Genomic DNA, 57,671 nt, shown 5'->3' with positions numbered 1-57,671 from the left:
CAACCACTTCCAGCATCAGGCCACGCGCTGGGCCGGCCGCATCCGGGCACAGGCGGCGCCCACGTCGCCGGGCTGCGCCAGGCGGGTCGGCGGCACGGCCTACGAGACCGGCGCCGACATCATCGGCACGATCCGGGCGGCCCGAGCCTGCCAGCGCAAGCGCGTCACGGCGATCCACATCTTCAGCCATAGCGGATCGAACGGCGTGTTCGGCTCCCGCTCGGGCGGGGCGGTGGGCCTCTACCGCGACGGTGTCGATGCGGCGGACCGGGCGCAGGGCGCCCGGCTCGTGACCGACATCCCGACGGACGCGCTCGCCGAGAACGTCGTGGTGGTCCTGCACGGCTGCAACACCGCTTCGGGCACGGACAACGTCGCGGGGGCGCTGTTCCGGCATCTCGCAGGCCATCTGCGCAATCCCCGGGTGTTCGGCCATCCCAACAGCGGCTGCGCCGGGCGGGACGACAGCTGGCGCGAGTTCTCGCGCGCCGCTCCCGGCGGGCGGGCCGTCCGCTCCATCGCGCCCGTCTACGAGGGCAAGGGCGGCTGCAGCTGAAGGAATGTCCATGGGGAGCGCTTGCGCCGCCCATGGACATTCCCAGGGAGTGGACCATGATCATCGACTGCCATTGCCACGCGGGCACGGGCGACGGCCTGACCGGACCCTGGGACACCGCCGCCCCGATCACCCGCCACCTGCAGCGCGCGGCGGAGGCCGGCATCGACCGCACCGTCGTCTTCGCCGCCTTCCATTCCGATTACGCGAAGGCCAACGCCGAGGTCGCGCGCATCGTCGCGAGCCGGCCCGACCGGCTCCTCGGCTTCGCCTTCGTGCATGCGGCGCGCGACAGCGGCCGCATCCTCGACCTCGTGCGCGTCGCCGTGGAGCGCTACGGCTTCGTGGGCATCAAGGCCCACCGCTACGACGCGCGCCTGTCGCGCGAGATCTGCGAGGCGGCCCGCCGCTTCCGCATCCCGGTCCTGTACGATCCGGTCGGCGAGATCGCCGTGGCCGAGCTGGTGGCGGGTGCCTATCCGGACGTCGATTTCATCCTGCCCCATCTCGGCAGCTTCTCGGACGATTGGCGCGCCCAATCCGGGCTCATCGATCACCTGGTGCGCCACCCCAATATCCATGCCGACACCTCGGGCGTGCGCCGCTTCGACATCCTGGAGGAGGCGGTGAGGCGCGCCGGCGCACGGAAAATCCTGTTCGGGTCGGACGGGCCCTGGCTGCATCCGGGCCTGGAGCTCGCCAAGGTGCGGGCGCTCAAGCTCACGCCCGCAGACGAGGCCGCCGTCCTCGGCGGCAACCTGATACGGCTTCTCGCCAAGCGGACGCAGCGCCGCACCGCGCCGCCGGTGCGCCACGTCTCACCCCCGCCCGCCGTCCGGCGCGATCCCTGGCTCCTCGCGGGTGCCGAGGGCTGAGCCGCGCCCCGGTGCCCCGGCACGCCAGGCCGCCCGACGGAGCTGCAGGGCGCGGTCGGTGACGCGCAAGCTGCGCGCCGCCGCCTGCAGGTTCCCGTTCTCCCGCTGCATGGCGATGCGCATGGCGGTGTCGGCGGCGACCCGGCTGATCGCCTTGAGGCCGATCCCGAGCGCCACGGCCTGCCCGATCGCGCCCTCGAACCCCGCCTCGCGCAAGGCGGCGGCGAATCCCGCCTCGCTCGCGCGCTCGTCCGGCGGCAGCGACCCCACGGTGATCGGTCCCGGGCCGACATGGCGGCTGCTGATCCGCGCCATGAGCTGGCGCAGGTCGCGCACGTTGCCCGGATAGGCGCGGGTCAGGAGGTGCTCGGTGACCGCGGGGTCGAAGCCGGTTCCGGCGAGCGCGGGCTGGAACTGGGCCAGGAAATGCCGGGCGAGCGGCAGGATGTCGTCCCGGCGCTCGCGCAAGGGGGGCACCCGGAACACCCAGCCGGCGATGCGGAAGTAGAGATCCTGGCGGAACTGGCCCGCCTCGATCCGCGCCGGCAGGTCGCGATGCGTCGCCGAGACCAGGCGGAAGCGGCTGTGGCGCCAGGTGTCGCTGCCGACGCGCTTGTAGGTGCCCTCCTGCGCGACGCGCAGGAGCTGGGCCTGGAGGGAGAGCGGCAGGTCTCCCACCTCGTCGAGGAACAGCGTTCCGCCTTGCGCCGTCGCGAAGGCGCCGTCCCGGCCGGCATGCGCGCCCGTGAAGGCGCCGCGCTCGTGGCCGAACAGCTCGCTGCCGGCGAGTTCCGGCACGATGGTGGTGCAGTCGACGACCGCGAGGGCGCCGCGCTCGGCGCTCTCGTTGAGGTCGTGGACGAGGCGGCCCACCAGCTCCTTGCCGGTTCCGCTCTCGCCGACGAGCAGCACCGGCGCCTGGGTGAAATGCGCCACCTCGACCACGCCGCGCAGCAGCCTGCGCCAGGCGGGGCTCGCGCCGATCGCGGCCCGGCGCACGGCGGGGGAGACCATCAGGGCGTCGACGCAGGCCCAGCGCTCCAGCCGCGCCCGGACGCGGATCGCGACCTCCGCCGCAGGCCCGGCGAGCACGTCCGCCGCGCCGGCCGCCAGGAGGCGCCACTGGGCCTCGCTGTCGAGCTTTCCGCAGCGGCAGGACAGGGCGATGACCCGCCGCTCCCCGGCCTCGGCCATCCGCCGCACGGCGTCGAGGACGGCCTCGTCGATCGCCGTGAAGCCCACGAGGGCGTCCGCATCGCGCGCGCCGGACCCGATCGCGGGCCTCACGCCCTGCGCCGCGAGCGCATCGAGCAACGCACGCTGCTCCGCCCCCCGGACGGAACCGACGAATGCGATCGACGGACAACATTCCATGATGGGCCCCCATGGGTAGGGTGCGACGTGATCGATGCCCTGCCGAACTCCACCGAGATCCCGCTTGATGTGCACGACGGTCTCGACGCCGTCGTCGTCAACCCGGGGCTTGACCGAGCCGAGAACCCGGGATCCATCACCGCCGCCCCGGGACGGCGCGAACGGCGTGCCGCGTCATCCGGCACCGTCGGCAGCGATGGTCCCGGGTTCCGCTTTCGCGGCCCCGCGACGACGAGAGCGGATATCGATTCGGCCGGATCCCGCGAACGGACGCTCACCCTCGATCGGGTCGCCCGCCGGGACATTGAGATAAATCAAGATGAGCACGATCGATCGGCGCCCGGTCGCGAGCTGGACGACCGCACGCGGCGGCACCGGGGCGGACTGAGAGCACGATCGCGCCCCGCAGCGTCGCCATTTTCCATCTTCTAGCGGTCTGTTAAGTCAGACTGGACAGGTATATTTTAATATCGACCATGAAATCAGAAAAAATATTTCTTTAAGAACCGTTCGTTCGACATCTCACACGGAGTCATACAATGCGCGCCGATGCCCGGGAACCGCGACGTCTGCATCTTTCTCAGCCCGTATTGTCGATACCGGATAGCGAGACGCAACCGGAAGCCGTGAATTCATCGTTGACTTGCCGCAATGCGCAATGCTATTGAGAATGCGCGAGGACGCGCGCAAACATTTTGTATTTTCATAAATCCATTCCAATTGCCTGGATGACATCGATCCAAATCAAATAATCTATGAATAAATGATAGCCAATAATTAAGTCAAATATCAAAAAATTTCGCCGCGAGTCCAAGAATAATACGGGAGGAAAGATCATGGCTAAATCCTCGAGACGCTTCGTCGGATTTCAGCGCACGCGCTTCCGTCGGGCACCGACGCCCGCCCTCGCGGGTCCCGCCGCCTCGATCGGAGTGCGCGGGATCGAAATCTCGCAATGTATTCAGGATCTCGCCAACAGCGTCACGCTCGTTGCCGACAAGGCGACGATCGCCCGGCTCTATCTCGATGCCGCGACGGTCGCCAAGGCGGGCAACGTGACGGCCGAGCTCGCCTGGAGCCACGAGGGCGGCGCCGAGGCGTATCTGCCGGCCATGAATACGGTCCGGCTCGACCCGGCCAAGGATGGCGGCGTCCAGAACCAGCGTACGGACCTGAGCCAGAGCCTGAACTTCCGATTGCCGCCTCAGGCGATCGGTGCCGGACAATTGCAGCTGCGCCTGTCGCGGGTCTATACGCCGGCGGGCTCCGATCTCCCGGTCGGCGCGCCCGATACCTGCACCGTCAGCTTCACCGCGGCGCCGCCGCTGCGGATCCGGGTGATCGGCCTGCGCTACAAGATCGGCACGAAGACCGTGGCGCCCGATGCCGTGCACTTCAACTATCTTCGGTCCTATCTCGGCCGGGCCTATCCGGTCGCCGCGCTCGAATGGTCGCAGGTCGTGGTCGATGCGGACTTCGCCTCGCCCTTCGACGACAGCACGGTCGACCTCGCCAACGCGCAGATCGCGGCCCTGCGCAGCCGCGAGGTCAGCAACGGCGTCGACCCACGCACGCATTATTTCGGTCTCGTCTCCGACAACGGAGGGGATCACTTCATGCGCGGCAAGGCCTTCGCCATCCCGTCCTCGGCCCAGCCCGACACGGTCGCGAGCGGTCCTTGCGGCACGCCCGGCCCGGGGGGCTTTGCCGGAGATCATGATCTGTCCTACGCGGATTGGTACGGCGCGCATGAACTCGGCCACACCTTCGGCCGTTACCATCCGGGCTTCCCGAAGGACGCTCAGGACGCCAGCGACACCAGCTTTCCCTATGCCGATGGGTTCATCAGCACGCCGGACGGCCGGTTCGTCGGCCTCGATACGGGAGACCAGGCCCTGCCGGCACCGATGCAGGCGCTGCCGGGCAACGTGTACCACGACGTCATGACCTACGCCGACAACCAGTGGCTGTCAGCCTATACGTACCAGGCGATCCTGACCCGCCTGATCGCCGAGGACGCGCTCGTCCCGGCCGTCGCCTGAATGGGAGAGTGGTTCCATGAAACCCGAACTCAAGACCGGCGACTACGTCCACGTCGTCGCGACCGTCGACACCAAGGCGGCACAGGGCAAGATCCTCTACGTCAACCCGGCGACCTCGACCCTCTTCTCCGACGCCGAGCCCGATCCCGGCGTCGTGCTCGTCGTCCGCGACAGCACGGGCAAGACGCTCCACGAGCAGGCGGCCGTGGTACGGCGCTCCTCGTGCGAGCATGGGCAGCCGAGCGACACGGGCCTGATCCAGGCCGATGTGCCCAAGATCAAGGACATGAGTTCGGTCGCGCTCCTCGTCGGGGACAAGGAAGTCAGCCGCTACGATGCCGGTGCCGCGCCGGCAGCGCCGCGGACGGCGACCCTCGGCCTGGGCCCGCCCGGGAGCCCCGACTCGACACGGCGGCCGCTCTCGGTCAAGGAACTCGACGGCATCGCGGCGACGCCCGGCGTGACCTATTCCGTCGACGTGAAGCCGGATACCGGCGCGCCCTGGACCACCATCGCCATCGGCCGCCCGACGCCGAAGGTGGAGTTCGACCGCAACCAGTTTCCCGGTGCCAGGTCGGCGACGGTGCGGGTCACGCGCACGACCGGCTTCGACGAATCCGTCATCGCGGAGGACAAGCTCGACTTGTAGACATCCGCTCGGAGACCTCCGCGCATGCCGCCTCAGGCGGCACGCTCCTCGCGGCCGGTCCGGCGGGCCCAGTAGGGCGCGTCGGGCCAGCGCCGCTCCGCGTCATGGGCGAGGCCGAGCCGCTGGCGGTAGGCGGCGCGGATCGTCGCGTGGCGGTCGACATAGGCCCGCAGCGTCGCCGCGTCTCCCGCCCCGGGGGCGAGCAAGGCCCGCGCCGCGAGCATCCCCCCGTGCAGGGCCGAGAACAGGCCCTGGCCCGAGATCGGATCGAAGGCGAGGGCGGCGTCGCCGCAGGCGATCCAGCGCTCGCCGCAGAGGCGGCTCGACCAGGCCGATCCGGCTTCGACGGCGCGAAGCCGGTCGGGAAAGGCGACCTCCGCCAGGGCCGGGCCGAGATGGCGCGTCGCCGCGAGGGCCTCGCGCCAGAGACGGGGTGATCGCAGCATCCGCCTCGCATCGGCGGCCTCGACCTGGCACGAGGCGAGCAGGCCGCCCGCGGGCAGGCGCGCCGCGTACCACCAGCCCTCCGGCCGTGCCTCCACCAGCGTCCGCGCGAGGTGGGTCGCGCCCTCGCCCGCTCCGATGCCGAACACCGCGATCTGCGCGTCGTCGCGCCGCCGCCGGGCGCCGAGGCGGCGGGCCAAGGCGGCCGACCGTCCGGTCGCATCGACGAGCCACGCCGCGCCGAGGACCGCGCCGTCATCGGTGCTCACGCGCCAGACCCCGTCCCGGCGCTCGACGGCGCGCAGGCGCGCGGGGTGCAGGACGGCGCCGGCCTCCCGCGCGGCGGCGCGGAGGTCGGCATCGAAGCGGGCGCGATCGAGCAGCCAGCCCGGCCCGTCGGGATCGCGCAGGAAGTCCGTCGCCTCGAGCGCGTCGGAGCCCCAGGCCGAGAGCGTCCCGGCCAGCGGCCGGTGGCCGCCGGCGGGATTCGGAAGCGGCAGGCCGCAGGCGGCGAGCAGGCGGCCCGCCGCCGCCGGCAAAGCCTCGCCGATCGTCGGGCCGGATGCGGGACGGTCGAGCAGGAGCACCCGCCAGCCGCCCCGCGCGAGACCGTGCGCCGCGGTCGAGCCGGCCGGCCCCGCCCCGACGACGATCGCGTCCCATTCGCCCTCGTCCAAGGCGCCCTCGTCCAAGGCGACCCCGCCCCCGGTCACGAGCGCGGCCATATCGCCCCGCGGAATGCCTCCCGCTCCTCGGGCTCCCAATCGGCGATCTGGCCGCGGCCGGGCGAGGGCGGCGCGGCCCCGGCCGGCGCGAGCCCGGCCGCCCGGGGAGCGTCGAGGGGCGGATGCCGCTTCGACTCGACCAGCATGGTGGCGGGGAAATCGGGGTCGTTCGCGATGCCGTTCCGCGTCTCGACGATGCCGAGCTTGGCGAAGACCTCGACCATCTCGGTCATGCGCGGGACGGCCTGCCGCGGGAAGCCGCGGAACCAGTCCTGGCGGTTCCGATAGGCGGCGATCCGCTCCTCCCGCGGCCGGGACGCATCCATGACGATGTCGTAATCGGCTTGGGCGAGCACGTGGTTCGGCACGCGCGCGGGCCAGAAGGTCGGCAGGAAGGGGTCGTACTCATCCTCGTAGCCGGACAGGCAGGACACCGTGTCGGCCTGCCAGGGAACCGCCATCCAGCGGGTCAGGCCGCCGGGGCCCTGGGCCTGCAGGGGCCCGTCCGGACCGAGCGCGATCTCGGGCGTCAGCACGTCCCCGTAATCGGGCTCCGGAGCGGAGGCCGGCCGGTGGCGGATGCGGAACGGGGCCTCGTACAGGCTGGCATGGCGCATCGGCCAGGTCAGCTCGCAGCCGGGATGGAAGGCGTCGGCGAGGCAGAAATGCAGGGCGGCCCGATCGAGCATGGCGGGCTGGGCGGCCAGCGGCACCTGCGCGAGGGTGCGGGGCGGCGCGACGGGCGCGACGTCGCTTTCGAAGTCGCCCGCGACCCAGCGTGTCAGGATCGTGGTCTGGAGCGGGCTGAGGGCGACGTCGTTGCGCGGGGTCTGCCGGCGCGGGAAATCGATCGCGTCGCCGTAGATCCAGGGCCAGAGCCGCGGCTCGTCGGCCTGCGTGTCGCTCGGCCGGAAGGCATTGAGGACCAGCCGGCGCAACTCGCCGTAGACGTCCTGCCCGCCCGGCCGGAGCGGCTTGGCGGCGAGCTTGGCGATGAGGGCGTCGTCGGAGAAGTCCCAAGGGGCGCCCTTGCCGAACATCTCGGCGAAGCCCTTGTTGACCCATTGCAGCCCGGTGAGGCGCCGCAGCAGCGGCAGCACGTCGTCGCGGAAGGACACGGTCGCGGGCTGCGGCAGCAGGCCGGCCTCGATGTAGGTTTCCACCAGCAGGTCGTAGAGGGTCCGCCAGCCGATCACGTCGGGCGCGTAGTTCGGCGGCGCGACCGCGACCCAGGCGCCGGTCGTCGGGACGGCGCGGCCGTCGACATGCACCTCGGCGGTGACCGGACCGTCGGCGATGTCGTCGAACCAGCCGTCGGCATTCGCGAAGCTGCCGCCGTCGCCGGGCGTGAAGATCGGCGCGCCGGAGGGCGAGGCCGAGCGCCCGCGGCCCCCGAGCACGAGCAGGCGGCCGGCCTCGTCGGTGCGCAGCTCGCCGAGGTCGACGGAGGTCGTCCCGAAGGTGCCGGTGTCGAAGGCGTGATCCGCACCGCCCGTCACGTCGATACCGGCGATCGAGCGCGGGCCGGGATCGATCACCAGGGCGCCGCGCTCCGGCACCGGCACCCCGGCATTGCGCCGCGGCGGCCTCAGGCCCGCGGCCTCCGGGATGTCGAGGGCCATGAGGAAGCGGTACCAGGCCGCCTTCGCGTTCGCGAGATGGACCGTCCAGCGGATCTCCGCGTCCTCCGCCGTCAGCTCGCGGACGACCTCGCCGGCCGCGTTGTAGCCGTAGACGCGGAACCGCGCCGCCTGGCGCTTCAGGTCGCCGGCCCCGTCGCGGGAGAAGCACGGCGGCTGCGGCTCCGGCTCGACCACCTCGGGCCCGACGAACCAGCCGTCGCGGCTGTCGCCGATCCGGGCAATGCCGATCCCGGGATGGATCGCCGCGCGCACGATCGTCGTGTCTCGGGTCGTCGCATCTTGCTCTCGCGGCGAACCGGCCGCCGCATCGGGCCGGCCAGCCCCGCCCGCGCCGCCGACGGTGCCGCCGTCCATTCCCGTCTCCGCGCTCGGTTCCATCATCGGACCTCCCGTCCCAAGAGAGCATTGTCGTCGAGCATTGTCGTGGAGCGTTGTCGTTCAGGGTGGCGCATCCTGCATGGAGCCGGGACGGACCTCCCGCCCATGGACGATGGCGAGGACGAGGAGATCGGCGCCGTGCCCGATCAGGAAAGCTTTGGAACCCCTTGTGCCGAGCCATGGCGACGAACGGACGACGCGATGTTTGCTTGGCATCGATCACTTCACATCGATCGCGAAAATTCTGCCAGGACCACTCAAGATCTACTATTGCTCAGTAGTGCGCAACTTCCTGTGAAGATGAACACAATTTCTCATGGTACGCAACAGGGAATGAGCTATCGCCCCGAATCGACTTCGATCGTCGGGCCTTTCGTAGACGATCCGAGCTTGGACGGGACCGGCGAATCGCCGTGTCTCGGAAGCAGGCGCTCGCGACGCGTCCACGTCGCTCTCATCGGCAATGGTTGTCCGCCCCATATGAATTTCGATATTCAGGAGACGATCAGACAATACGGGCGCATCGATGCCGCGGCGATACTCCCGCATCAGGTCACGACCCCGCGGTGGTCCGAAATCATGAAGGCGGCGCTGCGGTAATCGCACAGGTTGGCGAAGGTTTGCGCCAGGGCGAAAAGCGCGCCGGCAGCCACGGCATGCCCCCGCTTCTCGTAGATGCGGGCGAGGAGCGCCAGGCCGGACACCTGCCTCAGCTTCAGGTCGCACATCGTGGCGACCTGAAGGCAGCGGCTCGCCAGCGTCGTGGCGTGACGGGTCTCGCCGATGGCCAGCAGGAAGGTGGCGCGCGCGAAGGCGACCTCGCAGACCAGTCGGGGCATGCCCATCACCTCGGCGTAGTGCTCGATGTCGTCGAGATCCCGCTGGATGCCGTCGGCGCGCAGGGTCGTGGGCAACTGGCTGATGTCGATGCGGGCACGGGCGAGCCGGGCGAGCTGCCGGACATCCTCGTGGCCGCTGCGCTGGGCATGGGCGATGGACTGGTCGACCGCCGCGTAGGCCTCCGCGGCGCCGGCGGCGCCGGAGGCCCGGTGGAGATCGGCGAGGTGGCGCGAGAAGATCGCCACGCCGCGGGCGTCGCCCCTGTCGCGCAGCGCATCGATCACGGCGCCGTACCGGGCCTTCGCGGTCGAGAAGTCTCCGTTGACGTGCGCGCAGACCCCTTTGTAGCCCTCCGCGATCAGCCGGATCGCCGGGTGCTCGTCGGTGCGCTGGACGATGAGGCCGAGCTGGTGCCGCGCGACCGCGATCCGCCCGCGTTCCAGGTCCACCACCGCCTTGTTGAGCCGCACGCGCGTGCGCAGCGGGCTGCGCTCGGCCTCCGGCTCGATCCGCGCCGCCGCCGCCAGGGCGCGGTCGCACAGCGCATTCGCGTCGTTGAGGCGGCCCTCGATCAGGCTCAGCAGGCCGCACTCGTTGTAGAGCCAGACGATCTCCTCGGCGTAGAACGGCATGGGGTCGGAGCGTCGGGTCTCCTCGCGGTGGTTCTCGCCCGAGTGGACCGGGGGGATGGGGTCGGGCGCAGCGCCGTCGCCCGCCCGGACGGAGGCGGGTTCGCCCGCGCCGATTGCGCTGCGGGCCGGCGCGTAGCCCGACAGGTCGACCGCTTCCTTGATCAGCCAGCGGATCTGTAGGCGATGCTGTTCCATGTATCCCGATGTCGGGACCGGCGGGCCGGTCCGGTCGGTGAAGTCGTTGAACCGCGACACGACGCCGACGGAGTAGACCGAGCGGATCACCCCGTAGGCAGCCCGGAGCATGCGGGCCGGGAGCGTCCGGGCTGCGCGCGCGGCTCGGTCGCAGCCGCCCGGGGGCAGGCTCGCGGGATCCGGGTCCCGGGCCTCCTCGCGGGCCTTGCGGATCTCGTCTTGGGCCCTGCGGGCCTCCTCCCGGGCGTCGCGGGCCTTCCCTTGCGCGGCGTGGTAGGCGTTGGGCTGGTTGATGGTTGCGACGGCGTTCGGGAAGCCCGTCCAGGTCGAGACGAGCGTCTCGAGATCCGCCACCGCCTCGGCGCGTGGCCGGGGCAGGTCGTTCGGCAGGGTGCCGTAGACCGACAGCGAGTAGGGGTCGACATCCGGGAACTCGACCGAGGGTGCGTGGAGCTGGAGGTAGATCGACCGCTGCACCAGGCGGTGCAGCGCGTAGCGCCAGTCCCCCTCGGTCCCCGCCGGCCCGACCGTCGTCGTCGCCGGATCGGTCCCTGCGATCTCCTCCTGCCCGTCGACGATCACGAACGCGTCCGCGGAATCGACGACGGCCGGTCGCAGCCGGAAGACCAGGCATCGATGCACCAGGAGATCGAGGGCGGCCTTGACCAGGGCGATCTTGTGCCGCGACCATGCATCCGGGCTTGGATCCTTCGGGCTTGAATCCTTCGATCCATCCGGTTTGAAGCGCGCGAGCGCCTCCTCGATCTTCGGGGCCGCAGCCAGCACGTCGGCTTCGACCGGGTGATTGCAGACGCCGAGATGCCACAGCAGCAATTGCTGCAGCTCCCAGCCGCCGGGGCCGCGCAGCCGCGCCTCCAGGCGCGCGGCGTAGCCCTCGCTCGGTTCCTTGGCGCCGATGCAGGCCCTCAGGGCCGCCGCGATCCCGCAATGCGCGGGCAGCGGCATCGCCGCATCGTGCCGGCTGCGATAGAATCGCAGCACGTAGCCGATCGTCTGCTCGACACGCGGCTGCGGCGGCGTCCCGAGAAGCTGGCGCGCGGCATCCTGGAACCAGCCGACGATCCGGGCCGGCCGGAACCGGCCGCCGTCGCCATCCTGATCCCAGGCCGCCTCCGTGGCCGCGCAGCAGGCCAGGGACAATGCGAGGCGACTGTGACTGAACAGGTCGAACAGATGCTTGAAATCGCTATCGAGATCGTCCTCTAATTTTTTGGCCCCCCTTTTGTTTTCGGCGTAAATTTCTTCTTCTTTGAATTTTGATATCACGTAATCAGACACATTTGCAGGAGACCAATCATCTCCGGCAACGGCGTACTGCGCCAGGTAAATCATGAGCCGCGGAATGGTGCGCCTCATCTTTTGCGCGTTTTGCGCGGAGGTCGGATCTCCGTTTCTCTGTTCCGCCGTCCAGCTCTCGACACTCTCCATCATGGCCTGATGAACCCGTCGGCGGTCCCTGAAGCCAGGAACCATGATGGGGTTCGAGCGCGGCGGCGCCCGTCCCTCCGCCAGGCATCCGGGGTTCATGGCCAATGCCAGGGCCGTCAGGGGAAAGTAGGCGGCGATGATCAGCGATGCCCGCGCCCGGTGCAGGACGTGGAAGAACGCGGCGGGCCTCTCCGCGAACGCGTCGAACCGGGACGCGACCTTCCGGCGTGCCCGCCCCGACACCGTCGGGCCGCTGTCGATCAGCACCCTGTGCTCCACCACCGTCGCGTCCAGGGTGCGGCGGCCCCGCTCGCTGATCCCGGGGCGGACGAGGTGCTCCAGCGCGATCGGCTCGACGGCGCAGAACGGCCGCGGGTCGTCGTCGTTCTTCTGCCGAAACATCTTCGGGAACCCGCGCCCGCTGCAGACCAGCAGGAGGTCGATCGGCGCGCGGGCGGACCGGCGCGACAGGAGAGCCTCCAGCAGGCGGGCGGCCTGGCCGTTCTTCGGCAGGCCGCCCTGGTTGAACAGGACGTGGAAGGCGTTGATGGCCACGAGCACGCGGCCCGAGGCATCGCGGTGGAACTCGTCGTACAGTTCCAGCACCCGGGTCAGGCGGCCGATGCGGTCGCGCGACAGGGAGCAACCCGCCTCGTGGATGCGCGCCGCCACCTCCGGCTTCTCCTCGAAGACGCGCTTGGCGCAGAAGTCGAGCACGTTGCAGAGCCGGTCGAAGGCCGACATGACCTCGGTCGAGAAGCTCAGGTTGATCATCAGCACGGCGTCGTATCGCGGCGCCTCTCCCCGGGGCCAGGATGCCCTCTGGAATTCCGCGAGCCGCCCGGGCGCCCGGAGTGCCTCGAAGAAGTGGCCCTTGCCGACCCCGCGCGTGCCGAGGAAGAGGAAGAGGCGGCGTCCCGCGGCGCGACGGTTCCGGCTCAGGGCCGAAGCCTCGTCGTCCCGGGCCGCCCGCAAGGCGCCGAACAGGGTTTCGAACATCTGCGAGGGACCGCCGGCGAAGAAGCGGTCGCTCTCCGGTGCGGGCTCGCGCCGATAGTCCGGCCGGGAGGCTGGGTGCTGCCGCAGGGCGACCGGGTGCCACTCGTAGAGCGACCACGCATGGCTCGTGCCCGCCGCGGACGGCGTGTAGGGGCCTCCCAGCAGACGCGGCGTCGGCAAGGCGTGCCACGCCTCCTTCCAATCCATCCAGCCGCGATGGAGCGCGTTGAGCTTGGCGCAGAGGCTGAGACTCACCAGCGCATCGGGAATCCCGTCGAGCGCCGCCGCGTAGGCGAGCGCGACGCGATGCAGCGCGTCGCGTGTCCGCGCGTCGTTGGTGGCCGCGTCGATACACCTCGCGGTTTCGCCGGGCGGCGCAGGTGCCAACGACGCGATGCCGTCACCCGTCACACGCTTCAGGATCTCGCGCAGCGTCGTCCAGGCGGCGATCAGCACGTCCTGCTCGACGCGGGACGAGAGAGCGTCGTCCGCTGCGTGGCCGCAATCCGGGGCGGGCTGGGCGACGCCGTCGATCGCGATCACCCGATGGAACGACACGCCCTCTCCGAACGGGTCGACGAGAAGATCGAACCAGTGATACGCTTTCCGGTTGATTAGGCCAGCTTGGGCTTTGGCTTTGCGGTTTTGGGCAGCCAGTGGAAGCTTGTGCGTGAGCTGATGAGGCCGGGCTGTTCGCTTAAGGTCGCGCACCGCTGCTCGACCACGCGTTCCAACTCATCCAGGTTGGCGATGTACCGGTTGACCACCGGCTCATCGACCAGCGGCCACAACGTCTCGGCCGGCTGCAGTTCGGGCGTATAGGGCGGCAGGTAGACGAGCCGCACACCCTCGGGCACGCTTAGATTGGGCTGCGTGTGCCAGCCGGCATTGTCGAGCATCACCACCGCCCGGCAGCGCGTGCCGGCTCCGACCTCGCGCGCGAAGTCGGCCAAGAGTCGCTCGAAGAACGGCTTGGACAGGCCGTTGGAGAGGTACCACACCGTCTCGCCCATGGCCGGCGCCACGAAGGCGGTGACGTGCAGCCACTTGAAGCGATGCTGGCCCAGCGCCACCGGCCGCTCTCCCGCCGGCGCCCAGACCCGTCGCGTGACCGGCTTCAGGCCGAGGCGGTGCTCGTCCATCGCGTAGACGACGACCGGCAGGCGCGGCTCACGGGCCTCCTCCTCGTCGACGGCCTGCGCCAACTTTTTTTAAAAGCCTGCGCAGCCTCGGGCGTGGCCGCGCGCGGGTTGCGCGGGCGCGGCCGTTGCAGCGACCAGCCCAGCGCCTTGAGCGCCTCCCAGCCGCGCTGCACCGCCACCTGCTCGCGCCCCAGGTCCTGGGCCAGGACGTCCGCCACCGTGCGGCTCGTCCACACGCCCCCGTCCGGCGGCGGCTCGGCCAGGCGCTGACGCAATCGCTCGAGGACATCTGGCGTCAGGAGGCTGGCCGCGGCCCCGTTGTGGCGGCGCCGATCACCCAGCGCCTCGACCCCCTCAGCGTTGTAGCGCTCGCACAAACGGCGCACCCAGCGTTCGCTGAAGGCGGTCGCCGCGGCGGCTTCTGCGAAACTGTGGCCCTTGGCCAGAAGCCAGATCGCCTGGGTCTGGCGGGCGGTGCGCGCGTCACGGCAGGCCGTGAAGCGCTCCGCCAACTCCGACACGCTCAGGTGGGCCACCGGGCCAGCCATCGCCGCCTCCTTCGACAAACAGCATGACCGACCAATGCGCCAGCACACCCGTCAGTTCACAGCTAAGCTGATCGAATCATACGGAAATCGTATGATTTGTTTCGTCCTTGTTTTTTCCAGCCGCTGCCGATTGCAGGCTCGCGATGAAATTACGATATTGGTCGTCAAAATTTGAGCTCTTATTTATTTCGTCTTTCTTTTTATGTTTGATTTTTAATTTGATATTGATCGATTCATGGTCGATTTTTTCGTGATTTTCCACCTTCTTTCGGAGGCTTTCTTGCAGTTTTTTCTCTCGCAACCTCCGTTTGCGGCGTTCTCTTTTCACCTCCAGCCATGCCGCCAAGGTGGTGAAGAACGGCTTGAGGCCGTGCGCCATGGAGATGGTCAGCTGGAGCCAGCGGACCGTGACCGGCTGCTTGCTGGGTGGCCGCTCGATCTCGGCGAAGCCGAAATGCACCGTGTGGGCGCCGTAGCGGCTGTAGATCGCGATGACCTCCTCGATCTGCCGGGCCTTGCTGTTCATCGCCGGCAACAGCGCGACCACCTGGCGATCGGTGCTGCTCGACCGCTCGGAGACGAACTGGCGCAGGGGACGCAGGATGTCGTCCTCGCCCATGCCGTTGCCGACGAACAACAGCGGGTTGGACCCGAAGCCGATGTCGAGGGCGTCCGCCACCACCTCGCCCTCCTTCCCGCGCCGGAGGTAGAGGTCGAGGTAGTCGCGCTCCGTGACGACCAGTTCGTCGCCCTCGGCGGCCCGTCCGTGGAGATGGATCAGGCTGAACGCGTTGGTCGCGTCGTCGACCGTGAAGTTGATCAGGTCGGCGGCCCGTTCCGTCCGGAACACCGTGTCGGCCGCGGTCGCGCCGAACGGATTGGTCGTCTCGTAGAGCGCCGGTTCCTGGCCCGGCGCAGCGGCGCCCTGGTCGCGTTCCCGCGTGAAGCCGCGATGGGCGATCAGCTGCTCGATGTCGAGGTCGAAGTTGGTGGTGATGAACCGGCGGATCCGGAGCTTGTCGGCGATGATCGCCAGCGGATCCCGCTCGGGCGGCACGGATTGCGTCCGCAACTCCGGTTCGCCTTTCTCGGACGCTTCTGCCCTCAGGCCGTCGATCACGGCCCGGGGCTTCGAATCGAAATCGGACTTCAGGCGTGCCAGCGCCGTGACCAGGAAGCGGTAGGTCGGCAGCCTCCCGGTCGCGGGCCGGCCGGCTGCCAACGTCCCGTAGAGACGCGCCGCCGCTTCGGGGAGCCTCAGATCGAACCGATCGTCCCCGCGCCGCAGGCTTTCCGCCCGCCCCTCGTCGCCGTCCCGGCTCACCTGCTCGATCGCGAGGTCGCGGTGCCAGTCCCGGTACGACGATCGCGGCCGCGCGGAGAGGCGGTCGCGCGTCGGCAGCCCGCGATCCGGCTAATCGTCATTCCAGAAGAAGCTCTCGATCGCGGCCTCCCGCGACTCGGCGGTGTCCCGCGACCGGGCCTTTGCGCCCAGGTCGTCCATCAGCTTCTCGATGAGGAGCGTCGCATGCCCGGTATCGTCGAAGAGCAGCTGCTTGACCTTCCGGCGGAACTTCTCGCGGCCCGCCGCCCCATCCTTGGCGATCTCGAGCTGCTCGCAGAACTGGAACGCGGCCGGATAGCGCCCGCTCTGCAGGTCGCTGCTGGCCGAGCGCTGCAGGATGTCGAGTTCCCGCAGGATCGTGCGCAGGCGCCCGGCCGCCTCCGTCTCGCCTGCCGTCCCGTTCGTGTCCCGTTCGGCCAGGCCGTGCTCGACCAGCGACCGGACCAGACCGCTCCAGCTCAGCCGACCGTAGCTCATCGAGACGCCCGAGCCGACGAAGGCCACCACCCTGCCGATGTTCAAGGCCCGGAACAGGATCATCTCGCCGTGCCGCGCGATCAGCTCGTGGTCCAGCGTCGATTGCAGGTAGTGGGGAACGTAAGGCCAGCGATCCAGCGCGTGCCAGGCGGAATCGTTCCTCGTCTTGCCCACCATCATGGCGCTCCATCGGCGACGACCGGCCGGACGAGATGCCGGGTCTACGTTGCCTCCCGCGCCTCGACCACCACCTTTTCGCATGGCAATCGGACGCTGCTCTTGGTCTTTGTTTTTGTTGTATTGTCTGAGACGACCCGATCTCAAGGTCGTCGCAGACAATGCTCCGGGCCGGCTCCTGCCGGGCAACCTCCACCCGGCCGGGGATTCAGAGCCACACGACGTGGAAGCCGGCCCGCACGATCCGGTCGCGGAAGCCGAGCACCATCATCCTGTCCCGTGCCTTGTAGTGCTCGGACAATTCCTGGTAGGGCTTGAGGCAGTCATGCGTCTTCAGGGTGTAGTCGCGCGTCGGCCCCCGGACCCAGCCATGGGCGCGGCGGTGGGCCATCCACCCGTCGTGCTCGGCCTCCGCCAGCCGCTCCATGTGATGCTCGACCTGGGCCTTGAACTCCTCGGCGCCCACGACGCGCTCGAGCCGTTCGCGCCCCCGCTTGGTCACGCCCATGCCGATCAGCGCCAGCACGTCGATGGTGCGCCGCGCTGCCGCGGCGTTGTCCTCCTGCACGGAGGCGGGCAGGTCGTCGAACGCGCATTGGATCTCGGGCGAGACCGCCCAGTTCCGCTCCGCGTCCCGTCGCTCCCCCTCGCCGGCCTTCGCGATCTCGCTCGCCGCGCGGGCCAGATAGGCCTCGTGGATGTGGCGGGCCTGGCGGGTGACCGCGTCGGCGGCACGGAAGGCCGCGTTCCGCCCCAGGATCGCCTCGAACGCCGCGCGGTCGACCGACAGATCCAGGATCTCGGGCGGGGGCAGGGCGGAGCACCGGATCGGCTCCCCGGGTCGGCCCCTCAGCGCCTTGGCGAGCTTCTCCAGCGACCGGGAGCCGTGCCGGTAGCGGGGAGCCAGCAGCAGGGCCGTCAGCAGGTCCGCGTCGATGTCGAGGGTTGCGGTCGATGACGGGGCCAGGAAGTGGCGCAGGAGCTGGGCGCGCCGGAGGGGGAAGGTCCGGTCGTCCTCGTTATCCTCGCGCGGGTTCGGGCCCATCACGTCGAGAGTGGCATCGAGCCGGCTCACGAAGTCGGGGCCCTTGCGTGCCTTGAACGTCTTGTCCGTGTCGACGCTGCGGCCCTCGCTGAACAGCCGGAAGGACGGGCTCGTGCCGCCGGCGAAGACGAGCACGACCTTGCCGACCGCGTGGCTGCGATGCCCGTCCTGGAAGACGCCGTCCTGCATCGGGGCGATGAGGTGCTGCAGCCAGCGCAGCTCGTTGGCGTCGAACTCGTCCAGGAAGACCACCGGCGTGATCCCGCTCAGCACGAGGTCGCGGGCCTGGTGGAAGGGGCCGGCGAGGTCGGCGGCGTCCTCGATCTGGGACAGGTTGCAGGTGATCCACCCCCGCTCGCCGAGGATCTTCTTCGCGATCTCCTTCACGCCGAAGGATTTGCCGGCCCCCGGGGGACCGAAGATGCCGATGCAGAGCGGCCGGTCAGGCTTCGGATCGGCCTCGAACCGCGACATCAGCCGGCGGATGCCGCGCAAGGATTCGATCTCGCGCCAGTCCAACGCCGTCAGGTTGCCGAAGACCGCCCGGGGCTGCCCGGCGAGCGCCAGATCCGGGCCGTGCGTCACGAGGAGCCGCGCGAGGCCGAGCACGGAGGGCGGCTCTTCCTGCTCCGGCGGAGTCTGCGACGAGAGCAGGAGGCTCCAGCCCGGTGCGAAGCGCCCCGTGTCCGGCCAGGGCAGCACGACGTGGGCGAGCGTCGCGGCGGGCGCCCCCTGGCTCCCGTGCTTCGTCGTCTCCGTCGTCGTCAGCAGCTCCGCGAGGCGCTCGAAGGGAAAGCCGTCCGGCGTCAGGCCCGGCGTCACGGCCCCGTGCCCGGCGTGGACGAGGTCGCGCACCGCGTGCAATCCCGCCTCGACGTACCGGGCGAGCGGGTCGGACGCGGCCCCCTCGGCGGCCGCGTCGGCCGCGGCCCACAGGGTCACCGCGGCCGCCATGCAGGTGAGCTGACCCGGCACCTCGCCCTCGCGCTCCGACGACCAGTCCCCTTCGATGCCGACCGGGTCGAACACGAGCGTCGCCGTCCTCCGCCCGTCGGGCGACCGCGCGATCACGAGGGCCGCGTCGGCGGAGAAGCATACGACCAGGTAGCGGCAGCGGGCCAGGGACACCAGGATCGGGTCCTGCGACAGCACGGCGTGCAGGTCGGAGAGCGTGCGCTCCCACGACAGCCCGCGACTGATGGAGCTCTGCTGCTCCTGCCGCAGGTCGTCGGCCGACACGACGCAGATCAGGTCCTCGCGCAGCTGGCCGTCCGCGCTGCGGCCCGCCCGGTCGCCCCAGATCAGGTCCTGCCAGAGATCGTTGCGGGCAAGGGGCGCCACGGTCCTGAGCACGATCCAGCGGGGAGCCCCCTCGGAAAACCAGGAGCGCGGCTTCGCGTGGTTGCGAAACCCGAGATTCGCATCGTCGATCGCGACGACGGCGGGAGCCCGGGTCTTGACCGCCTCGGCATCGGGCGGCCGGTCGTGGCCGCGATCGTCGCCGATGCCGGGTTCGTCGCCTCCCTTGAGGACGGCCTCGTGGCGCAGCCTGGCGCGCCAGACCCGCTCCTTGCTCCCGGTCGCGGTGGGTGTCGGCGCCCAGGCGCCGACGAGGCGCCGGGTCCTGCGCACCGACCCCGTCGGGCGCGGGGTCTCCGCGGCGTCCACCTCGTAACCGAGGCTTCGATCGGGCTGCCGAACGGCAGCCAGCAGAAGCTTTCGGAGCCCTTCGGCGCCGCCCGGTTCCTCGACGCACTCGGCGGCGCGCGCCCCGACGAGCCCCTGGCCCGACCACGCCGTCTCGTAGAGATGCTGCGTGTCGACGATGTCCCCCGCGACGAGAATCCTCGTCGCCTCGCCAGATCCGGCCATGTGGCATCCTGGAGATCAATGCTGCGCAGACGTGCTCGCACGGCACATCAGTCCACTAATAAATATCATCAAATTTGCCGGCGCAAGATAATTTTTTGAACGTCTAATATAATCTTCTTTTAATATAACAAAATATTCATCCGTTATTTTTTACATTACGATGACTTGGAAATGACAAAACAAACATCTCTTTGTTATATTTCAAAAAAAGACAAGTAATTCAATCATGCATGGACCGAATTGAAAATATGATTGGTCCACGAATATTGGCGAGGCGGCGCTGCCGCGGCGGTTGAGCGCGCCTCCGGCGCCCGGACGAGCCAGGGTCGCGCCCTTCAGGCCCGGATGCGACCCGGCCGGCGGCACGGCTGGCATTGCCGCCCGGCTCTCGGCCGTTGCGCAAATCGTCGGCGCCATAGATGGGTGCCATTGCCGCTTGCCGGACACTAGAACGCCGCGTAACATGCATCTAGAAATTGATTCTATTTTTTCACTGGTGAAAATTCGAGTTTTTATTCATAAAATATCACACATAAAAACATGCTTACGCCATGCGGGAGGACGAAACATGATATCGTTCGATAATATAAAATCTAGAAATTCTCGGATTCGACGGTATTTGCGTAATATATTACGCATTCATACGATCATATCGGCTGTAGCGCTGGCCTCGACCTCGTTGCCGTCGCACGCATCCGAGGCGGAGGATGCCGCCAGCCGGCACGTCTATGCCACCGGGGGCGTCCACAACGACAAGGATTGCGACCCGCCGGAAAGCTGCGTGTACCGACGCGGTGCGGGGGAGCCCACCGATCCCGCCTATCCGGCCTGGTGGACGAGCGGCTGGACCATGTACCGCGTGTTCAACAATTTCGACGCCTTCCCGCCGCCCTACGCCAACCCGCCGGCCGGCCTGACGCCCGGCGATTACGAAGTCTCCTACGGCACCAGCTACTACGACTCGACCTACGTCCCGGCCGACAAGGACGGGACCGGCGCGATGATGGAATATTACGACAAGCGCTGCCTGCCCATCTTCCCGTTCGACAACAAGTTTTCCTGCGCGTTCGTCTCGCTCGGCAACAAGGCGTACTTCCTGCGCTACGCCGACCGGCCGCCGGAAACGCCGCAATGCTGCCAGTTCTCGCTCAAGAACCACCCGCCGCGGGTCGATTTCATCAAGCACCTGCCCTACAACGCCGCCGAGAGCCGGCATGTCGGCGATTCGCTGCAGGCTTATTCGTACCGGGTCGGGGGTAAGCTCAACATCCTGTTCGGCTACGCCTTCGACAAGGCGGCGACGCCGGACGCGGTCGACACCGCGGCAGCGCCGTATCGCCACCCGCAATCCTTCTACTTCTCGGGCGTGCCGACCGATCCGCCGAACGCGCCGATCGTGAGCCAGAACTACACGAACTTCCGCATGCAGCGTCCCGACCCCGAAGCCACCTGGGCCCAGGTCGCGCGGATGTGCCCGGCGCAGCCCGAATGGTGCTGCCTGTTCTCGACCGATTGCCCCGGCCGCAAGCTGACGCAATCGACCCGGCCGCCCCAATGGACCGATTTCACCACGCCGCCGCGGATGCCGGCCTCGCCGGAGGAGAAGAAGCCGTGAGCTACCTCGATCTCCCACGCTTGAGCTTCTACGGACGCATCCAGATCGACGTATCGACGATCAACAACGTCGTCCAAAACTACGACATCGCGTCCTTTACCGAACAGGACCAGACGATGGCGGGGGGCGGCGGCTGGAATCCGGAAGGGACCGGCGTCTTCCGGCTCGTCGGGTGCCGGATCACCGGGGCGGTGCTGCCGGGGGGCCGGGCCGTCGGCCCGGGCGGGGATCCGGTGATCGGCATGGCGCTCGGCAACGCGAACGACCGGGTGCCGGGCAAGCTCGTCGATCTCGATCCCCAGCAGCAGATGTGCTCCGAGATCTGGGGCCTGCAGCTGCGCCTCGCCGATGCGGCTGACGGCGACGTCTTCGTCGGCGACTACGCCCCGGCGTCCTTCTTCGATCTCTGGCCCCGGCAGCTGCACAAGGACCTGCCGAGCGACCAGGTGCTCGCCGCCGCCTACCGGTCGGTCCTGACCGGCCTGCGCTGGGGCGATACGCACGGCTCGCCCGTGCTCACGGCACTCCGCGCACGCTCCGAGGCGGACCGGCTCGCCGTCACCATGAACCTGTTCGGCTACGGCCGCGACCCCGCCAGCCCGCGCTACACCTACGCGACGGTGGCGGGCGCCATCGGCCCCGCCCTCGCGGGCGAACCCCGGCACTTCGTCATGGGGCGCCATCTCGTCCCACCGCCATCGGGCGGAAAAGTCGGCCAGTTCGCCGCCACGGTCGACGAGGGCCGCAAGGAGGTGACGGCGGATTTCGGCAATTGCCTGCCGATCACCGATGCGGAGGGCGAACCGGCCGATCTCGGCCCGCTCTACCTGGCGGTTCCGCAGGCGCAGACCGACACGGTCGTGCAGGAGATCGACGCGGCCGGGATCACCCTCCTCGGCGAGGTCGGGTACCGGACGCCCGGCTGGTACCGGGACGGGGCCGGCATCCAGGCCTTCGCGCCGGAGCCCTGGCCCGCCGCGATCGGCGAGCGGCCCCTGCTGCTCGTGAGGCCGAAGGCCGGCGGCGGCTTCGCCGTGCTGGCGCAGGAGACCCAGGGCGGCCTCTACGTCCAGGCCGACGTCCCGGTGGTGCGGCTCGAGCCCGGGGCGACGCGGGAGGTCGCGCTCTACGCCAGCCGCTACGGGCGCCCGCTCGCCACGACGATCACGCTCGCCGACACGATCGGGACCCTCGGCATGACGGGAGACGGAACGGGCCAGGCTCCGACGGTCGCGAACCCGCCGAACCAGGTCACGTTCCGCGAGCCGGTCGAGTCCGGTGCGGACGGGCGGGCGGTGCTGCACCTGACGGGCGGACACCTCACACCCGCCTCCCCGCGCGGCTACATCGACGGCCAGCTCTACGGGATCGGCTACGCCCTGCCCGGCACGCCCGCCGCCAATGCCGCCGACCCGTTCAACTTCATCAGCGTGCTGCTCTTCAGCCCGGTCGCGATGCCGGCCGCACCGACCTGGTTCCGCGACGTCCAGCCGATCATGCAGCAATACGCCAACCTCTACCCGATCATGAGCAAGCGGCTGTTCCGGATCGACGATTACGACACGGTGGTGGACAACCTGCGCCTGCTCGAATTCGCCTTCTCCCTGCCGACCCCCGACCCGAACCACATGCCGGTGACCCGCGACCTGTCGGACGGCGCGCGGGCGCTGATCCTCGCCTGGATGCGCCGGCCCGGCCCGGACGGGAAGCCGCTCAAGGGCAGCCCGGGCACGGCACCGTCCCGGTCCGAACCCCTGGCGGTCCTGCCGCCGGTCGCCCTCGACCTGCATCCGACCCAGGCCCGGGGCAAGACCGCGGTGCTCCTGGAAATGGCGGCGCGGAAGCGTGCGGAGATGATGTCATGATCCGGATCGAGCGTCATTTCATCGAGCGGGTCCGGGCGGCGGCGGCGCCGACGGATCTCCACGACCTCCTGCAGCGGGCGATCCAGCTCGAGCACAGCACGATCCCGCCCTACCTCACCGCGATGTTCTCCCTGGCGGAGGGGAAGAACCGGCGCATCGCCGAGCTCATCCGCTCGATCGTGGTCGAGGAGATGCTGCACATGTGCATCGCCTCGAACATCCTGATCGCGATCGGGGGCCGTCCGGCGATCAACCGGCCGGACTTCATCCCGGTCTATCCAGGCCCGCTGCCGATGTCGATCGGCGGCAAGGACTTCACCGTCGGCATCCGCGCCTTCTCGAAGGACCTGGTGGCGCGAGTCTTCATGAAGATCGAGGAACCGGAGCATCCGATCCCGGTCCAGGAGGCGGGGCTCGCCGCCGTCCCGACCTATGGGACGATCGGCGAGTTCTACGCCGCATTGAAGGAAAAGCTGAAAGAACTGGTCGCGACGTCCGGCAAGACCATCTTCGTCGTCGGTCCGGACCAGCAGGTCCTGTCGTGGTTCCCCGGCGCGGAGCTGTTCCCGATCGTCGACCTCACCTCGGCCGATGCGGGAATCGACCTGATCGTCGAGCAGGGCGAGGGCACGGCCACCAATCCGTTCGACGCACCGGGCGAGCCGGCCCATTACTACCGCTTCGGCGAGATCGTGCATGGGCGCGAGATCGTCGCGACCGACACCGGCTATGCCTGGGCGGGCGCACCGGTGCCCTTCGACGAGACCGGAGTCTTTCCGCTCAAACCGGACTGCAAGATCGCCGATTTCGCCCCGGGCACCCAGGCGCACGAGCGGATCCTGGCCTTCGCCACCGGCTACAGCAGCCTGCTGAACGTCCTGCACACGGCCTTCAACGGCCGGCCCGACGCGATCAACGACGCGATGGGGGTGATGTACAACCTCAAGGTCACCGCCACCCGGCTGATGACGACCCCGGTCGGCGACGGGAGAGGACTGACCGTGGGGCCGAGCTTCGAGTACGTCCGGGCCTCCTGACCGGGTGCCCTGGTCACATAGGATACGACATGGCAGGCTGCGCCCGGGCGTCGCTCTCGCACCCTGGCAAATTGCTGTGTCGTGGGCCGTGCTCGTCTCGGTCACGGCGCGCGAAAGCCGTCGCAGGCGAGCCTACGGGCCCGGAAGTCGGATGACGGCCATGAGCGATACGGAAACCCAGCGCATGATCCTGCAGCGCGTGGATCCGGGGGCGGCCCCGTCGGAGACCGCCGCGGGCAAGGTCGAGGCCGATCCCCAGGTCGCCCTGATCGAGCGGGCCTCGCCCTCGTCGATGCTCGTCGAGGGGGCGCCGGCGGCGATCGACCATCTGGTCGGTACGCTCGACGGGTGGAGCGCCTTCCCGATGACCACCTACGATCGGCCGACGACGCGCCCCCGGATCCTGCGCCGTCCCGACGAAGCCTGAGGGCGGCGGATCAAGACCCTTCCGGGAACACCTCGTCCCGGAAGGGCCCGAGGCAGCGCGCGAGGTCGGGCGGGACGGGCCGCCCGGCCGCGACGCGCTCGCTCGCGAAATCCCGCAGCATCGAGGCGAGGTGCGGGTTGGCGCGCGCGTCGAGGCCGACGATCGGGCCGAGGGGCAGACCGACGAACACCGCCTTGAGGACCATCTGGCTCCAGCGCGGCTCGGCGAAGACCTCCGCCGGGTACGGGTTGCGATGGGCCAGGGCCGCGAAGACCGGCGTGACGGCGCTGCGCAGGGCCTCCGCGGCGACATCCTCGAGCAAAGCTGCGCCGGGATAGAGGGGGAGCCCGCGCAGGTAGGTCACGTGCTCGCGCAGGTCGGCCCGCCGGCAGAGTTCGGCCAGGGTCGCGGCGAAATGGGCATCGTCGCGGTGGCTCGCGAGGAGGAGGCCGATCCGGCCGGCCTGGTCGATGCCGAGGCCGTCGGGAAAGAAGCCGGGGCGCAAGGCCTGCGCGGCCGCGACGTCCTCCGGCCCGAGCGGCAGCTCCGAGCGGCCGAGCCGCCGCGGCACCCAGGCCAGGCCTTGACGCAGGGCGTCGTCGCACGGGCGATCGGGCGTTCCGATCCGCGCCACGGTCTCGCGGTACCAGGCGAGCCCCGGCGGCGCCACGGCCCGGGCGAGCCAACCCTCGATCAGGGCGAGGAGCCCCCGGATCCGGTCTGCCGGCGCGTCGGCACACGAGGGGGCGGGCGAGATTCCGGACATGGGCCCTCAGGTCCCCGGGACGACGCGTTGCAGCACGAGGGTCAGCCCGAACCCCGCCACGCAGACCAGGGCGAGCCCCGGCGAGACCGGCGCCACCAGGGCGGCATCGACCAGGGAGATCGCGGCGATCAGGCGGGTCACGGCGGCGGGCACCCGGCCCGGCCGCGCCCGGTCGCGCAGGAGCCGGAGCGCCGAGAGGTCGATGCCGGCGAGGAGGAGGCAGGCGAGCAGAGCCGCCGGCATCGCGGAGGATCCGGCCGTCACCGCGAGGGCGAGGGCGGTGACCGGCGCCAGGGCCAGGACCGCGAGCGGCCAGAGCGCGCCGATCCGGTCGAGGCTCTCCTGCCGGGCCGCGTAGGTCAGGCCGACGACATGCGCGAAGACCGCGAGCGCGCCGGCGAGGACCGGGGCCGCAAGGCCGGTCCCGGCTGCCGCCGCCGTCGCCACGTAGAGGGCGGCCCGGCACCCGCCCATCACGAGCGGGCTCAAGGCGAAGCCCTTGTGATGGACGTCGTAGGCGACGATCAGCGCGGCGAGACTGGCCGCCGCCGCAAGCGCGCCGGGCCCCTGCCGGGCCATCAGCGCGAGGCCGACGCCCAGGAGCGCGAAGCCGGCGACGAAGACCGTGCGCGCCGCGACCCGCCCGGACGGGATCGGCCGCGAGGGCCGCTCCCGGGCGTCGATGGCGCGGTCGCAGGCATCGTTGAGGAACATGCCGCCGACGTAGAACAGCGACATCGCAGCAAGGACCTCCGCCGCGGCGCCGGCCGGCAGCCCGCCGGCCAGGGACGCGGCAGCGAGCACGTTGGTCCAGACCGTCGGCAGGTTCGAGACCCGCCCGAGCCGCAGCCAGGCCCCGGCGAGGGAGGGTGACGCGGCGGGGGCGGTCAGGTGCATGGACGGATCTCCCGCAGCACGAAGTCGAGTTCCCGGGCGATGCTCTCGGCCTTGCCGTCGAGCCGGAGCGCCTCGGGCAGGATGTCCCAGGTATAGGTCTCGACCTCGAGATGCGGGGAGAGGCCGCCGTCGCAGGCGGCGGCGAGGAGCGCGATCAGGTCGGCTTGCGTCGAGCCGATCGCCCCGAGGCCGGGATGGAAGACCGGAACGTGGCAATGGATGCGCCACTCGCCCCGCGCGCCGCCGTCGCGGAAGGCGGCGGCGGCGTCGGGAAGGTCGAGGTGGCGCTCGAGGCCGGATCGGTTGCGCACGACCACCTGGTGCAGGTAGCGGCCGGTATCGAATCGCATCAGGTGGGGGAGCAGGTCGGCGCTCATCGCCGGGACGCGCAGGGCCGAGGAGAGCTGGATCTTCGGCAAGGCGATGCCCGCTTCGCGGATCCGGCGGCAGGCCGCGACGGGATCCTCGAACTCGACCGCGCCGTGGCAGACGTCGTAGCAGAGGCCGAGGTGGCGCCGCAGGGCCGCCTCGGCGGCTGGCCGCGACAACCCGGTCAGGCCGACGAAGGCGGCCACCGCCCCGGCGCCGAAGCACTGCACCTCCAGGAAGGCGCAGGCCTCCTCGGTGGTCTCGAGGAGGCAGCACGGCTCCGGCTCGAGGGCGAGCACGATGCGGCGCCCGGTCCGGCGCTCGATCTCGACGAGGTCGGCCGCCGCGCCGAGGAGGTTGCGGCTCATCCGGTCGAGGGCGCCCTCGATCCGGCCGACCGGCCGGAACGCGCCCGGCACCGTCGAGAGGCTGCCCTCCAGGCCGTCGGGGAGCAGGCCGGCGAGGATCCAGGCCGCCTCGCGGGTGAAGCGGCGGCGCTCGGGCTCGCGCCAATCCGGCTCGTAGACGCGCGCCTTGACCGGGACGCCGTGGAAGGGCCCGTACGGGAAGGCGTTGACGGTGAAGACGTAGGCGCCGAGCGCCGCGATCCGGTCGCGGAACTCCGCGAGCGCTCCGGGCGCCGTGAGGTCCCGGGCGGCCACGGCCGAGAGCCTGAGGCCGATCCCGAGACCTGCGTCCGGGCAGACCTGCGCCTTGATCCGCGGCAGGTGGCCGACGATCCCGTCGACGATCTCCGGCAGGGTCTCCCCGGCATGGATGTTGGTGCAGTAGCCGAGATGCAGATCCCCGGCGGCGCCCGCGACGCGCATGATCAGACCCGATCGCCGGGACGGCTCGCATATCGCGCTGCGACAATCGTCACGACGCCGATCATTGGTCGAAACCTCGCGCCATGCAGACTGGACCGCTGGGATGTCACACTAGATCGGCTCGATCCTGGCCTGAAAGCCATAGCATCGCCCCTGTTTCGGCAATGTCACCAAACAATCTTCCGGCAAACACTGCGAACCCGCTCAACGATGCCGGCGATGATGGGATCGTCGGGCAAGATCGTCAAGCGCTTAAAGAATAACTTCGATCTTGCATCGACGTGAACCGCATGACATGAGAGAGTCTCATCGAGACGAGGCAGGCCCGGACCGGCTTGACGCTGGGACATCGTCGCAGCATCGGGACCGGCATCGCGTTCAATCCTGGCATTCGATCGCGCGCGGAGCGCCGGCATGCACCCCACCCTGGTGATCCTGGCCGTCGGACTCACCGCGCGCCTGATCGGCGCGCATACGCCCCACCTGCGCGGTCTCGCGGCGGGGGGCGGACGGCGCAACCTCGCGGCCCTGCTGCCGGCGGTGACCTGCAGCATGCAGGCGACCTTCACCACCGGTTTGACGCCCCGGGATCACGGCATCGTCGGCAACGGCTGGCTGTTTCGCGACCTGATGGAGATCCTGTTCTGGCGGCAATCGAACCGCCTCGTCGGCGGGGAGCCGGTCTGGGAGGCGGCGCGCCGGCGCGACCCGTCCTTCACCTGCGCCAACCTGTTCTGGTGGTTCAACATGGCGGCGAGCCACGATGTCGGGGTGACGCCGCGGCCGCGCTACAAGGCCGACGGGCGCAAGCTGCCGGACATCTACACCAAGCCGTCCGAGCTGCGCGACGAGTTGCAGGCCGAGCTGGGGACCTTTCCGCTGTTCCAGTTCTGGGGGCCCGGCGCCGCGATCCGCTCCACGCGCTGGATCGCCGACGCGACCCGGCACGTGATGGGAAGGCGGCAGCCCACCCTCACGCTCTGCTACCTGCCCCATCTCGACTACGACCTCCAGCGCTTCGGGCCAGACCCGGCGCGGCCGGAAGTGGCGCGGGCGCTCGCCGACCTCGACGCGGTGGTGGGCGACCTCCTGGCCGCCGCCGGCGACCGGCGGGTCCTCGTCCTGTCCGAATACGGCCTGACCCCGGTGAGCCGGCCGGTGGCGATCAACCGCCGCCTGCGGGAGGCCGGCCTGCTCGCGGTCCGGGACGAGGACGGGGGCGAGCTCCTCGACCCCATCGCCTCGCGGGCCTTCGCGGTCGCCGATCACCAGGTCGCGCATCTCTACCTCGCCGCGGATGTCGACCCGGAGACGGTGCGGGGCCTCGTGGCGGCGTTGCCGGGGGTCGAGGCGGTGCTCGGGCCGCGGGAGAAGCGGGCGGCCGGGCTCGACCACCCGAATGCCGGCGATCTCGTCGCCGTCGCGCAAGCCGATGCCTGGTTCACCTATTATTACTGGCTCGACGATTCCAGGGCCCCGGATTTCGCCCGGACGGTCGAGATCCACCGCAAGCCCGGCTACGATCCCGCCGAACTCTTCCTCGACCCCCGGCTGCGCCTGCCGAAGGCGGCGATCGCCGGCCGGCTGCTGCGCCGCCGGCTCGGATTCCGCACGATGATGGACGTGATCCCCCTGGATCCCGGCCTCGTGCGGGGATCGCACGGCCGCCCGACCGACCGGGCCGAGGACGGGCCGGTGCTGCTCTCCAGCGTGCCGCACCTCCTCGGGGACGAGGAGACGCTGCCGGCCACGGCGGTCAAGGGGCTGATCCTCGACCATCTGTTCTCCGACGCGGCGCCCGCCCGGCGCCGCGCCCTCCGCGAGGTCGCCGCACCATGACCGGACCCGAGACGAGGCCGCCCATTCCTGCCTGCGAGGACGCCGCCGGGGCGGAGGCGGGCTATGCCTGCCCCTGCTGCGGCGACCGCCTGCCGGCGGAACTCGTCGCGCGGATCCTGGCCGGGGCGGGCCTTCCGGCCCAGGCCGGCCCGGGCGCGAGGCCTTCCGGCCTTCCGGCTTCGGGAGCCCGCTTCATCGATCCCCACGCCCACATGATCTCGCGCACGACCGACGATTACGAGGCCATGGCCCGGGCCGGCGTCGTCGCGGTGATCGAGCCCGCCTTCTGGCTCGGCCAGCCGCGCACCAGCGTCGGCAGCTACCGGGATTACCTGTCGACCATCACCGGCTTCGAGCGCTTCCGCGCCGGCCAGTTCGGCATCCGGCATTATTGCACGGTCGGGCTCAACCCGAAGGAGGCCAACGACCCGGAACTCGCCGAGGCGGTGATGGACATCCTCCCCGCCTTCGCGCTGAAGGACGGGGTCGTGGCCCTGGGCGAGCTCGGTTACGACGAGCAGACCGCCGCAGAAGACCGCTGCTTCCGGGCCCAGGTCGAGCTCGCCCGGTCGATCGGCCTGCCGATCCTGATCCACACGCCCCACCGCGACAAGACCCGCGGCACGCTGCGCACCCTCGACGTGCTGCGCGAGCACGACGTCGATCCGGCGCACTGCGTCATCGACCACCTCAACGAGGAGACGGTGGCGGCCGCGCTCGACCGCGGCTTCTGGGCCGCGTTCTCGATCTATCCGGGCACCAAGATGGGCAACGAGCGCATGACCGAGATCGTGCGGCGCTTCGGACCCGAGCGGCTGATCGTCGATTCGGCCTGCGACTGGGGCGTCTCGGACCCGCTCGCGGTGCCCAAGACCGCGGCGCTGATGGCAATGCGCGGCATTCCGGAGGCCGCGATCCGCCGCGTGACCTACGGCAACGCGCTCACGGTCTACGGGCTGAACGGCGAGATGCGGGAGGAGCACTGGCTCGATCCGGACCCGATCGACCAGCGCCTGCTGTTTGAGGGCAACAGCGTCCTGCGCGGCGGCCAGGCCGCGCGGGTCGACACCCCTCCGCCCGATCCCCTGGTGATCCGCTGATCGGATGCGGCGATTCCGGCCGACGTGAAGTCCATTGACAGTCGGCCGGCGAAAATGGAATGTTTAAAAGTCGGTCAATTTCTGTCTTACCCTGCGAATGTCGCTCGTCTCCCGCGTCATGACAGAAAAACACCTTTCCGATTTTCATCCGACTGCTGGGCCCGCGCCGGGCCATCGCGTCCAGGCGACGAAACTGGACGATGCGAGGGACGCCATGGTCGCCACACCCGAATCTCCCGCCACGCCCGTGAGCCTGATCTCGCGCTGGTTCATCAGGCCCGGCCGGGAGGAGGAAGCATCCGCCGCCCTCGCGCGGCTGGCGCAGGCGGTCCGGGCGCAGGAGCCCGATACGCTGACCTACCTCGTGCACCGGCCCGCGGGTGAGGCGCGGCTGCAATCCCTGCCGCCGTCCGAGCCGAACGTGGTGGTGTTCTTCGAGAGCTACCGGAACGCGCAAGCGTTCCTGAGCCACGTCAACGGACCGGTCTTCCAGGACTTCGTCGCCGGTCATGGCGACCTGTTCGTGCCGACCGGCGGGGCGCATCCGGTGCCGTTCGCGACGGTCGAGTTCCTGCGCAAGGAGGCGGGCTTCGTCCGGGCGGCCGGCGAGCCGGAGGCCGACGACGACGCCTCGGCGGTGAACCACTTTCCCTCGGTGATGTTCGAGGTCGTCGCCGAGGATCTCGCGGCGGCCAAGGCCTTCTACGCGGAGGTCTTCGGGTGGCACTATCAGGCCGGAACGAGCGGCTTCCAGTACATCCACTTCCCGGCCGGCGCCCCGCCGCTCCTCGGCGGGCTCGGACAGGCCGACAGCGCCGTCAAGGGCTTCGAGCCCGGGCGCAACTTCTACCTGCTCGTGCCGACGATCGAGCCGTTCCTCGAACGGGCGCTCGCGGCGGGCGGCACGTCCCTGATGCCGCCCACCCGCGTCGACGGTTACCGCTTCGCCATGTTCCGAGACCCGGAGGGCAATCCCATCGGTCTCATCGAGCCGTTCGAGTTCTGATCCGCTCCCGCACGAGGCTTTCCGGGCATGAGCTACCTGTCTTCCCTGCGCCTGCACTTCGCCGGCGAGTTCCAGGCGAACATCTCGACCGTCAACAACGATCCGGGGCATTTCCACAACGCGACGTTCAAGGACAGCTACCAGACGATGCAGACCGCGCAGGCGGCGAACGGCTGGTTCAATCCGCAGGGCGATGCCTCGTTCCGGCTGCTGGGCTGCACCGTCACCGCGGCCTGGACGGCGGCGGGGCCGGCCGCTCCCCGGGACCCGATCCTCACCTACGTCGTAGCGGATTCCGACGGCGCCGTGCCGGCCAAGCTCGTCGATCTCGATCCCGAGCAGCAGCTCGTCTCGGAGATCTGGGGCCTGGAGGTGCGGATCGCCGACAAGCACGGCAACACCGTGCTGCGCGGCCGCTACGTCCCGGCGGCCTTCACCGACATCTGGGACCGCGCCAGCGGCGGCGGCGGCGGCGACGTGGGGGCGGGAGCGGCCTACCAGTCGGTGCTGGAGGACCTGTGGTGGTCCGAGGCGATCACCTCGCCGTTCCTCCTCGCCCTCAAGCAGGCGTCGCAGGCGAGCGGGCGCCTGTCGATCAAGTTCAACGTCGACGGCCTCAACGCCGATTTCCGCTCGCCGCGCTTCATGTGCGGCCGGATCGCCGGGACCATCGGCCCCGCGGCGCCGGGCGAGCCCCGGCACCTCGTGGTCGGGCGCCATTTCCTGGCGGTCGCCATGGCGGGGGGCAACTTCTTCACGCCGGTCGGCGGCCTCAACCATTTCCCGGCGGTGATCGAGCCGGAGACCGGGCGGCTGATCGCCGATCTCGGCAACGCCCTGTCGACGGCCACTCCGGGGGGCGCGATCAACGACGTCGGCGACCTCCAGCTCGCCGTCGTCGATCCGTCGCGACCGCGCTCCGATCCGGGGGCGGTCGTGCCGCTCGGCACGCTCGCGCCGGCGACGGGGTCGGCCGGCTACGCGCAGGTTCCCGGCTGGTACGCGCGCACCGCCGGGGTGGTGGTGATGCCGCTGAGCGAGGTCCAGCGGCGATGGCTGGAGCATGCACCCCTCGCCGTCACCGGCCATGCGAGCGTCGGGATCGCGGAAGCGCCGAACGGCACATATCTCCGCGCCGACACCTACGTGTACCGGATGAGCCCGGGCGAGAGCGTCGAGATCCCGATCCGGGCGATGCAGTGGGGCCGGCCGCTCGCCGGCGCCGCGGTCTCGGTCGCGCCGGACAAGTCCCAGCTCCAGCCCACCCCCGCCGAGCCGCCCTATGTCGAGGCCGGGCCGCCGGTGGCGACGCCGGACGACGTCCTCGCCGTCGGCCCGCTGCCGCGGACCGACGCGGACGGCATCACCACGCTGACCCTGACCGGGCGCGACCCCGGCACGCCGCGCTGGTTCAACGGCGGCCGGGATTACGGCATCGACGGACAGGTCTACGGGCTGCGCCCGTCCTTCGCCGATCCGGCGCTCGCCGTGCCGGGACCCCAGGTCAACCAGTGGGACTTCATCAGCGTGCTCCTGTGGAGCGGCTTTGCGGCCCCCGAGCCGGTGACCTGGACCATCGTGCAGCCGATCTTCCAGCAATACGCCAACCTCTACCCGGTGATGCTGCGGTTCCTGAACCTCGCCGATCCGGAACAGTTGCGCGAGAACCTGCCGCTGTTGACGCTGGCTTTCTCGCTGCCGGTCTCCGACCCCAACACCATGCCGGTCACGCGCGACCTCTCGCCCGCCAAGCGGGAGGCGATCCTCGCCTGGCTCGCCAACCCCCTGCCTGGCGATGTCGCCGCCCCGGCCGCCCTCGCCGCGTCGTCCGCCCCCACGCCACGCCCGCCCGCGGGTCCCGGTCCCGGCGCCGGGAATCCCGCCGCCAAGGGCGGCAAGGCGGCGGCGGCCGCGCGCCGCCTCATCGTCCAGGCCCGCAACGGAGCCCAGTCATGATCCGCCTCCAACGCTCGATGATCGCGGGCCTCGACCGGCCCGACCTCGCCACGGTGCAGGCGAAGCTGCAATCGGCGATCCAGCTCGAGCACTCGACGATCCCGCTCTACCTCTACGCGCTCTACTCCCTCGACCCGCAGCGCAACGGGGAGATCTGCGGCATCATCCAGGAGGTGGTGGTCGAGGAGATGCTGCACATGATCCTGGCGTGCAACGTTCTCAACGCGATCGGCGGCACGCCGGGGATCGACACACCCGACTTCATCCCGACCTATCCGGGCGCCCTGCCGGGCGGGGTGGAGAGCGACCTGTTCGTGCAGTTGGCACCGTTCTCCAAGACGGTCCCGGACGGGATGAGCCAGCTCGACTGCTTCATCCAGATCGAGGAGCCCGAGCACCCGCTCGCGTTCAAGGCCCTTGCGGCGGTGGAGGAGCCCGTCACCATCGGGCAGTTCTACGCCAAGATCTCGCAGGCGCTCGCCGACCTCGCCGCGACCGACCCGAACCTGTTCTCCGCCACGCCGCGCCACCAGATCGGCCCGGACCTGATGCCGGAGGCCGTGGTGGTGACCGACCTCGCCAGCGCCCGGCAGGCGATCGAGACGATCGTGGAGCAGGGCGAGGGCACCACGGTCTCGCCGCTGGCGGTGGTCGGCGGGGGCTACGCCCATTACTACCGCTTCCAGGAGATCCGCCACGGCCGCCGGCTGGTCCCGGTCCCGGATGCGGTCGAGCCCGAGGACCGCTACAGCTATGCCGGCGCCGAGGTGCCGTTCGATCCGGCGGGCGTCTACGCGGTCCCGACGAGCCCGTCCGCCGCGACGTACCCGGCCGGCTCGGCCGCTTCCGTCGCCAACGACACCTTCAACTATACTTATACGTCGCTGCTCAAGGCGCTGCACGCCATGGTCAACGGCGCGGCGACCCCCGATCAGTTCAACCGGGCGCTCGGGATCATGATGTCGCTGAAGAGCCAGGCCCGCGCGATGATGAGCGGCCTGCCCGATCCCGGGCGGCTGGTCGGACCGAGCTTCGAATACCTGCCGGTCCTGCCCGGAACCCGGGGCTGACCATCCGCCGGGCAGGGCCCCGCGGCGCCCGCCGCCCTCGGCGAGGAGCCGTCCTCTGTCGGGCGGAGGGCGGGGAGCCGGAGCGCCGCCCTCCTTTCGGAACGTTTGGATCAGGACTTGCCGAAGCCGTAGAGCGCGGCCGGGTTGTCGACGAGGATGCGCCGCCGTGCCGCCTCGCTCGGGGTCCATTCGGCCAGAAGGTCGAACAGGCCGGCATCGTCCGGCATGTGCTTCTCGCCGCGGTGCGGCCAGTCGCTGCCCCAGACCATGCGCTCCGGCGCCGCCTTCGCGAACAGCTTGGCGACCGCGGTCGCATCCGCGTAGGCCGGCGGGCCGCTCGTGGTGTTGAGGTAGGCGCCCGACAGCTTCATCCAGGCCCGGCCGCCGTCGAGGAGCTTGCGGACGACCGGGACGGCGCGGTGGTCGAGCCCCTGCCCGGGCAGCAGGCGGGCGAGGTGATCGATGACGAGCGGGGTCGGCAGGCGCGCCAGCACCTCGGCGTGGTCGGCGATCTGGTCGCCGGTCATGTAGACCTGGACGTGCCAGCCGAGGGGATGGACCTTGCGGGCCATCGTCTCCAGGCGCTCGGCCGTGGTGACGCCCCAGGATTGCGGGGTGACGAAGTTGACCCGGATGCCGACCGCGCCGCTTGCGGCCATGTCCTTGAGTTCGGCCTCGGTCACGTCGAGGTCGACGACCACGACCGCGCGGGCCGACGCACCGAGCTGCGCCACCCCGTCGAGGGTGGCGCGGTTGTCGATGCCGTAGGTCGATGGGGTCACGACGACCGTGCGGCTCGTGCCGATCCGCTGCTGGAACAGGCGGTAGGCGGCGACGTCGCTGTCGGCGACCGGCTGGCCCTTCCAGTGGGCTGAGGCGGGAAAGCGCGTCGAGAAGATGTGGATGTGCGAGTCGCAGGCATTCGCCGGCACCTCGGTCGTCGGCCGCTCGGTGCCGGACGAGAACGGGACGGCGATCTGGGCGAGGGCTTTGCCGACGGGCAAGGTCGTTGCGGCGAGAGCGCCGGTGGCTCTCAGCATGTCTCGGCGCGATGGAGCGAGAACAGCATTCATGGTGACCTCCCTGTTATTCTTCTCTGTCATTTGAAATTTGAGCAAATCTCTCCTCTCCCGTGTGATACGAAATCCGGAAGATCATGTCCGGATTTCGTATCATCAGCCCGCGCGGCGCCTGAGCGAAGCCGCTTTCCGAATCGCGAAGCGATCAATCGGAAAGCGTATGAGAGAGGGAAGCTCGCGACTTGTCTTATACCAATGGCCCAAGATGCTGACGCATCGAAAAGGCCCGTCAGAAGCCGTAGAGCCGGGCCGGGTTCGAGACGAGGATCTTGGCTTGCACGGCCGGATCAGGCGCCCAGTCCGCCAGGAGGTCGAGGAGGCCGGCATCGTCCAGCTTGGCTTCAGCCGGGGAGGTCGGGTGCGGCCAGTCGGTGCCCCAGACCAGCCGCTCGGGCGCGAGCGCGACGTAGGCGCGGGCGAGCCGGCCGCGATCGGCGTAGAGCGGCGGGCCGGATTTCGACAGGATGTAGGCGCCGGTGAGCTTCACCCAGGCGCCGCGGCTGGCGATCAGGTCGGCGATCACCCGGAAACCCGGATGGTCGGGACCGGCCGGCTCGGGCAGGTGGCCCATGTGGTCGAACACCACCGGGACCGGCAGACGCTCCAGCACGTCGCGCAGCTCGCCGATCTTCTCGCCCTCGGAGACGAGCTGGATGTGCCAGCCGAGATCGGCGATCTTGCGGGCGACCGGTTCGAGATCGGTGATCGGGGCGCCGCCCGGGAGCCGGGTGCCGAAGCGCACGCCGCGGATGCCGGCCGCGTCGAGGCGGCGCAACTCCTCCGGAGTGACGTTCGCATCGAGCATCGCGATGCCGCGGGCGGTCGGCCCGAAGGCCTTCACCGAGTCCACCAGCAGCCGGTTGTCGGTGCCGTAGGTCGAGGGCTGCACCACGACGTGGCGGGTGAGGCCGAGCCGGCGCTGGAGCGCACGGTAATCCTCGATGCTCGCATCCGGCGGCCGCAGGGTCGCGGCGGGCGCCGGGGGGAAGCGGGCGTCGTAGATGTGGTGGTGGCAATCGGTGGCGTTCGCCGGCACCGCGATCCGGGGCTTGTCGGTGCCGCCGGACCAGCGCACGGCCTGGGCGGCGGCCGGCGTGCCGCCGAGGGCGAGGCCGGCGGCCAGAAGCGCGAGGTGGTCGCGCCGGGTCATCGTGCTCATCGGACATCTCGGGCGTGGGAGAAGAGGGGCTGGCCGGGAGCCGGCATCGGCGCGGTCAGGATGCTGCCGGTGGCGGACTCGGTGATGAACAGGGTCGTTCGGTCCGGCCCGCCATAGGCGACGTTGGTGGTCGAGATGCCGGCGGGCGACCTCACCCGCAGCAGCGGCTCGGCCACCGGCGACAGGCGCCAGATCGAGCCGAAACCCGTATGGGCGACGATCAGGCAGCCCTCCGCGTCGAGCGCGATGCCGTCCGGGCCGCCCATCCCGCCGTGGAGTTGCGCGAACACCCCGACCTTCGACACCAGCCCGCTCGTGGACAGTGGGATGCGCCAGATCTGCTGGGCCCGGGTCACCGCGACGAACAGGCTCTTCATCGCGGTGTCGATCACGATGCCGTTGGGGCTCGGCACGGTATCGATCAGGCAGGTCAGTTCGCCGGAGGGGCGCAGGCGGTAGACCCGGCCGGTCGGGTCCTGCAGGCCGGTCTGGCCCTGGTCGGTGAAGTAGAGGTCGCCGTTGGCCGCGAAGGTGAGGTCGTTGACGCCCCGGAATCCCTCCGAGCCGGCCGTTTCGAGGAACGGCGTGACCACCCCGCTGTCGGGATCGAGCAGCATGATGCCGTTCTTGTAGCAGGTGATGAAGATCCGCCCGTCCTGGTGGATCTTCAGCCCGTTCGGCCAGCCGTCGTATTCGGCGACGAGGTCCCAGGCCCCGTCCGGCGTGATCCGGAAGATCCGTCCGTGCGGGATGTCGGTGACGTAGAGCCGGCCTTGGCGGTCGAAGACCGGTCCTTCGAGGAAGGAATCGATCGCCTCGCCGCCGCGATTGGCGGTGGCCCAGGCCGTGGGCTTTCGCACGCGGTAACGGTCGGGCAGGCGGGTGAAGGTCTCGGCCGTGACGGAAGGCGGGGGAGCGAAGTACATCGGGGAGCCCTCGACGGGGTTGGACGATCAGGCCGGGACCGCCTGCGCCCGCACGGTGCGGGCATGCGAGCGGCTGATCATCACGACGCTGACCGCGGCGGCCAGGTCGAGGAGCGCCACCGGCAGGAGCCCGAGGGCGAAGCTGCCGGTCGCGGTCTTCACCAGGCCGACGACGTTCACCATCAGGCCGCCGCCGATCAGGTTGGCGATGGCGTTGATGCCGGCGAGCCCCGCCGCGAGCGTCCCGGCCGAGAGCCAGCCGGCCGACAAGGCCCAGAACGGCCCCTTGAAGGCGTAGGCGCCGACGAGCGCGAACGACACCGCCACGATCGTCAGGGTCAGGCCGCCCGCGAGGTTGAGGAAGGCGAGCCCGCAGCCGGCGAGCAGCAGCGGGATCGCGGTGTGCCAGGTGCGCTCGGCCCGGCGGTCGGAGTGGCGGCCCCACAGGATCATCAGGACCGTCGCGATGCCGTAGGGCACCGAGTTGACGAAGCCGGTCTGGAGGTTCGTGAGCCCGAACGACTTGATGATCTGCGGCTGCCAGACCGAGAGCGTGCTGCCGGTGGCGGACGCCCCGGCGCAGACGAGCGCCATGGTCAGGAAGTACTTGTTGCGCAGGAGGCCCCAGAGCGAGATGTGGCCCACCGGGGTCTTGCCCGCCGCCTCCTCGGCGAGGCGGGAGACCAGCCAGTCGCGCTGCTCGGGGGAGAGCCAGGTCGCGTCCTTCGGCTTGTCGGTCAGCACGAACAGGCAGGCGATGCCGAGCAGCACCGTCGGCAGGCCCTCGAGCACGAACAGCCACTGCCAGCCCTTGAGGCCGAAGACGCCGTGCAGTTCCAGGAGCGAGACGGAGAGCGGCGAGCCGAGGAAGGTCGCGAGCGGGATCGAGACCGTGAAGGTCGCGAGCACGCGGGCCCGGTACCGGCCCGGCAGCCAGTAGGTGAGATAGAGGATCGCCCCGGGGAAGAACCCGGCCTCGGCCGCGCCCAGGATGAAGCGCATGGCGTAGAGCGAGTGCGGCCCGGTCACGAGCGCCATGCCCATCGTCACCAGGCCCCAGGTGATCATGATCCGGGCGATCCAGCGCCGGGCCCCGACGCGCTGCAGCGCCAGGTTGCTCGGCACCTCGACCAGGAAGTACGAGACGAAGAACAGGCTCGCGGCGAAGCCGAACATCGCCGGGGTGAGCCCGAGATCCTGGTTCATCTGCAGGGCGGCGAAGCCCACGTTCACCCGGTCGAGCAGGGCGAAGAAGTAACAGACCATCAGGAACGGCACGAGGCGCAGGATCACCCGGCGCATCGTCGTTGCCTCAAGGGTCTGCGGGTCGTCTGTCGTGGCGCTCACGTCCCGTCCTCCCGTCTATCGATTCTTGCTTGTCGGTCAGAGGCCTTCGCAGCCGGCCTTCTCGAGCTCGCGCTCGACCCAGGACCGGTCGACGGTGCCGGCCTTGATCGCCGCCATGGTCTTGGCCTCGCCCTGCTGCTTCTTGTCGGCCGCGGCGAAGACCCTTTCCGTGAGGTCGTACGGCACGCAGACGAAGCCATCGTCGTCACCGACGATCAGGTCGCCGGGCTCGATCACCATTCCGTCGATGGCGATCGTGCAGTTCACCTCGCCGGGACCGCTCTTGTACGGCCCGCGATGGGTCACGCCGGCGGCGTAGACCGGGAAAGAATTCGCCCTGATCCAGCCGGAGTCGCGGACGGCGCCGTTGATGATCACGCCCGCGCAGCCGACCTGCTGGGCGTGCGAGAGCATGAGCTCGCCGACGATCGCGTTGGTCAGGTCGCCGCCTGCATCGACGACGATGACGTCGCCCGGCTTCACGCGGTTGAGGGCGGCATGGACCATCAGGTTGTCGCCCGGGCGCGCCTTGACGGTCAGGGCGACGCCGCAGAGCACGCCGCCGGCATGCATCGGCCGAAGCCGCGGCCCGCCATGCGTCATGCGCAGCATCGAGTCGCTGATGTTGGCGACCGCGATCGCCTTGTACTTCTCGACCGTGGCGGCCTGGACCGTGCGGGTGCGGGGATGAATCTTGAAACCGATGGACATGGGGGTTCTTCCAGGGTTCTTGTCGGCTTTGTGACGTCCATCCCACCCACGACCTCATCCTGAGGTCGCGAGTGGGATGGGATGATCGATGTCGATACGTTTGCGGATTGCGCCGAGCGTCGGTTCACGCGTCGCCGACAGGCTTCAACCCCGCCTTCTCCGCCATCGCGTCCAGCGCCTCCTGGTAGGTGGCCGGCACAACGCCCTTGAAGTGGTCCTTCAGCCCCAGGCTCTCCTTCCAGCGCAGACGTTGCGCGATGGCCCGGGCCATGATCGGCTCGACGCCGGAATCGGCGACCGCCTCGGCCGACATCTCCAGCTCCTCGGCGCGGCGCTTGGCATGGATGACGCCCGACGGGGTCAGGCTCTTCACCGTGTCCATCCACGGCCGGTCCAAGGTCTTCGAGGCGGAGGCGAGCACGACCTCGTCGATGCCGTATTGCCGGGCGGCGAGCAGCATCTCGTCGTGTAGCGCCTCGATGCCCTTGATGAGGACCGAGCGCAGGATCTTGATGCCGGACGCCGTGCCGAGCGCCGGGCCCATGAAGGCGATCTGCATGCCCCAGGGCACCAGGAGGTCGCGCACCCGCTCGCCGGCCGGGCCGCTCGACAGCATCCGCATGGAATAACCGTGCAGCGGCGTGCCCTCGATCGCGCCGTCGCCGAGGAGCGCGCCGGTGCCGGACAGCCGCTCGGCGACGGCCTGCTTCACCTTCGGGGTGGCGGAGGCGAAGTCGAGGAAGGTGTGGCGGTTCGTCAGCACCGGCGCGAAGGCCTCGGCGCTCTCGACCGAGGCGACGCCCGGCGTCACGCTGACGATCAGGTCGGCGGCCTCGGCGAGCTCGGCGTTCGAGCGAACCAGGGTGACCCCGGCCTCCCGCGCCCGGCCCTGTATCAGATCGGCATAGGGTCCCTCGAAGGCGTACTTGTCGTAGCAGGCGATGCGCTCGAGGCCCGCGCCTCGCAGGCCTGCGCCGAGGGTGCTGCCGATCTCGCCGTAGCCGACGAGGCCGAACCGGAATTGCGTGCGCTCGGTCATGATGAGGCTCCTGTGATGTCGGGGTCAGTGCGCCGCTTGCCTGAGGCGGGGCGCGGGGATCTGGGTCGCGAGGTGGTCGCGCAGGATCTCGACCGGGTGCGGCAGCCGCACGCCGTCGATGAGCTTGGCTTGCGAGCGGCAGGAATAACCGTCGGCGAGGAGGCGGCCGGTCCGGCCCCTCTCGGCCACGGGCCTCGCCCAGCTGAGGCCGTAGATGCGCTCGGAGGTCGCCCGGTTCCCGGCCTCGTGGCCGTAGGTGCCGGCCATGCCGCAGCAGCCCGAGGGCAGGACCGAGAGGGAGAGACCGAGGGACTGGAAGACCTGGACCCAGGCTGCCACGGCGGGTTGCGCCGTCGCCCGCTCGGTGCAGTGCGGTAGCAGCCAGTAAGCCTCCCCGCCGGCATGAGCCGCGCGGGCATCGAGGCGCGCGGCGAGCCATTCCTGCACCAACAGCACCTGGGGCAGATCACGTCCCGGGAGCGCCTGCTTGTACTCGGAGCGGTAGGTCAGCGTCATCGAGGGATCGAGGCCGACGAGGGCGACGCCGGTCGCAGAGAGCCGGCCGAGACCCTCGGCGTTCCGGGCGGCGACCCGCTCGAACGCCCCGAAGAAGCCGTGGACGTGCAAAGGCTTGCCGTTCGGCCGGAAGGGCGCGAGCCAGGGCCGGATCCTCAAGCCCGTCAGCAGGTCGATGAGGGCCAGCAGGACGGGCGTGTCGTAGTGGCTGGTGAAGGCGTCCTGCACCACGACGACGCTCGCCAGCCGCTCGGCCGGCGAGAGCCGCGCCAGGACGTCCGCCTCGGCCAGGGCGACGCCCCGCCGCGCCATCTCCCGCCCGAGATCGAGCCCGGACAGCGTCGGCGCGTGGACCAACCCGACCGCCCTCCCCGCCCCCAGCCTCGTCGCCGCGTTGACGAGACGCGGAGCCCGGGCGAGCCAGGGCGCCAGCGGCTCCAGGGCGGCGACCGCGTGGTGGCGCAGCGGCCGCAGGTAGCGCCCGTGATAGAGTTCCAGGAACTTCGCCCGGAAGGTCGGGACGTCGACCTTGATCGGGCATTGTCCCGTGCAGGACTTGCAGGCGAGGCACCCGGCCATCGCCTCGTGCACCTCGTGCGAGAAGTCGTCGTCGCGCCGGCGCAGGGTCGCGGCGAGGCGGGCGGGAAAGCCGCGCCAGCCCGGGCGGGCCCGTGACGCGCGCGCCTCCGCCAGCGGGTCGACCCCTTCCATGGCCAGTCGCCGCAGCCACTCGCGCATCAGCTGGGCGCGGCCCTTCGGGGAATGCCGGCGCTCGCGGGTGCCCTTCCAGGACGGGCACATCGCCTCGTCCGGGTCGTAAGTGAAGCAGGCGCCGTTGCCGTTGCAGTGCAGAGCCTTGTCGTAGGCCGCACGCACTTGCGCCGGGATCGCCCGGTCGCGGCTGCCCTTGGTCGGCACGCCGTCGATGGTGAGAAGGCGGCCCCCCTCCCCCGCGGCGATCTTGCCCGGGTTGAACTGGTTCCTCGGGTCGAAGACGGCCTTCACCGCCTGGAGCGCCGGGTAGAGCGGGCCGAACACCCGAGGCGAGAACTCGGAGCGCACGCCCTTGCCGTGCTCGCCCCAGAGCAGGCCGCCGTATTTCTGCGTCAGCGCGACGACCTCCTCGGTGACCGCGCGCACCAGGCTTTCCGCGCCCGGCGCCTTCATGTCGATCGCCGGCCGCACGTGGAGCACGCCGGCATCGACGTGGCCGAACATGCCGTAATCGAGGCCGCGCCGGTCGAGGGCGGCCCGGAACTCGGCGATGAAGGCGGCGAGGTTTTCCGGCGGGACCGCGGTATCCTCCACGAAGGCGATCGGGCGCGCCTCGCCGGACCGGTTGCCGAGCAGGCCGACCGCCTTCTTGCGCATGGTCCAGATCCGGCCGATCTCGGCCTCGGCCCGGGCGATCCTGTAGCCGCGCCGCCCCGCCGCTTGCCCGGTTCCTTGCCCGGTTCCTTGCCCGGTTCCTGGCCCGGCTCCTGGCCCGGCCGCATCGAGCAGGGCCGTGAGGCGGGCGAGCTGTCCTGCCACCGCCTCCTCGCTGTTGCCGACGAACTCGACGAGGTTGACGCCGCGGGCCCGCTCGCCCGCATCCTCGGGGAAGAAGGCGGCGACGCCGTCCCAGACCGGGTCGCCCTGGGCCAGCGCCAGCACCGTCGAATCGATCGTCTCGATCGAGGCGGGCGCAAGTTCGCTCAGCGCCCGCGCGTCGCGGAGCGCCGCGTCGAAACTCGCGTAACGCAGGACGACCAGGGCCGCATGGCTCGGCAGCGGCAGGACGGCGAGCGTCGCCTCGGCCAGGAAGCCGAGCGTTCCCTCCGAGCCGCACAGGACGGCGTTGAGGTCGAACAGCCCGTCGGCGCGCCGCAGATGCGCTAGGTCGTAGCCGGTCAGGCAGCGGTTCAGCGGCGGGAAACGCTCGGCGATCAGCGCCGCGTTCTCGCGCTGGATCCGGTCGATCTCCCGGTGGATGGCCCCGGCCCGGTCGCCTCGCGCCTGAGCTGCGGCGAGCCCGGCCGCATCGAGGGGCTCGGAGTGCCAGACCGTGCCGTCGGAGAGGATCGTGGTCAGCGCCCGCACGTGGTCGCGGGTCTTGCCGTAGAGGCACGAGCCCTGGCCGCACGCGTCGGTCGAGATCATGCCGCCGATCGTGGCGCGGTTCGAGGTCGAGAGTTCGGGGGCGAAGAACAGCCCGTGGGGTTTGAGCGCCGCGTTGAGCTGGTCCTTCACCACGCCGGCCTCGACCCGGACCGTGCGGGCCTGCGGATCGATCGCCAGGACCCGGTTCATGTGCCGCGACAGGTCGACCACCAGCCCGTCGGTGAGGGACTGGCCGTTGGTGCCGGTGCCCCCGCCGCGCGGCGCGATCCGGATATCCGCGAAGCGGTCCTCGGCGAGCAGCCTGGCGATCCGCACGAGGTCGTCGCGGTCGCGCGGGAAGGCGACCGCCTGCGGCGTGAGCTGGTAGATCGAGTTGTCGGTCGCCAGCACGGTGCGGTCGGCGGCGGCCAGGGAGAGGTCGCCGGCAAAGCCCCGCGCCCGCAACTCGGCGCAGAAATCCGCGTGGAGCGGCGCCGTCTCGGGGGCGGAAGTGAGGCGCGGGATCATGACGTCAGGCCGCGACCGCGACGGGGAGATCGGCCCGGCGGACATGCCGGCCGAAGGCGAGCATCAGCACCGCGCCGGCCAGCAGGCAGGCCCCGACCGCGACGAGCGGCGCGGTGAACCCGCCCGAGAGGTCGCGCACGAGACCGATCATGTACGGCCCGGCAAAGCCGCCGAGATTGCCGATCGAGACGATCATGGCGATCCCGCCGGCGGCCGCGCGCCCGGTGAGGAAGCTTGATGGCACCGCCCAGAAGGTGGCGACGTAGGAGTTGATGCCCATGACGGCGACGCAGAGCGCCGCGATGGTGAGGATGGGCGTGGGGGTGACGGCGCTGCCCATGAGCGCCGCCGCGCCGACGAAGAGCGAGATCGCCGGATAGATCGTCCGGTCGCTGCCGCGATCCGACATCCGGCCCCAGACCACCATGGCGACCGCGCCGCAGATGTAGGGGATCGCCGCCACCACCCCGACGAGGGAGGTGGCGAGGCCCATCTGCCGGATGATCTGCGGCAGCCACAGGCCGATGCCGAGCGACCCGACGATGGAGCAGAAGTTGACGCAGGCGAGAGCCAGCACGCGCCAGTCCCGCAGCGCCTGGGCGAGCGTCATCTTGTGCTTCCGCTCGATCGCCGCCTTCTCGGCCGCGAGCCGGGTCACCAGGGCGTCGCGCTCGGGGAGAGACAGCCAGGCCGCCTTCTCGGGCCGGTCGGTGAGGACGAACAGGCAGGCGATTCCGAGCGCCACCGCCGGCACCGCCTCGAGGACCAGAAGCCACTGCCAGCCCTTGAGGCCGAAGCCTTCGAGCTGGATCAGCGCGCCGGAGATCGGCGAGCCGAGGATGTTGGCGACCGGGATGCCGAGCAGGAACAGGGCGGTGGCGCGGGCGCGCACCGCGGCGGGAAACCACAGGCTGAGATACAGGAAGACACCGGGCACGAACCCGGCTTCGCCGAGCCCCAGGAGGAAGCGCGCGATGCCGAACTGCACCGGGCCGGTGACGAAAGCGGTCGCCGCCGAGACCAGGCCCCAGGTGATCATGATCCGGGCGATCCAGATCCGCGCGCCGACGCGCATCATGATCAGGTTGCTGGGAATCTCGGCGATGAAGTAGCCGAAGAAGAACAGGCCGGCACCGACGCCGAAGGCGGTCGCCGTGAGGCCGATATCCTTGTTCATCGTCAGCGCGGCGAAGCCGACATTCACGCGGTCGAGGTAGCTGACCACGTAGCAGACGAACAGGAACGGCAGGATCCGCCACATCATCTTGCGATGGAGCGCCTGCTCGTCGACCGAAGCCGGCGGCGCGAAATCCGGCTGCGCCGGTCCTGCCCGTGTCATGACGCTCGCTCCCTGCCGATTTTGCAACGGCGTTTCATTTTGATTAGATCCGTCGCCTCGACGGGTCAAGCGTGCGGGATCCTGCGCGAATGCCGCAGGGGGGAGCGCCCTGTCCGGGGTTTGGCGGCGGCACGCGCCACCGCTAAGGGAGGCGACCGCGAAGCTTCAGACCCGCGAGCGTGAGACGAATGTCGAAAGAGGCCCGACCGAGACCCAAGCTCGAAGGCGTCGCCTCGGCCGAGCGGGTCCTGACCGTCCTGACCGCGTTCCAGCGCGGCGACGATGCGCTCGAGCTGACGGAACTCGCCCGGCGCACGGAACTGGTGAAGAGCACCATCATGCGGCTGTGCATCTCGCTCGAGAAGTTCGGCCTCATCGAGCGGCTGGACGACGGGCGCTACCGCCTCGGCGTCGAGGCGGCGCGGATCGGCTCGGTCTACCAGCAATCCTTCGCGCTGGAGGAAAGGGTGGTCCCGGTTCTGGAGCGGCTCGCGGCCGAATCCATGGAGACCGCGTCGTTCTACATCCGCCGGGGAAACCAGAGGCTGTGCCTGTTCCGGGCCGACTCGCCCTACCCCCTGCGCATGAACGTGCGGCCGGGCGACATGCGGCCGATGGACCAGTCGGCGATCGCCCAGGTGCTGGCGACCTTCGGCGACCGGACGGCCCAGCGGGCGCCGGTCGAGTTGCCGCTCTACACCTCGGGCGTGACCGACCCGCACGTCGCCTCCCTGGCGATGCCGGTCTTCGGTGCCGGCGGCCGGCTCGTCGGCGCCCTCTCGCTGTCCGGTCCGTCCTCGCGTCTCACCGCCGCGCAGGCCGCCAGCCTCGCGCCGCGGCTGCGGGAGGCCGCTGAGCGCCTATCGGCGGAACTGGGGGCGCAGGGGTGAGGCGGAGTTTTCGTGCGAGCGGATTTCGAACAAAATCTTGCGGCGAAGCAGCAAATCCCGTCCTATCATCTCATCATGAGAGCCTATTTGAGCGGTTTGATCTTTTAAAGACCGAAAGCGAGAACGAGATGTCCTACCCTTCCACCTCATCCTGAGGTGGAGGGTCGGATAAGCTCAATCTTTGCCGATCCCGAGTATAAAATCCCGTTCAAACAGCCTTTTAGGCGCCAACGAAATTATCATGAAAATATATTTCAATAATTATGATGAATTTCTTTAGAAATATTTCTACGTCAGATGATCCCCGACCGCCACCACCTCAGGATTAAGTGAAGAGGCAGGACGCTCCGTTGTTCGAATGTTCGGGAAATAATCCCGCTCCTTTGCTCCCTTCCAAAGCGCAGGCCAATTCTGCGGAATACAGGGCTCCCCAGGCAGCGGATGAGGTATCGTCCGCGGAAACGAGCCCGACTACGACCCAGAGGGCTCTCGAGGCCCCGCCGGCAACGTGGCGCTCGATCGCCCCAGACCCAGGAGAGGAGGCCCCATGACGGACATTCTCATCGTCGGCGCCGGACCCGTCGGCCTGACCATGGCGGCCGAACTGGCGCGCTACGGCATCGGCGTGCGCCTGATCGACCGCGCGCCCCACGCCACCGAGACCTCGAAGGCCCTGGTGGTCTGGTCGCGCACGCTCGAACTCATGGATCGGATGGGCTGCACCGGGGCCTTCCTCGCGGCCGGCCTGCGGGCGCCCGGCGCCTCGATCCGCAGCGGCGAGACAATCCTCGGCTCTCCCCGGTTCGAGGGCATCGCGAGCGCCTACAACTTCGCCCTGATGATCCCGCAGCGGGACACCGAGCGGCTCCTCGCGGCGCATCTGCGGTCGTTCGGCGTCACGGTCGAGCGGCAGGTGGAACTGGTCGGCTTCCACGCGGCGGAGGACGGGATCGAGGCGCGTCTGCGTCACGCCGACGGACGCGAGGAGAGCGTGAGGACGCCGTGGCTGATCGGCTGCGACGGGGCGCACAGCGCGGTGCGGCACGGGCTCGGCCTCACGTTTGCGGGCGCGGCGCAGGGCGACGACTGGCTCCTCGCCGACGTGCGCCTCGACGGTCCGGGGGCACCGCCGCCGGACGAGATCGCGACCTACCTGCACCGCGACGGCCCCTTCGTGGTCTTCCCGATCCCGGGCCGGCGCGCCCGCGTCGTCGCCACCTTGGGCCCGACGGACGCGGCGCATCCGCGCCCCGATCCCACCCTAGCCGACGTGCAGGCCCTCATCGACCGGCGGGCCGGCGGCGGCTTTCGCGCCGCCGATCCGGTCTGGCTGACGCATTTCCGCATCAACGAGCGCAAGGTGGCCGAGTATCGGCGCGGGCGCGTCGTGCTGGCCGGGGATGCTGCGCATATTCACAGCCCCGCCGGCGGCCAGGGCATGAATACCGGCATGCAGGACGCGGTGAACCTCGCCTGGAAACTGGCGATGGTGCAGCGCGGCGAGGCGGATCCTCGCCTGCTCGACAGCTACAGCCCCGAGCGCAGCGCGGTGGGAGACATGGTGCTGCGCAATGCCGGCCGGCTCACCGACATGGCGACGCTGGCGAACCCGGCGGCCCAGGCCGCGCGCAACCTCGCGCTGCGCTTCCTGCTCGGTTTCCATGCGGTCCGCGACAGGATGGCGACGACGATGAGCGAGATCGAGATCGCCTATGCGGGCTCGCCCCTGTCGGTCGGGCCGGGCGCCGGCGCGCGCTTCGAACCGGAGGCCTATGGCGGAAAACCGCCGGGCGCCGGCGGCGCCCCTCGTTTCGTCCTCTACGCCGCCGACGCGGAACGTGGGGCGGCGCTGACGGCGCGCTACCCCGGCCTCCTGGAGCCGGCGCCGCGCTCGCCCCCCGACGCGTCCGGCCTCCTGGTCGTCCGGCCCGACGGCTATGTCGGCCTGTCGGCGGCAGGCGGCGCCTGGGACGAGGCGGAAAGGTACCTGCAGGCGCTCGCAAGGGCCGACTGACGTCTCGCTTGCGGATGTCTCGCTTGCGTTAGAGCTTGAAGCACGCCCATAAAGCCCGGGCGTGGAGAGCCCGGGAGGCGACGTGAGCGCCGCCGGGCGGCTGCCCTCGGCGAGCCGTCGCAGGGTCCGAGCAAGGAGCGTCCCCGCATGAGACCGATGGCCCGTGCGGCGAGCGCCCTCGCCTTCACCCTCGCCGCGGGAAAAGCCGCGGCCCAGTCGCCCTGCACCGAGGAGACGCGGTTCGATCCGCCCTTGCGCGTCCTTCGCTGCAGCGACGGGCTGGTGCTCGAGACCGAGCAGGGCAGCGGGCTGCGGCCGATCGACCGCGACGGCGACGGACACCTGGAGGGCGCCGAGATCGGCGGCCGCTCCGTCCTCGTCACGCTGCCGCCGGGCCCGCGGGTGCGCCGGGAGGGCTTCCAGATCCTCACGCCCCATGCGATCGCCTCGGTGCGCGGCACCGTCTACGCCGTCGACGTGACCACCGGGCGGACCTCGGTCTTCGTGCAGCAGGGACGCGTCGTCGTCGCGCGGCGGCGCGGCGCGGACGATGCGGTCACGCTCGGACCGGGCGAGGGCGTCGACGTCGACATGGACCGGAGCCCGCTCGCGGTGCGGCGCTGGCCGCAGGAGCGGGTCAGGGCGCTCCTCGAACGCTTCGGGCGCTGAAGGATCGTCGGCCCGATGCCGCAGGCCGCGCCCGGACCGCGCCGCCGGCTGGACCGGCGCTTCGCCCTGATCGCGCTCGCCGCCGCCCTCGGCTGGAGCGGCTGGCTCGCCCATCTCCACCTCGCCGGCCGCGCGACACCCCTCGACCGGATCGAATCGGCCCTGACGGACCTGCGCCTGCGGCTCGCCGGACCGCGCCGGCCGCCGGCCGACGTCGTGATCGTCGCCATCGACGACGAGACGGTGCGGCGCGAGGGCGGGTTCCCGGTCCCGCGCGCGGCGATGACGCGGATCGTCGAGACCATCGCCGCGTCGCGCCCGCGGGCGCTCGCGGTGGACGTCCTGTTCCTGGAAGCCGGCCGCCAGCCGGAGGCGGACCGGGCGCTCGGCACCGCGCTGGCCGCGGTGCCGGCGGTCCTGGCCGCGGCGGCCGTCTTCGAGGGCGGCGCGAGCGAGGACGGCATCCCGGTCGCCGCCGCCCTGCACCGGCCGGTTCCCGAGATCGGCCGCGCGGCAGCCTCGGGTCTCGTCAACGTGTCGGAGGATGCGGCCGGCGTCCCGCGCCACCTGCCCCTCGTGGTGCGGACGGGGGAGGACGTCGCCGCCGCCTTCGTGCTGCGCGCCGCCGCCCTGGCGAGCCGCAACGATCCGGTCGTGGGCCCGGACGCCGTGCGGATCGGCACCACGACCGTCCCGCTCGACCTCGGCCGTCACCTGCCGCTGCGCCCCTACGGACCGCAGCGCACGATCCCGACGGTGAGCGCCGCCGGCCTCCTCGACGGCACGGTCCCGCCCTCGGCGCTGACCGACCGCATCGTCGTGGTCGGCGTCACGGCGCTCGGCGGCAGCGATACCTTCGCCACCGCCTTCGACCCCGTGATGCCGGGCGTCGAACTCCTGGCGACCGGCATCGACCACCTGATCATGGGAGGCGGGCTCACCCGCGACATCGGCGTGCGGCGGCTCGACGCCGCCGCCGCCGTCGTCCTCGCGGCCGCGGCGGCGCTCCTGATCGCGCTCGCTCCGCCCGGTCCGGCGATCGTCCTCGTGCTCCTCCTCCTGGCGGGATGGCTGGCGGCGGGCGCCGTCGCCTTTGCCGGGGGCGTGTGGTGGAGCGCCGCCCTGCCGCTCGCGGCGGCCGGGCTCCCGGTACTGCCCTGCGCGGTCGCCCGGCAGATCCTGGACCGCCGCCGGGCCGCCGCCCTGGCGCGCTCGGAGGCGGCGTTGCGCCGGCTGCAGCCCGCCGCCCTGGCGGACCGCCTCGCCTGGGATCCGGCCTACCTGGCCGAGCCGGTGGCGCGGGACATCCCGGTCCTGTTCATCGACCTCACCGGCTTCACCCGCCAGAGCGAGCGCCTCGGGCCGGTCCGCACCCGCGCGGTGCTCAAGGCGTTCCACGACCTCGTCGACGAGACCTCCGCCCGGCACGGCGGCCTCGTCGTCAACTTCATGGGCGACGGCGCGATGGTGGTGTTCGGCGCGCTCGATCCCGATCCCGCCGCGGGCGCCCGAGCCGTCGCGGCGGCGGGCGATCTCGTCGGGCGCACCGCCGCGTGGATCGGGCACGAGCCCGAGCTGGCCGGCGCCGGGCGCGCCCTCGACGTGCGGATCGGCGGGCATTACGGCCCGGTGATCCTCTCGCGCCTAGGCAGCGACACCAACCAGCAGATCACGGCGATCGGCGACACGGTCAACGTCGCGAGCCGCCTGCTCGCGGTCGCCTCTCAGGCCGGCGTCCGCCTCGCGGTCAGCGGCGACCTCCTGGGTGCTGCCGGCATCGGCGCGCCCGGCGAGACCTTCGACGGGCCGCACCCGACGGCGATCCGCGGCCGCGCGCAGGGGCTCGCCGTGTGGCTGGGGCGCGGCCCACCGCCCGCCGGGCGGCGGGATGGGGGCCGGAACCCTGTGTGATCCGGATCACGGATCGCCCCCGGGATCGGAGCCGAGGTGGTGCTACCCCACCATCGCTCCGGCGTCGCGGAGGTGGGGCTGCGCTTGCGGCTCATCTACGGCCACGCCCCTCCCACCCTCGACCTCATCCTGAGAACCTGCTTGAATAGGATTTTCTGCTCAAGACTTGAGACGTGTGGGACCATCCTACCATCCCACCTCAGGATGATGTCGCAAACGGGAGGAAGCACTCGATCGATCAAACACTCCCTGAAAACCGGGAGCGATCGGCATCCGAGAAAAATCCGAAAATCATCCCGTACTCGACAGACCTTGCCCCCGCTCCCGTCCGGGACTATCGAAGGCGCCCGACCGGAGCAGCGACGCCGATGAGACTGAACCTGACTGCAATGCCGACCCGCCTTGCCGCCAGGATCCTCTCGTCGCATGCCAGCACAGCTCTCCCTCCTGAACGTCACGTGGTCCGCGCCTGACGGGCGCCCCGTCCTCACCGACATTTCCGCCAGCTTCGGGCAGGAGCGGACCGGCATCGTCGGCCGCAACGGGGCCGGCAAGACGACCCTCCTGGGCCTCCTGGCCGGCCGGCTGCGGCCGGCGGGCGGCAGTCTCGTCGTCCACGGGTCGGTCGCGCTGCTGCGCCAGTTCGCACGCCTTCCTCCCGACGACACCGTCGCCGATCTGTTCGGCGCGGCGGCGGGCCTGGCGCTGCTCCGCCGCGCCGAGAGCGGCTCCGCCACGGCCGAGGACCTCGCCGAGGCCGACTGGACGCTCGCGGAGCGCCTGACGGAGGCCCTGGAGCGGATGGGCGTTGCGGCGGAGCCCGACACGCCGCTCCGTCACCTCTCCGGCGGGCAGCGCGCCCGGGCCGCGCTGGCGGCGGCGATGTTTTCGCGGCCCGATTTCCTGCTCCTCGACGAACCGACCAACGACCTCGACCGCCAAGGGCGGCAGGCGGTGCACGAGATGCTGCAGGGCTGGCGCGGCGGCGCGGTCGTGGTCAGCCACGACCGGTCCCTGCTCGAGGCGATGGACGCCATCGTGGAGATCGAGCCGGCGGGGGCGAACCTCTACCGGGGCAATTTCGACGCCTACCGGCACGCGAAGGCCCTGCGCCTCGCCGCGGCCGAGCATGACCTCGCGCTGGCCGAGAAACGGGCCGCGGACCTGGCCCGGCGGACGCAAGCGACGGTCGAGCGCCAGCAACGCCGCGACGCGGCTGGGCAGCGCCGCGGGGCGCGGGGCGACCTACCCCGCATCCTCGTCGGCGGCCGCCGGGACAATGCCGAGCGGACCGCCGGCGGCCTTGCGCGCCTGGCCGAGCGCCAGCACCTCACCGCCGAGGCCGAGCTGGCGCGGAGCCGGGACCGGGTCGCGTCGGAAAAGCCCCTCGCCGTCGCCGTTCCGCCGAGCGGGCTTCACGCCGACCGGCGCGTCCTCACGGTCGAGGACGTCACGGTCGGGTATCGGCCGGGACGGCCGGTCCTGCAGGAGGTGTCGCTGGCGATCACCGGGCCGGAGCGCGTCGCGCTCGGTGGACGCAACGGTTCGGGCAAGTCGACCCTGCTCGATCTCGTCGCGGGCCGCCTCGCCCCCTGGTCGGGGCGGGTGTCGGTCGGCGTACGCGCCGCCCTGCTCGACCAGCGCCTCACGCTGCTCGCCCACGACAGGACGGTGGCGGAGAACTTCGCGCGTCTCAACCCGGGGGAGGACGCGAACGGATGCCGGGCGGCCCTGGCGCGGTTCCAGTTCCGGGCGAAGGCCGCCGACCGTCCGGTCTCGGCGCTCAGCGGCGGCCAGCAGGTCCGGGCCGCTTTGGCCTGCCTTCTGGGCCATGTGGCGCCGCCGCAACTCCTGCTCCTCGACGAACCGACCAACCACCTCGACCTCGAGGCCGTCGAGGCCCTCGAATCCGGCCTTGCCGGCTATGACGGCGCGCTTCTGGTCGTCAGCCACGACGAGGTCTTCCTCGACGCCCTGCGGATCACGCGGCGCGTCGCCCTCGGCGGACGATCCGGGTGAGCGCCGCGTCGAGGTCCGGCATCACCGCGCCGCACGGGCCCGAAGTCGAAAGCCGTCTACAGACAGGACTCCCGCCCAGCGGTCTAAGGTACTAAGGAACCGCCAAGCTATCGAGGAGAGGGCCACCGTCATGGTATCACGCAGGGACATCGCATCGTTTCTCGGCGCCGGCGCGCTCGGGGCCGCCCTCTCCCCGATCGGCACCGCCCAGGCCCAGACGGCTCCGGCCGGCGAGAACACCTTCCAGCGCATCCGGCGCACCAAGAAGCTCCGGATCGCCGGCATCGTCGGCACCGAGCCGTACTACAAGAAGGACATCGCGTCCGGCGAGTGGTCGGGCTTCTGCATCAGCATGGCGCAGGATCTCGCCAAGGCGATGGATGCCGAGGTCGAGATCGCCGAGACCACCTGGGGCAACGCGGTGCTCGACCTCCAGGCGAACAAGATCGACATCATGTTCGGCCTGTCGCCGACCCCGTCGCGGGCGCTCACGGTCGAGTTCACGCGGCCGATCATGCTGAACACCTTCACCATCATCGCCAAGCCCGGCTTCGAGCCGAAGACCTGGGCCGACCTCAACAAGCCGGAGGTCCGCGTCGCCGTCGACATCGGCTCGACCCACGACCTGTTCGCCCGGCGCGTCATCCCGAACGCCACGCTGGTCGCGCTGAAGACCCCGGACGACGCCATGCTGTCGGTGCAGTCCAACCGGGCCGATTGCGTCATCCAGGTCGCGCTGCTCTCGCTCGTGACCGTGAAGAAGAACCCGAAGGTGGGCCGAATCATCGTCCCCACCCCCTTGAGCGCACAGCCGACCTGTGCCGGCGTGCGGGCCGATCCCGATCCGCGGTTCCGGACCTTCGTCGACAACTGGCTCGAATACAATCGCGGGCTCGGCGCCATGAAGGGCTGGATCACGTCCAGCCTGGAACTGGTCGGCGTCAAGCCCGACGACATCCCGGCCGAGATCTCGTTCTGACGCAGCCGCCGCCGCGGGAGCCCCCGCGGTCCTCGCCGCGGCCCGGGACTTGTCCCCGGGCCAGGCCCACAGGTTTCGCCGCATGCCCCCCGACCCCACCCCGCCCTTGGGCATCATCATGCTCGACACACGGTTCGAGCGCCCGCCCGGCGATGTCGGGCACGCGGCGAGCTGGCCCTTCCCGGTCCTGTTCGAGACCGTCCGCGGCGCCACCGCGCGCCGGGTCGTGGGCGGGCAGGATGCCGACCTGGCCGAGGCCTTCGTCGAGGCGGGGGAGCGGCTGCGGGCGCGGGGCGCCATCGGCATCATCACGTCGTGCGGCTTCCTGGCCGCCCGGCAGCGCTCTCTCGCCGCCCGGATGTCGCTGCCGCTCGCGACCTCGAGCCTGATGCAGCTTCCCCTGATCGACCGCTGCCTTCCCCGGGCCAAGCGGACCGGAATCGTGACCTACGACGCCGAGGCGCTCACCGACGCGCATTTCGTCGAGGTCGGTGCCGATCCCGCGACGCCGGTCGTGGGCTTGCCCGCGAACGGGGCGCTGCGCGGAGTGATCGAGCGGGAGGCGCCTTACGATGCGGAGGCGTTGGCGCGCGACGTGCTGGAGGCCGCCGGGCGCCTGGTCGGGCGGGGGGATGTCGGCGCGATCCTGATGGAATGCACCAACCTCCCGCCGTTCTCGAGAGCCGTCGCCGAGCGCTTCGCCGTTCCGGTCTTCGACATCATTACCCTGGGCCGCTGGTTTCACTCGGGCCTTCTGCAAACACGCTACCCGTAAGGCGGACCGGAGACGACCATGAATTACGAGTGGGACTTTTCGTTCCTGCTGCAATACAAGGGCCTGATTGCGATCGGCGCCTTGTACACGATCGGCTTCACCATCGTCACGGCGATCGCCGGCTTCGCCGTCGGCGGCCTGATCGCCGTCGCCCGCCTGGGCAACGTGAAGGCGGTGACGATCCCGCTCATGGCCTTCATCGAGATCTTCCGCTGCACCCCGGTGCTGGTGCAGCTGGTCTGGATCTACTACGCCCTGCCGATCCTGATCGGCGTCGAGCTGAAGCCCGCGACCGCCGCCTTCATCGCCCTGACGCTCTACGGCGCGTCGTTCTTCGCCGAGATCATCCGCGGCGGCATCGCCTCGATCGATATCGGCCAGTGGGACGCGGGACGGGCGCTCGGCATGCGCCGCGGTGCCCTGCTCCGGCGCATCGTCCTGCCGCAGGCGCTCAAGCGGATGATCCCGCCGCTTGTCAACCAGGTCGTACTCCAGCTGAAGAACACTTCGCTTCTCTCCGTGCTCGCGGTGCCCGATCTTCTCTACCAGGGCCAGCTGATCACCTCGGCCACCTACAAGCCGCTCGAAGTCTATACGATGATCGCGATCATTTACTTCGCGATCCTGTTTCCTCTCACGACCTTCGCGCACAGCCTCGAAAACAGGCTCGCACGGTGAGCACGGGATGCCAGGAAGCGACGGTGGAGGCGACGATGGAGCGGACTATGCCGGAGACGACGATGATCGAGGTGGCGCACGTCAGAAAGTCGTTCGGGACGGTGTCCGTGCTCAAGGACATTTCCTTGAGCGTGCCGAAGGGCGGGGTGCTGTCGCTGATCGGCCCGAGCGGATCGGGCAAGTCGACCCTCCTGCGCTGCCTGAACCTCCTCACCATCCCGGACGAGGGAACGATCCGGATCGGCACGCACGCGATGCGCTTCGGCAAGGATCCCCAAGGCAAGGATCACCGGATGCCGCGGGACAAGGACCTCGCCGCCTTCCGGTCGACGGTCGGCATGGTCTTCCAGAACTTCAACCTGTTCTCCCACATGTCCGTCCTCCGCAACGTCATGGAGGGACCCGTCACGGTGCTCGGCAGGGGCCGGGACGAGACGCGGGAGCTGGCGCTCCGGCTCCTGGACAAGGTGGGCCTGCGGGAGAAGGCCGACGTCCATCCCGACCGGCTGTCGGGCGGGCAGAAGCAGCGGGTCGCCATCGCCCGGGCGCTGGCGATGAAGCCGGAGGTCATGCTCTTCGACGAGGCGACCTCGGCGCTCGATCCCGAGCTCGTCGGGGAAGTCCTGCAGGTCGTCCGGCAGCTGGCCTCGGAGGGCATGACCATGGTGCTCGTGACGCACGAGATCGCGTTCGCGCGCGACGTCGCCGACACCTGCGTGTTCATGCGCGACGGCTTCGTCGTCGAGGAAGGGCCGGCCCGGCAGGTGATCGAGGATCCGCGGCAAGCCGCCACCAAGGCCTTCCTCAGCCATTTTCACAAGGCGGCGGTCTGATACGGCGTCCGGAAGATTCCTTCCGGACGCCGTATCATCAGCCCGCGCGGCGCCTGAGCGAAGCCGGTTTCCGCATCGCGAAGCGATCAATCGGAAACCGTATAAGAGCCTGTTTGATCCGATCGCAGGACTCCATCCCACTCACAACCACATCCTTCGAGGTCAGTCGATTGAAGATCGACTGACCTCGAAGGAGGGATCCAGAGATCGCCGAGACTTCCGGAGCCCACCTTCGAGGCTCGCATCCGCTCGTACCTCAGGATGAGGTCCCGGTCAGGATAGGAAAGCCACTCACGATTTTCTCTTCGTGGGTCAAACAGGCTCCAACGCCATCCGGAACCGAGGCGTCAGGCACGACGCCTTCGTCCGGACCGCCGGTTGCTTGCGGGGCATTCCGGGCCACGTCTCGTTCGATCAAGCACGCGCCGCGGCAGCGATCATTCTCGGTCGGGCTCGCTTGCTCGGGCTCATTTGCCCCGTCGCTCGGCATCGGCCGTGAGACGAGCCGTTCCCGGCTTCAGGAGAGCGACATCCGCCCATGGGGCCCGTCCCGTGGCCCCGACCGGCGGGCTTTTCCACGGCGGCCCTGGCGTCGCACGACCTCGACTCTGCAAGATTCCGGGGCGGAGGAATGCGGTGCGCTCTTGCGATCATCATCGCCTCGACGCTGCTCCTCGGCGCCGGACCGAGCCGCGGCGAGTCTCATCGACGAAGCCCGTCGCCTGGTGCTCCGGTCAGGGTCTTCTACGACCGTCCCCTCAAGGCGGAGTCGCTCGCGATCTACCGCTCCGTCAAGTCGCATCGCGTCCTCGAAGGCCTGCGGGAGGTGGCCGCGGGCTTGCGCCTGCCGCGGTCGCTGACCTTCCGGTTCGCGGCATGCCGCGGCGCCGCCGATGCGTGGTACGAGCCCGAGACCCGCACCGTCACGGTCTGTTACGAGTATGTCCGGGAGGTGAAGGATCGGGTGTCGCCGCCGCCGGTCCGGACAGGGGCGGAGCGGCAGGACGCGGTCTTCGGCCTCGTCGCCCAGGCCTTCCTGCACGAGACCGGGCATGCCCTGTTCCACCTGCTCGAAGTGCCGGTGCTCGGCCGGGAGGAGGATGCCGCCGACCAGTTCGCGGCGCTCGTGCTGCTCGAATTGCCGCCCGGGCAGGCCCGGCACGCCGTCGACGGCATCGCGCGCCTGTTCCGGAGTCTGGCGGCCGAGGAAAGGGCCGAGCCGGCGGTACTCGCCGACGATCACAGCCTCGCGCTCCAGCGTCTCTACGGCCTGCTCTGCCTCGCCTACGGGGCCGACCGCCGCACCTTCGGGGATCTCGTCGCGAGCGGCGCCCTGCCGCGTTCGCGCGCCCGACTGTGCCGGGCGGAATACGGCCTCGCCATGGACGCGCTGCACAAGCTCCTCCGGCCCCATCTCCGTGGCGGACGGCTGGAGCGCGAACGGGTGCGCCGCGCCTTTCGCGGGATGTTCTGATGCAGGAAGGCGGGGCGGCGGGTCCGGCTCCGTCACGCCGCCGCATCACCGACGGGCGGCGCATCGACCGGGATGCGCCTCACCCATCCGACCAGCAGCACATACCCCGTCGCCAGGACGACCGGGCCGATGAACAGGCCGAGCAGGCCATGGGCGATCACGCCGCCGACGACGCCCGCCAGGATGACGGGCATCGGGACGTCGAGGCCGCGGCCGAGCACGAGCGGCTTGAGAACGTTGTCGCTCAGTCCGGCGCCGATGGTCCAGATCGCGAAGACGAGCGCCGGCAGCGCGTCGGCGGTGGCGAAGACGTACCCGATCACCGGCAGGGTCAGGACGACGACCGGCACCTGGACGATGCAGAGGAGCAGCGTGGCGAGGGTCCACAGGCCGGCGGCCGGGAGGCCGATGACGAAGAAGCCGGCTCCGAGCAGCAGGGACTGGAGCACCGCCACGCCGACGATGCCCAGCGCCACGCCGCGGATGGTCTCGACGGCCAGCGCCGCGAGCGCGGCGCCC

General features: G+C 70.3%; 46 protein-coding genes (2 of these 46 only partly in view). 25 read left to right on the top strand and 21 right to left on the bottom strand.

Annotated features, from left to right (window positions below):
* Both HBB12_RS32120 and HBB12_RS32115 read left to right on the top strand, forming a co-directional pair.
* On the top strand, positions 1–556 hold the 3' portion of the coding sequence (locus HBB12_RS32120) for a peptidoglycan-binding protein (RefSeq protein WP_236993135.1). It extends 1,535 nt beyond the left edge of the window; the window shows 556 of its 2,091 coding nt (coding positions 1,536–2,091); the start codon falls outside the window, past its left edge; its stop codon occupies positions 554–556.
* A 56-nt stretch (positions 557–612) separates the two neighbouring features.
* Positions 613–1,431 (top strand): amidohydrolase family protein, encoded by an 819-nt coding sequence (locus tag HBB12_RS32115; protein WP_236993134.1) that lies wholly within the window; start codon positions 613–615, stop codon positions 1,429–1,431.
* On the opposite strand, the gene HBB12_RS32110 is transcribed toward HBB12_RS32115, so the two are convergent.
* The gene (locus tag HBB12_RS32110) at positions 1,375–2,745 is read right to left on the bottom strand and encodes a sigma 54-interacting transcriptional regulator (protein WP_236993133.1); all 1,371 of its coding nucleotides are present in this window, start codon (positions 2,743–2,745) and stop codon (positions 1,375–1,377) included. The genes HBB12_RS32115 and HBB12_RS32110 overlap by 57 nt on opposite strands.
* 87 nt (positions 2,746–2,832) lie before the next feature.
* Between HBB12_RS32110 and HBB12_RS32105 the strand changes: the two genes are divergently transcribed.
* The 3 genes from HBB12_RS32105 (at position 2,833) to HBB12_RS32095 (ending at position 5,496) form a co-directional block, all read left to right on the top strand.
* A complete protein-coding gene (locus tag HBB12_RS32105; protein WP_236993132.1) occupies positions 2,833–3,237 on the top strand; it encodes a hypothetical protein in 405 nt (134 codons plus the stop codon).
* 404 nt (positions 3,238–3,641) lie between these two features.
* A complete protein-coding gene (locus HBB12_RS32100; RefSeq protein ID WP_236993131.1) occupies positions 3,642–4,847 on the top strand; it encodes a hypothetical protein in 1,206 nt (401 codons plus the stop codon).
* Between the two features lie 16 nt (positions 4,848–4,863).
* Positions 4,864–5,496, top strand: coding sequence for a hypothetical protein (locus tag HBB12_RS32095; RefSeq protein ID WP_236993130.1), 633 nt, complete (start codon positions 4,864–4,866; stop codon positions 5,494–5,496).
* 32 nt (positions 5,497–5,528) lie between these two features.
* Here the strand turns inward: HBB12_RS32095 and HBB12_RS32090 are convergent, their stop codons facing one another.
* Together HBB12_RS32090 and HBB12_RS32085 are read right to left on the bottom strand one after the other, a co-directional pair.
* A complete protein-coding gene (locus HBB12_RS32090; RefSeq protein WP_236993129.1) occupies positions 5,529–6,665 on the bottom strand; it encodes an NAD(P)/FAD-dependent oxidoreductase in 1,137 nt (378 codons plus the stop codon).
* A complete protein-coding gene (locus tag HBB12_RS32085) occupies positions 6,650–8,689 on the bottom strand; it encodes a LodA/GoxA family CTQ-dependent oxidase (protein WP_236993128.1) in 2,040 nt (679 codons plus the stop codon). Before HBB12_RS32085 ends, HBB12_RS32090 begins: the two co-directional genes overlap by 16 nt.
* A gap of 102 nt (positions 8,690–8,791) precedes the next feature.
* Between HBB12_RS32085 and HBB12_RS32080 the strand changes: the two genes are divergently transcribed.
* Positions 8,792–9,286, top strand: coding sequence for a hypothetical protein (locus HBB12_RS32080; protein WP_236993127.1), 495 nt, complete (start codon positions 8,792–8,794; stop codon positions 9,284–9,286).
* On the opposite strand, the gene HBB12_RS32075 is transcribed toward HBB12_RS32080, so the two are convergent.
* The 6 genes from HBB12_RS32075 to HBB12_RS32050 all read right to left on the bottom strand — a co-directional run bounded on the left by HBB12_RS32075 (position 9,235) and on the right by HBB12_RS32050 (position 19,407).
* Positions 9,235–13,359 carry a hypothetical protein gene (locus tag HBB12_RS32075; protein ID WP_236993126.1) on the bottom strand — a complete coding sequence of 1,375 codons (4,125 nt, stop codon included), beginning with the start codon at positions 13,357–13,359 and terminating at the stop codon, positions 9,235–9,237. The genes HBB12_RS32080 and HBB12_RS32075 overlap by 52 nt on opposite strands.
* A 56-nt stretch (positions 13,360–13,415) precedes the next feature.
* Complete coding sequence (locus tag HBB12_RS32070) at positions 13,416–14,006, bottom strand: IS630 family transposase (RefSeq protein WP_236993125.1); 591 nt, start codon at positions 14,004–14,006, stop codon at positions 13,416–13,418.
* Entirely contained in the window at positions 13,919–14,491 is a 573-nt protein-coding gene (locus tag HBB12_RS32065) for a helix-turn-helix domain-containing protein (RefSeq protein ID WP_236990882.1), read from the bottom strand. The genes HBB12_RS32070 and HBB12_RS32065 overlap by 88 nt, the downstream gene beginning before the upstream one ends.
* A gap of 76 nt (positions 14,492–14,567) precedes the next feature.
* Complete coding sequence (locus HBB12_RS32060) at positions 14,568–15,815, bottom strand: SIR2 family protein (RefSeq protein ID WP_236993124.1); 1,248 nt, start codon at positions 15,813–15,815, stop codon at positions 14,568–14,570.
* A gap of 90 nt (positions 15,816–15,905) precedes the next feature.
* Positions 15,906–16,493 carry a hypothetical protein gene (locus HBB12_RS32055; RefSeq protein WP_236993123.1) on the bottom strand — a complete coding sequence of 196 codons (588 nt, stop codon included), beginning with the start codon at positions 16,491–16,493 and terminating at the stop codon, positions 15,906–15,908.
* 205 nt (positions 16,494–16,698) lie between these two features.
* Positions 16,699–19,407, bottom strand: coding sequence for a RyR domain-containing protein (locus tag HBB12_RS32050; RefSeq protein WP_236993122.1), 2,709 nt, complete (start codon positions 19,405–19,407; stop codon positions 16,699–16,701).
* 679 nt (positions 19,408–20,086) lie between these two features.
* On the opposite strand from HBB12_RS32050, the gene HBB12_RS32045 reads away from it, so the two are divergent.
* From HBB12_RS32045 to HBB12_RS32030, 4 genes are all read left to right on the top strand, one after another.
* Positions 20,087–21,022, top strand: coding sequence for a hypothetical protein (locus HBB12_RS32045; protein WP_236993121.1), 936 nt, complete (start codon positions 20,087–20,089; stop codon positions 21,020–21,022).
* Positions 21,019–22,887, top strand: a complete 1,869-nt coding sequence (locus tag HBB12_RS32040; protein ID WP_236993120.1) for a hypothetical protein — start codon at positions 21,019–21,021, stop codon at positions 22,885–22,887. The genes HBB12_RS32045 and HBB12_RS32040 overlap by 4 nt, the downstream gene beginning before the upstream one ends.
* Positions 22,884–23,924, top strand: coding sequence for a ferritin-like domain-containing protein (locus tag HBB12_RS32035; RefSeq protein ID WP_236993119.1), 1,041 nt, complete (start codon positions 22,884–22,886; stop codon positions 23,922–23,924). The genes HBB12_RS32040 and HBB12_RS32035 overlap by 4 nt, the downstream gene beginning before the upstream one ends.
* Positions 23,925–24,084: 160 nt before the next feature.
* On the top strand, positions 24,085–24,351 hold the full coding sequence (locus HBB12_RS32030; RefSeq protein WP_236993118.1) for a hypothetical protein: 267 nt from the start codon (positions 24,085–24,087) through the stop codon (positions 24,349–24,351).
* Between the two features lie 10 nt (positions 24,352–24,361).
* Here the strand turns inward: HBB12_RS32030 and HBB12_RS32025 are convergent, their stop codons facing one another.
* From HBB12_RS32025 to eboE, 3 genes are read right to left on the bottom strand one after another with little or no spacing between them, the layout of a single operon-like run.
* Entirely contained in the window at positions 24,362–25,117 is a 756-nt protein-coding gene (locus tag HBB12_RS32025; protein ID WP_236993117.1) for an EboA domain-containing protein, read from the bottom strand.
* 6 nt (positions 25,118–25,123) lie between these two features.
* Positions 25,124–26,014 (bottom strand): UbiA family prenyltransferase, encoded by an 891-nt coding sequence (locus HBB12_RS32020; protein ID WP_236993116.1) that lies wholly within the window; start codon positions 26,012–26,014, stop codon positions 25,124–25,126.
* A complete protein-coding gene (gene eboE, locus HBB12_RS32015; protein WP_236993115.1) occupies positions 26,005–27,213 on the bottom strand; it encodes a metabolite traffic protein EboE in 1,209 nt (402 codons plus the stop codon). The genes HBB12_RS32020 and eboE overlap by 10 nt, the downstream gene beginning before the upstream one ends.
* A 414-nt stretch (positions 27,214–27,627) precedes the next feature.
* Between eboE and HBB12_RS32010 the strand changes: the two genes are divergently transcribed.
* From HBB12_RS32010 to HBB12_RS31990, 5 genes are all read left to right on the top strand, one after another.
* Positions 27,628–29,052 (top strand): alkaline phosphatase family protein, encoded by a 1,425-nt coding sequence (locus HBB12_RS32010; RefSeq protein ID WP_236993114.1) that lies wholly within the window; start codon positions 27,628–27,630, stop codon positions 29,050–29,052.
* Positions 29,049–30,152: a TatD family hydrolase gene (locus HBB12_RS32005; protein WP_272913329.1), complete on the top strand. Its 1,104-nt coding sequence runs from the start codon at positions 29,049–29,051 to the stop codon at positions 30,150–30,152. The genes HBB12_RS32010 and HBB12_RS32005 overlap by 4 nt, the downstream gene beginning before the upstream one ends.
* Positions 30,153–30,366: 214 nt before the next feature.
* Positions 30,367–31,158, top strand: coding sequence for a VOC family protein (locus HBB12_RS32000; protein WP_236993113.1), 792 nt, complete (start codon positions 30,367–30,369; stop codon positions 31,156–31,158).
* A gap of 27 nt (positions 31,159–31,185) precedes the next feature.
* On the top strand, positions 31,186–33,114 hold the full coding sequence (locus tag HBB12_RS31995; protein WP_236993112.1) for a hypothetical protein: 1,929 nt from the start codon (positions 31,186–31,188) through the stop codon (positions 33,112–33,114).
* Positions 33,111–34,184, top strand: a complete 1,074-nt coding sequence (locus tag HBB12_RS31990; protein WP_236993111.1) for a ferritin-like domain-containing protein — start codon at positions 33,111–33,113, stop codon at positions 34,182–34,184. Before HBB12_RS31995 ends, HBB12_RS31990 begins: the two co-directional genes overlap by 4 nt.
* A gap of 110 nt (positions 34,185–34,294) precedes the next feature.
* Here the strand turns inward: HBB12_RS31990 and HBB12_RS31985 are convergent, their stop codons facing one another.
* The 8 genes from HBB12_RS31985 to HBB12_RS31950 all read right to left on the bottom strand — a co-directional run bounded on the left by HBB12_RS31985 (position 34,295) and on the right by HBB12_RS31950 (position 44,910).
* Complete coding sequence (locus tag HBB12_RS31985; RefSeq protein WP_236993110.1) at positions 34,295–35,224, bottom strand: amidohydrolase family protein; 930 nt, start codon at positions 35,222–35,224, stop codon at positions 34,295–34,297.
* A 268-nt stretch (positions 35,225–35,492) separates the two neighbouring features.
* On the bottom strand, positions 35,493–36,422 hold the full coding sequence (locus HBB12_RS31980; protein ID WP_236993109.1) for an amidohydrolase family protein: 930 nt from the start codon (positions 36,420–36,422) through the stop codon (positions 35,493–35,495).
* Positions 36,419–37,348 (bottom strand): SMP-30/gluconolactonase/LRE family protein, encoded by a 930-nt coding sequence (locus HBB12_RS31975; protein WP_236993108.1) that lies wholly within the window; start codon positions 37,346–37,348, stop codon positions 36,419–36,421. Before HBB12_RS31975 ends, HBB12_RS31980 begins: the two co-directional genes overlap by 4 nt.
* Before the next feature lie 27 nt (positions 37,349–37,375).
* Complete coding sequence (locus HBB12_RS31970; RefSeq protein ID WP_236993526.1) at positions 37,376–38,650, bottom strand: MFS transporter; 1,275 nt, start codon at positions 38,648–38,650, stop codon at positions 37,376–37,378.
* Between the two features lie 81 nt (positions 38,651–38,731).
* On the bottom strand, positions 38,732–39,406 hold the full coding sequence (locus HBB12_RS31965) for an RraA family protein (protein WP_236993107.1): 675 nt from the start codon (positions 39,404–39,406) through the stop codon (positions 38,732–38,734).
* A gap of 124 nt (positions 39,407–39,530) precedes the next feature.
* Positions 39,531–40,445 (bottom strand): DUF1932 domain-containing protein, encoded by a 915-nt coding sequence (locus tag HBB12_RS31960; RefSeq protein ID WP_236993106.1) that lies wholly within the window; start codon positions 40,443–40,445, stop codon positions 39,531–39,533.
* A gap of 24 nt (positions 40,446–40,469) precedes the next feature.
* The gene (gene ydiJ / locus HBB12_RS31955) at positions 40,470–43,571 is read right to left on the bottom strand and encodes a D-2-hydroxyglutarate dehydrogenase YdiJ (protein ID WP_236993105.1); all 3,102 of its coding nucleotides are present in this window, start codon (positions 43,569–43,571) and stop codon (positions 40,470–40,472) included.
* A gap of 4 nt (positions 43,572–43,575) precedes the next feature.
* Positions 43,576–44,910 (bottom strand): MFS transporter, encoded by a 1,335-nt coding sequence (locus HBB12_RS31950; RefSeq protein ID WP_236993104.1) that lies wholly within the window; start codon positions 44,908–44,910, stop codon positions 43,576–43,578.
* Positions 44,911–45,098: 188 nt separating this feature from the next.
* On the opposite strand from HBB12_RS31950, the gene HBB12_RS31945 reads away from it, so the two are divergent.
* The 10 genes from HBB12_RS31945 (at position 45,099) to HBB12_RS31900 (ending at position 57,152) form a co-directional block, all read left to right on the top strand.
* A complete protein-coding gene (locus tag HBB12_RS31945; protein ID WP_236993103.1) occupies positions 45,099–45,800 on the top strand; it encodes an IclR family transcriptional regulator in 702 nt (233 codons plus the stop codon).
* 547 nt (positions 45,801–46,347) lie between these two features.
* Complete coding sequence (locus HBB12_RS31940) at positions 46,348–47,814, top strand: FAD-dependent monooxygenase (protein WP_236993102.1); 1,467 nt, start codon at positions 46,348–46,350, stop codon at positions 47,812–47,814.
* Between the two features lie 147 nt (positions 47,815–47,961).
* Entirely contained in the window at positions 47,962–48,483 is a 522-nt protein-coding gene (locus tag HBB12_RS31935; RefSeq protein ID WP_236993101.1) for a FecR domain-containing protein, read from the top strand.
* Positions 48,484–48,498: 15 nt separating this feature from the next.
* A complete protein-coding gene (locus HBB12_RS31930; protein WP_236993100.1) occupies positions 48,499–50,394 on the top strand; it encodes an adenylate/guanylate cyclase domain-containing protein in 1,896 nt (631 codons plus the stop codon).
* Between the two features lie 426 nt (positions 50,395–50,820).
* Complete coding sequence (locus tag HBB12_RS31925) at positions 50,821–52,413, top strand: ABC-F family ATP-binding cassette domain-containing protein (protein WP_236993099.1); 1,593 nt, start codon at positions 50,821–50,823, stop codon at positions 52,411–52,413.
* 130 nt (positions 52,414–52,543) lie between these two features.
* Positions 52,544–53,392 (top strand): transporter substrate-binding domain-containing protein, encoded by an 849-nt coding sequence (locus tag HBB12_RS31920; protein WP_236993098.1) that lies wholly within the window; start codon positions 52,544–52,546, stop codon positions 53,390–53,392.
* Between the two features lie 82 nt (positions 53,393–53,474).
* Positions 53,475–54,167: an aspartate/glutamate racemase family protein gene (locus tag HBB12_RS31915; RefSeq protein ID WP_236993097.1), complete on the top strand. Its 693-nt coding sequence runs from the start codon at positions 53,475–53,477 to the stop codon at positions 54,165–54,167.
* 18 nt (positions 54,168–54,185) lie between these two features.
* Positions 54,186–54,845: an amino acid ABC transporter permease gene (locus HBB12_RS31910; RefSeq protein WP_236993096.1), complete on the top strand. Its 660-nt coding sequence runs from the start codon at positions 54,186–54,188 to the stop codon at positions 54,843–54,845.
* A gap of 47 nt (positions 54,846–54,892) precedes the next feature.
* A complete protein-coding gene (locus HBB12_RS31905) occupies positions 54,893–55,678 on the top strand; it encodes an amino acid ABC transporter ATP-binding protein (RefSeq protein WP_272913336.1) in 786 nt (261 codons plus the stop codon).
* A 631-nt stretch (positions 55,679–56,309) separates the two neighbouring features.
* Complete coding sequence (locus tag HBB12_RS31900; RefSeq protein ID WP_236993095.1) at positions 56,310–57,152, top strand: DUF4344 domain-containing metallopeptidase; 843 nt, start codon at positions 56,310–56,312, stop codon at positions 57,150–57,152.
* A gap of 32 nt (positions 57,153–57,184) precedes the next feature.
* Here HBB12_RS31900 and HBB12_RS31895 read toward each other — a convergent pair whose 3' ends face one another.
* Positions 57,185–57,671 carry the 3' end of an AI-2E family transporter gene (locus tag HBB12_RS31895; RefSeq protein WP_236993094.1) on the bottom strand. The gene runs 572 nt beyond the window's last position, so only the last 487 of its 1,059 coding nucleotides appear in the window; its start codon lies off the right edge, out of view; its stop codon occupies positions 57,185–57,187.

The sequence above is a fragment of the Methylobacterium sp. SyP6R genome (genome assembly GCF_019216885.1).
In the GTDB taxonomy this organism is placed as follows: Bacteria; Pseudomonadota; Alphaproteobacteria; order Rhizobiales; family Beijerinckiaceae; genus Methylobacterium.
The sequence above is the reverse complement of the archived record's forward strand: the minus strand, read 5'-3'. Positions and strand labels throughout refer to the sequence as shown.

What these genes read in the sequence shown, in the direction of transcription:
- HBB12_RS31920 (WP_236993098.1), top strand. Translation starts at nt 52,544, where the DNA reads ATGGTATCACGCAGGGACATCGCATCGTTTCTCGGCGCCGGCGCGCTC.
- HBB12_RS31970 (WP_236993526.1), bottom strand. Translation starts at nt 38,650, where the DNA reads ATGCGCCGGGTGATCCTGCGCCTCGTGCCGTTCCTGATGGTCTGTTAC.
- ydiJ (WP_236993105.1), bottom strand. Translation starts at nt 43,571, where the DNA reads ATGATCCCGCGCCTCACTTCCGCCCCCGAGACGGCGCCGCTCCACGCG.
- HBB12_RS31990 (WP_236993111.1), top strand. Translation starts at nt 33,111, where the DNA reads ATGATCCGCCTCCAACGCTCGATGATCGCGGGCCTCGACCGGCCCGAC.
- HBB12_RS32010 (WP_236993114.1), top strand. Translation starts at nt 27,628, where the DNA reads ATGCACCCCACCCTGGTGATCCTGGCCGTCGGACTCACCGCGCGCCTG.
- HBB12_RS31975 (WP_236993108.1), bottom strand. Translation starts at nt 37,348, where the DNA reads ATGTACTTCGCTCCCCCGCCTTCCGTCACGGCCGAGACCTTCACCCGC.
- HBB12_RS32095 (WP_236993130.1), top strand. Translation starts at nt 4,864, where the DNA reads ATGAAACCCGAACTCAAGACCGGCGACTACGTCCACGTCGTCGCGACC.
- HBB12_RS31910 (WP_236993096.1), top strand. Translation starts at nt 54,186, where the DNA reads ATGAATTACGAGTGGGACTTTTCGTTCCTGCTGCAATACAAGGGCCTG.
- HBB12_RS31965 (WP_236993107.1), bottom strand. Translation starts at nt 39,406, where the DNA reads ATGTCCATCGGTTTCAAGATTCATCCCCGCACCCGCACGGTCCAGGCC.
- HBB12_RS32025 (WP_236993117.1), bottom strand. Translation starts at nt 25,117, where the DNA reads ATGTCCGGAATCTCGCCCGCCCCCTCGTGTGCCGACGCGCCGGCAGAC.
- HBB12_RS32000 (WP_236993113.1), top strand. Translation starts at nt 30,367, where the DNA reads ATGGTCGCCACACCCGAATCTCCCGCCACGCCCGTGAGCCTGATCTCG.
- HBB12_RS31985 (WP_236993110.1), bottom strand. Translation starts at nt 35,224, where the DNA reads ATGCTGAGAGCCACCGGCGCTCTCGCCGCAACGACCTTGCCCGTCGGC.
- HBB12_RS31915 (WP_236993097.1), top strand. Translation starts at nt 53,475, where the DNA reads ATGCCCCCCGACCCCACCCCGCCCTTGGGCATCATCATGCTCGACACA.
- HBB12_RS32050 (WP_236993122.1), bottom strand. Translation starts at nt 19,407, where the DNA reads ATGGCCGGATCTGGCGAGGCGACGAGGATTCTCGTCGCGGGGGACATC.
- HBB12_RS31925 (WP_236993099.1), top strand. Translation starts at nt 50,821, where the DNA reads ATGCCAGCACAGCTCTCCCTCCTGAACGTCACGTGGTCCGCGCCTGAC.
- HBB12_RS32100 (WP_236993131.1), top strand. Translation starts at nt 3,642, where the DNA reads ATGGCTAAATCCTCGAGACGCTTCGTCGGATTTCAGCGCACGCGCTTC.
- HBB12_RS31905 (WP_272913336.1), top strand. Translation starts at nt 54,893, where the DNA reads ATGCCGGAGACGACGATGATCGAGGTGGCGCACGTCAGAAAGTCGTTC.
- HBB12_RS32080 (WP_236993127.1), top strand. Translation starts at nt 8,792, where the DNA reads ATGGACGATGGCGAGGACGAGGAGATCGGCGCCGTGCCCGATCAGGAA.
- HBB12_RS32035 (WP_236993119.1), top strand. Translation starts at nt 22,884, where the DNA reads ATGATCCGGATCGAGCGTCATTTCATCGAGCGGGTCCGGGCGGCGGCG.
- HBB12_RS32055 (WP_236993123.1), bottom strand. Translation starts at nt 16,493, where the DNA reads ATGATGGTGGGCAAGACGAGGAACGATTCCGCCTGGCACGCGCTGGAT.
- HBB12_RS32090 (WP_236993129.1), bottom strand. Translation starts at nt 6,665, where the DNA reads ATGGCCGCGCTCGTGACCGGGGGCGGGGTCGCCTTGGACGAGGGCGCC.
- HBB12_RS31900 (WP_236993095.1), top strand. Translation starts at nt 56,310, where the DNA reads ATGCGGTGCGCTCTTGCGATCATCATCGCCTCGACGCTGCTCCTCGGC.
- HBB12_RS31960 (WP_236993106.1), bottom strand. Translation starts at nt 40,445, where the DNA reads ATGACCGAGCGCACGCAATTCCGGTTCGGCCTCGTCGGCTACGGCGAG.
- HBB12_RS32030 (WP_236993118.1), top strand. Translation starts at nt 24,085, where the DNA reads ATGAGCGATACGGAAACCCAGCGCATGATCCTGCAGCGCGTGGATCCG.
- HBB12_RS31935 (WP_236993101.1), top strand. Translation starts at nt 47,962, where the DNA reads ATGAGACCGATGGCCCGTGCGGCGAGCGCCCTCGCCTTCACCCTCGCC.
- HBB12_RS32020 (WP_236993116.1), bottom strand. Translation starts at nt 26,014, where the DNA reads ATGCACCTGACCGCCCCCGCCGCGTCACCCTCCCTCGCCGGGGCCTGG.
- HBB12_RS31945 (WP_236993103.1), top strand. Translation starts at nt 45,099, where the DNA reads ATGTCGAAAGAGGCCCGACCGAGACCCAAGCTCGAAGGCGTCGCCTCG.
- HBB12_RS32065 (WP_236990882.1), bottom strand. Translation starts at nt 14,491, where the DNA reads ATGGCTGGCCCGGTGGCCCACCTGAGCGTGTCGGAGTTGGCGGAGCGC.
- HBB12_RS32005 (WP_272913329.1), top strand. Translation starts at nt 29,049, where the DNA reads ATGACCGGACCCGAGACGAGGCCGCCCATTCCTGCCTGCGAGGACGCC.
- eboE (WP_236993115.1), bottom strand. Translation starts at nt 27,213, where the DNA reads ATGCGCGTCGCGGGCGCCGCCGGGGATCTGCATCTCGGCTACTGCACC.
- HBB12_RS31940 (WP_236993102.1), top strand. Translation starts at nt 46,348, where the DNA reads ATGACGGACATTCTCATCGTCGGCGCCGGACCCGTCGGCCTGACCATG.
- HBB12_RS31950 (WP_236993104.1), bottom strand. Translation starts at nt 44,910, where the DNA reads ATGACACGGGCAGGACCGGCGCAGCCGGATTTCGCGCCGCCGGCTTCG.
- HBB12_RS31930 (WP_236993100.1), top strand. Translation starts at nt 48,499, where the DNA reads ATGCCGCAGGCCGCGCCCGGACCGCGCCGCCGGCTGGACCGGCGCTTC.
- HBB12_RS31980 (WP_236993109.1), bottom strand. Translation starts at nt 36,422, where the DNA reads ATGAGCACGATGACCCGGCGCGACCACCTCGCGCTTCTGGCCGCCGGC.
- HBB12_RS32085 (WP_236993128.1), bottom strand. Translation starts at nt 8,689, where the DNA reads ATGATGGAACCGAGCGCGGAGACGGGAATGGACGGCGGCACCGTCGGC.
- HBB12_RS31995 (WP_236993112.1), top strand. Translation starts at nt 31,186, where the DNA reads ATGAGCTACCTGTCTTCCCTGCGCCTGCACTTCGCCGGCGAGTTCCAG.
- HBB12_RS32115 (WP_236993134.1), top strand. Translation starts at nt 613, where the DNA reads ATGATCATCGACTGCCATTGCCACGCGGGCACGGGCGACGGCCTGACC.